50 protein-coding genes, 5 tRNA genes and 1 riboswitch (2 of these 56 cut by a window edge) are annotated in these 56,609 nt (G+C 55.7%); of the genes, 22 read left to right on the top strand and 33 right to left on the bottom strand.

Going from position 1 to position 56,609, the window contains the following annotated elements; all coding sequences use genetic code 11:
* The 4 genes in view from EnteroDNA1_RS15100 to nudC are tightly spaced (at most 41 nt apart) and all read right to left on the bottom strand, a layout consistent with a single transcriptional unit that may run on beyond the window.
* Positions 1–228, bottom strand: the 5' end (the start) of a protein-coding gene (locus EnteroDNA1_RS15100) for a YjaG family protein (protein WP_069303510.1). 363 nt of this gene lie to the left of the window's left edge; 228 of the gene's 591 nt are visible here — the first part of the coding sequence; its start codon is at positions 226–228; its stop codon lies off the left edge, out of view.
* Between the two features lie 41 nt (positions 229–269).
* Positions 270–941 (bottom strand): deoxyribonuclease V, encoded by a 672-nt coding sequence (nfi, locus tag EnteroDNA1_RS15095; RefSeq protein ID WP_069303509.1) that lies wholly within the window; start codon positions 939–941, stop codon positions 270–272.
* Between the two features lie 9 nt (positions 942–950).
* On the bottom strand, positions 951–2,015 hold the full coding sequence (gene hemE, locus EnteroDNA1_RS15090) for a uroporphyrinogen decarboxylase (protein WP_029742041.1): 1,065 nt from the start codon (positions 2,013–2,015) through the stop codon (positions 951–953).
* 38 nt (positions 2,016–2,053) lie between these two features.
* On the bottom strand, positions 2,054–2,827 hold the full coding sequence (gene nudC / locus EnteroDNA1_RS15085; RefSeq protein WP_069303508.1) for an NAD(+) diphosphatase: 774 nt from the start codon (positions 2,825–2,827) through the stop codon (positions 2,054–2,056).
* A 95-nt stretch (positions 2,828–2,922) separates the two neighbouring features.
* Here nudC and EnteroDNA1_RS15080 point away from each other — a divergent pair, with 95 nt between their 5' ends.
* From EnteroDNA1_RS15080 to EnteroDNA1_RS15035, 10 genes are all read left to right on the top strand, one after another.
* Positions 2,923–3,420 carry an Rsd/AlgQ family anti-sigma factor gene (locus EnteroDNA1_RS15080; protein ID WP_048979202.1) on the top strand — a complete coding sequence of 166 codons (498 nt, stop codon included), beginning with the start codon at positions 2,923–2,925 and terminating at the stop codon, positions 3,418–3,420.
* A 54-nt stretch (positions 3,421–3,474) separates the two neighbouring features.
* A riboswitch (TPP riboswitch) is annotated at positions 3,475–3,586 on the top strand.
* A 78-nt stretch (positions 3,587–3,664) separates the two neighbouring features.
* Complete coding sequence (gene thiC, locus EnteroDNA1_RS15075; protein WP_023309975.1) at positions 3,665–5,560, top strand: phosphomethylpyrimidine synthase ThiC; 1,896 nt, start codon at positions 3,665–3,667, stop codon at positions 5,558–5,560.
* The gene (gene thiE, locus EnteroDNA1_RS15070) at positions 5,560–6,201 is read left to right on the top strand and encodes a thiamine phosphate synthase (protein ID WP_058841895.1); all 642 of its coding nucleotides are present in this window, start codon (positions 5,560–5,562) and stop codon (positions 6,199–6,201) included. Before thiC ends, thiE begins: the two co-directional genes overlap by 1 nt.
* On the top strand, positions 6,188–6,943 hold the full coding sequence (locus EnteroDNA1_RS15065; protein WP_069303507.1) for a HesA/MoeB/ThiF family protein: 756 nt from the start codon (positions 6,188–6,190) through the stop codon (positions 6,941–6,943). The genes thiE and EnteroDNA1_RS15065 overlap by 14 nt, the downstream gene beginning before the upstream one ends.
* Positions 6,927–7,127, top strand: a complete 201-nt coding sequence (thiS, locus tag EnteroDNA1_RS15060; protein ID WP_039262358.1) for a sulfur carrier protein ThiS — start codon at positions 6,927–6,929, stop codon at positions 7,125–7,127. The genes EnteroDNA1_RS15065 and thiS overlap by 17 nt, the downstream gene beginning before the upstream one ends.
* A 1-nt stretch (position 7,128) precedes the next feature.
* Entirely contained in the window at positions 7,129–7,899 is a 771-nt protein-coding gene (gene thiG / locus EnteroDNA1_RS15055) for a thiazole synthase (RefSeq protein ID WP_047059535.1), read from the top strand.
* On the top strand, positions 7,896–9,023 hold the full coding sequence (gene thiH / locus EnteroDNA1_RS15050) for a 2-iminoacetate synthase ThiH (RefSeq protein ID WP_069303506.1): 1,128 nt from the start codon (positions 7,896–7,898) through the stop codon (positions 9,021–9,023). The genes thiG and thiH overlap by 4 nt, the downstream gene beginning before the upstream one ends.
* 337 nt (positions 9,024–9,360) lie before the next feature.
* Entirely contained in the window at positions 9,361–10,902 is a 1,542-nt protein-coding gene (locus EnteroDNA1_RS15045) for a sensor domain-containing diguanylate cyclase (protein WP_069303505.1), read from the top strand.
* A gap of 180 nt (positions 10,903–11,082) precedes the next feature.
* Entirely contained in the window at positions 11,083–11,391 is a 309-nt protein-coding gene (locus EnteroDNA1_RS15040) for a PTS sugar transporter subunit IIB (protein WP_023334100.1), read from the top strand.
* Positions 11,391–11,708, top strand: a complete 318-nt coding sequence (locus EnteroDNA1_RS15035; RefSeq protein ID WP_033146992.1) for a PTS lactose/cellobiose transporter subunit IIA — start codon at positions 11,391–11,393, stop codon at positions 11,706–11,708. Before EnteroDNA1_RS15040 ends, EnteroDNA1_RS15035 begins: the two co-directional genes overlap by 1 nt.
* Positions 11,709–11,800: 92 nt before the next feature.
* Here EnteroDNA1_RS15035 and rpoC read toward each other — a convergent pair whose 3' ends face one another.
* The 13 genes from rpoC to EnteroDNA1_RS14965 all read right to left on the bottom strand — a co-directional run bounded on the left by rpoC (position 11,801) and on the right by EnteroDNA1_RS14965 (position 25,866).
* Positions 11,801–16,024 (bottom strand): DNA-directed RNA polymerase subunit beta', encoded by a 4,224-nt coding sequence (rpoC, locus tag EnteroDNA1_RS15030; protein WP_023309968.1) that lies wholly within the window; start codon positions 16,022–16,024, stop codon positions 11,801–11,803.
* 76 nt (positions 16,025–16,100) lie between these two features.
* Positions 16,101–20,129, bottom strand: coding sequence for a DNA-directed RNA polymerase subunit beta (gene rpoB, locus EnteroDNA1_RS15025; RefSeq protein WP_023334099.1), 4,029 nt, complete (start codon positions 20,127–20,129; stop codon positions 16,101–16,103).
* Between the two features lie 319 nt (positions 20,130–20,448).
* Complete coding sequence (gene rplL / locus EnteroDNA1_RS15020) at positions 20,449–20,814, bottom strand: 50S ribosomal protein L7/L12 (protein WP_006176746.1); 366 nt, start codon at positions 20,812–20,814, stop codon at positions 20,449–20,451.
* Positions 20,815–20,880: 66 nt separating this feature from the next.
* Positions 20,881–21,378 carry a 50S ribosomal protein L10 gene (gene rplJ / locus EnteroDNA1_RS15015; protein ID WP_001207203.1) on the bottom strand — a complete coding sequence of 166 codons (498 nt, stop codon included), beginning with the start codon at positions 21,376–21,378 and terminating at the stop codon, positions 20,881–20,883.
* 291 nt (positions 21,379–21,669) lie between these two features.
* Positions 21,670–22,374, bottom strand: coding sequence for a 50S ribosomal protein L1 (gene rplA, locus EnteroDNA1_RS15010; protein ID WP_006810530.1), 705 nt, complete (start codon positions 22,372–22,374; stop codon positions 21,670–21,672).
* A gap of 3 nt (positions 22,375–22,377) precedes the next feature.
* The gene (rplK, locus tag EnteroDNA1_RS15005; RefSeq protein WP_008503452.1) at positions 22,378–22,806 is read right to left on the bottom strand and encodes a 50S ribosomal protein L11; all 429 of its coding nucleotides are present in this window, start codon (positions 22,804–22,806) and stop codon (positions 22,378–22,380) included.
* A 155-nt stretch (positions 22,807–22,961) separates the two neighbouring features.
* Entirely contained in the window at positions 22,962–23,507 is a 546-nt protein-coding gene (gene nusG / locus EnteroDNA1_RS15000) for a transcription termination/antitermination protein NusG (protein WP_002438628.1), read from the bottom strand.
* 1 nt (position 23,508) lies between these two features.
* Complete coding sequence (secE, locus tag EnteroDNA1_RS14995; RefSeq protein ID WP_014068449.1) at positions 23,509–23,892, bottom strand: preprotein translocase subunit SecE; 384 nt, start codon at positions 23,890–23,892, stop codon at positions 23,509–23,511.
* 228 nt (positions 23,893–24,120) lie between these two features.
* Positions 24,121–25,305 carry an elongation factor Tu gene (tuf, locus tag EnteroDNA1_RS14985; RefSeq protein WP_023309456.1) on the bottom strand — a complete coding sequence of 395 codons (1,185 nt, stop codon included), beginning with the start codon at positions 25,303–25,305 and terminating at the stop codon, positions 24,121–24,123.
* A gap of 118 nt (positions 25,306–25,423) precedes the next feature.
* A tRNA-Thr gene (locus EnteroDNA1_RS14980) sits at positions 25,424–25,499 on the bottom strand.
* Between the two features lie 6 nt (positions 25,500–25,505).
* Positions 25,506–25,580, bottom strand: a tRNA-Gly gene (locus EnteroDNA1_RS14975).
* A gap of 117 nt (positions 25,581–25,697) precedes the next feature.
* Positions 25,698–25,782: transfer RNA gene (locus tag EnteroDNA1_RS14970), tRNA-Tyr, on the bottom strand.
* Between the two features lie 8 nt (positions 25,783–25,790).
* A tRNA-Thr gene (locus EnteroDNA1_RS14965) sits at positions 25,791–25,866 on the bottom strand.
* A gap of 317 nt (positions 25,867–26,183) precedes the next feature.
* Here EnteroDNA1_RS14965 and coaA point away from each other — a divergent pair.
* Positions 26,184–27,134 (top strand): type I pantothenate kinase, encoded by a 951-nt coding sequence (gene coaA, locus EnteroDNA1_RS14960; RefSeq protein ID WP_032668002.1) that lies wholly within the window; start codon positions 26,184–26,186, stop codon positions 27,132–27,134.
* A 43-nt stretch (positions 27,135–27,177) separates the two neighbouring features.
* Here coaA and dppF read toward each other — a convergent pair whose 3' ends face one another.
* From dppF to EnteroDNA1_RS14915, 9 genes are all read right to left on the bottom strand, one after another.
* On the bottom strand, positions 27,178–28,191 hold the full coding sequence (dppF, locus tag EnteroDNA1_RS14955) for a dipeptide ABC transporter ATP-binding subunit DppF (RefSeq protein ID WP_023309965.1): 1,014 nt from the start codon (positions 28,189–28,191) through the stop codon (positions 27,178–27,180).
* A complete protein-coding gene (dppD, locus tag EnteroDNA1_RS14950) occupies positions 28,188–29,171 on the bottom strand; it encodes a dipeptide ABC transporter ATP-binding protein (protein ID WP_008502772.1) in 984 nt (327 codons plus the stop codon). The genes dppF and dppD overlap by 4 nt, the downstream gene beginning before the upstream one ends.
* Positions 29,172–29,181: 10 nt before the next feature.
* A complete protein-coding gene (dppC, locus tag EnteroDNA1_RS14945) occupies positions 29,182–30,084 on the bottom strand; it encodes a dipeptide ABC transporter permease DppC (protein ID WP_058841892.1) in 903 nt (300 codons plus the stop codon).
* Between the two features lie 9 nt (positions 30,085–30,093).
* Positions 30,094–31,113, bottom strand: a complete 1,020-nt coding sequence (gene dppB / locus EnteroDNA1_RS14940) for a dipeptide ABC transporter permease DppB (RefSeq protein ID WP_023334097.1) — start codon at positions 31,111–31,113, stop codon at positions 30,094–30,096.
* A gap of 161 nt (positions 31,114–31,274) precedes the next feature.
* Positions 31,275–32,882 (bottom strand): dipeptide ABC transporter periplasmic-binding protein DppA, encoded by a 1,608-nt coding sequence (dppA, locus tag EnteroDNA1_RS14935; RefSeq protein ID WP_033146993.1) that lies wholly within the window; start codon positions 32,880–32,882, stop codon positions 31,275–31,277.
* Positions 32,883–33,502: 620 nt separating this feature from the next.
* Positions 33,503–33,579 (bottom strand) — tRNA-Pro (locus EnteroDNA1_RS14930).
* Between the two features lie 91 nt (positions 33,580–33,670).
* Positions 33,671–35,365, bottom strand: a complete 1,695-nt coding sequence (gene eptB / locus EnteroDNA1_RS14925) for a kdo(2)-lipid A phosphoethanolamine 7''-transferase (RefSeq protein WP_045887696.1) — start codon at positions 35,363–35,365, stop codon at positions 33,671–33,673.
* A 239-nt stretch (positions 35,366–35,604) separates the two neighbouring features.
* Positions 35,605–36,807, bottom strand: coding sequence for an L-lactate MFS transporter (locus tag EnteroDNA1_RS14920; RefSeq protein ID WP_033146995.1), 1,203 nt, complete (start codon positions 36,805–36,807; stop codon positions 35,605–35,607).
* A 238-nt stretch (positions 36,808–37,045) separates the two neighbouring features.
* Positions 37,046–37,744 carry an autotransporter domain-containing protein gene (locus EnteroDNA1_RS14915; RefSeq protein ID WP_069303504.1) on the bottom strand — a complete coding sequence of 233 codons (699 nt, stop codon included), beginning with the start codon at positions 37,742–37,744 and terminating at the stop codon, positions 37,046–37,048.
* A gap of 154 nt (positions 37,745–37,898) precedes the next feature.
* Between EnteroDNA1_RS14915 and tag the strand changes: the two genes are divergently transcribed.
* Positions 37,899–38,480, top strand: a complete 582-nt coding sequence (tag, locus tag EnteroDNA1_RS14910) for a DNA-3-methyladenine glycosylase I (RefSeq protein WP_069303503.1) — start codon at positions 37,899–37,901, stop codon at positions 38,478–38,480.
* Entirely contained in the window at positions 38,458–38,904 is a 447-nt protein-coding gene (locus EnteroDNA1_RS14905; RefSeq protein ID WP_032661790.1) for an N-acetyltransferase, read from the top strand. Before tag ends, EnteroDNA1_RS14905 begins: the two co-directional genes overlap by 23 nt.
* Here EnteroDNA1_RS14905 and EnteroDNA1_RS14900 read toward each other — a convergent pair.
* Entirely contained in the window at positions 38,867–41,146 is a 2,280-nt protein-coding gene (locus EnteroDNA1_RS14900) for a molybdopterin guanine dinucleotide-containing S/N-oxide reductase (RefSeq protein ID WP_069303930.1), read from the bottom strand. The two genes, EnteroDNA1_RS14905 and EnteroDNA1_RS14900, sit on opposite strands and share 38 nt — an antisense overlap.
* A 211-nt stretch (positions 41,147–41,357) precedes the next feature.
* Between EnteroDNA1_RS14900 and EnteroDNA1_RS14895 the strand changes: the two genes are divergently transcribed.
* The 6 genes from EnteroDNA1_RS14895 (at position 41,358) to ghrB (ending at position 47,462) form a co-directional block, all read left to right on the top strand.
* Positions 41,358–42,020 carry an OmpA family lipoprotein gene (locus EnteroDNA1_RS14895; protein WP_024909080.1) on the top strand — a complete coding sequence of 221 codons (663 nt, stop codon included), beginning with the start codon at positions 41,358–41,360 and terminating at the stop codon, positions 42,018–42,020.
* 180 nt (positions 42,021–42,200) lie between these two features.
* Complete coding sequence (locus EnteroDNA1_RS14890) at positions 42,201–43,217, top strand: LacI family DNA-binding transcriptional regulator (RefSeq protein ID WP_039261180.1); 1,017 nt, start codon at positions 42,201–42,203, stop codon at positions 43,215–43,217.
* A gap of 103 nt (positions 43,218–43,320) precedes the next feature.
* Complete coding sequence (locus tag EnteroDNA1_RS14885; protein ID WP_064673783.1) at positions 43,321–44,070, top strand: sugar phosphate isomerase/epimerase family protein; 750 nt, start codon at positions 43,321–43,323, stop codon at positions 44,068–44,070.
* Between the two features lie 3 nt (positions 44,071–44,073).
* Positions 44,074–45,012 (top strand): sugar kinase, encoded by a 939-nt coding sequence (locus EnteroDNA1_RS14880; protein ID WP_069303502.1) that lies wholly within the window; start codon positions 44,074–44,076, stop codon positions 45,010–45,012.
* Between the two features lie 168 nt (positions 45,013–45,180).
* Positions 45,181–46,461 carry an MFS transporter gene (locus EnteroDNA1_RS14875; RefSeq protein WP_023309951.1) on the top strand — a complete coding sequence of 427 codons (1,281 nt, stop codon included), beginning with the start codon at positions 45,181–45,183 and terminating at the stop codon, positions 46,459–46,461.
* Positions 46,462–46,487: 26 nt separating this feature from the next.
* Complete coding sequence (gene ghrB / locus EnteroDNA1_RS14870) at positions 46,488–47,462, top strand: glyoxylate/hydroxypyruvate reductase GhrB (RefSeq protein WP_069303501.1); 975 nt, start codon at positions 46,488–46,490, stop codon at positions 47,460–47,462.
* 58 nt (positions 47,463–47,520) lie between these two features.
* Here ghrB and cspE read toward each other — a convergent pair whose 3' ends face one another.
* Both cspE and EnteroDNA1_RS14860 read right to left on the bottom strand, forming a co-directional pair.
* Positions 47,521–47,733 (bottom strand): transcription antiterminator/RNA stability regulator CspE, encoded by a 213-nt coding sequence (gene cspE, locus EnteroDNA1_RS14865; RefSeq protein ID WP_003860775.1) that lies wholly within the window; start codon positions 47,731–47,733, stop codon positions 47,521–47,523.
* A 248-nt stretch (positions 47,734–47,981) separates the two neighbouring features.
* A complete protein-coding gene (locus EnteroDNA1_RS14860) occupies positions 47,982–48,692 on the bottom strand; it encodes a DUF3053 domain-containing protein (protein ID WP_023309949.1) in 711 nt (236 codons plus the stop codon).
* Positions 48,693–49,023: 331 nt separating this feature from the next.
* Here EnteroDNA1_RS14860 and EnteroDNA1_RS14850 point away from each other — a divergent pair, with 331 nt between their 5' ends.
* A complete protein-coding gene (locus tag EnteroDNA1_RS14850) occupies positions 49,024–49,311 on the top strand; it encodes an HTH-type transcriptional regulator (RefSeq protein ID WP_029740975.1) in 288 nt (95 codons plus the stop codon).
* Positions 49,312–49,350: 39 nt separating this feature from the next.
* On the opposite strand, the gene EnteroDNA1_RS14845 is transcribed toward EnteroDNA1_RS14850, so the two are convergent.
* A complete protein-coding gene (locus EnteroDNA1_RS14845; protein ID WP_069303499.1) occupies positions 49,351–50,970 on the bottom strand; it encodes an ABC-F family ATP-binding cassette domain-containing protein in 1,620 nt (539 codons plus the stop codon).
* 718 nt (positions 50,971–51,688) lie between these two features.
* Here EnteroDNA1_RS14845 and EnteroDNA1_RS14840 point away from each other — a divergent pair.
* Complete coding sequence (locus EnteroDNA1_RS14840; RefSeq protein ID WP_064673788.1) at positions 51,689–52,126, top strand: hypothetical protein; 438 nt, start codon at positions 51,689–51,691, stop codon at positions 52,124–52,126.
* 92 nt (positions 52,127–52,218) lie between these two features.
* Here EnteroDNA1_RS14840 and glyS read toward each other — a convergent pair whose 3' ends face one another.
* The 3 genes from glyS to EnteroDNA1_RS14825 form a co-directional block, all read right to left on the bottom strand.
* The gene (gene glyS, locus EnteroDNA1_RS14835; RefSeq protein WP_033147004.1) at positions 52,219–54,288 is read right to left on the bottom strand and encodes a glycine--tRNA ligase subunit beta; all 2,070 of its coding nucleotides are present in this window, start codon (positions 54,286–54,288) and stop codon (positions 52,219–52,221) included.
* Between the two features lie 9 nt (positions 54,289–54,297).
* Positions 54,298–55,209, bottom strand: a complete 912-nt coding sequence (gene glyQ / locus EnteroDNA1_RS14830; protein ID WP_003860141.1) for a glycine--tRNA ligase subunit alpha — start codon at positions 55,207–55,209, stop codon at positions 54,298–54,300.
* A 161-nt stretch (positions 55,210–55,370) separates the two neighbouring features.
* Positions 55,371–55,676: a YsaB family lipoprotein gene (locus EnteroDNA1_RS14825; RefSeq protein ID WP_032661816.1), complete on the bottom strand. Its 306-nt coding sequence runs from the start codon at positions 55,674–55,676 to the stop codon at positions 55,371–55,373.
* A gap of 183 nt (positions 55,677–55,859) precedes the next feature.
* Here EnteroDNA1_RS14825 and EnteroDNA1_RS14820 point away from each other — a divergent pair, with 183 nt between their 5' ends.
* Positions 55,860–56,609, top strand: partial view of an acyltransferase gene (locus EnteroDNA1_RS14820; RefSeq protein ID WP_069303498.1) — the 5' portion only. Its footprint extends 246 nt past the window's final position; only the first 750 of its 996 coding nucleotides appear in the window; it begins with the start codon at positions 55,860–55,862; its stop codon lies beyond the right edge, outside the window.

The raw sequence follows: 56,609 nt of genomic DNA, 5'->3' as shown, positions 1-56,609 counted from the left end.
TTCCAGCTTTTCCAGCTGGGAGTCGAAGTTCACCTTCGCGTCTTTCACCGTCAGCGTTTCCCAGATCAGATCCAGAATGCGGCGGTAGATATGGCCATCACCAAAGCCCGTCTCCTTACAGAACGCGGCATAGTTGGGATACATGCGCTCGCACAGGCAAGCCATAAACGTCACGTGCTGCCAGCTTTCAAGTTTCTCAAGGCGCAGGTGAATCGGGTTTTGTAGCATGATGATCTCTCGAATCGAAAATTAGGCGCAGTTTACCTGAATCATCGCTGAATTTCCTGCCAACGAACAAAAGCCGGACGCGAAGATGCCACGGCGTCTGCCCAGCGCGTCGGCTCCGGCAAGCGGTAGCCCTTCATGCAGCGCTGCACCCACGCCAGGGCGCTGTCCATGCTCACCCGATGCCCCGTGGCGATAAAGAGCGGATTACAGCGTGCCTTGCTGCGCCAGACCCACGCTAGCTGCTCACCTTTATGGATAAGCGGCGCCAGCGCGCCCGGCTCGTCTGAAAGAGGTTCAAACGCGCCGCACAGGCGTTTCTTGGCAACGCCAATGGTCGGCACATCCACCAGCAGCCCAAAGTGGCTGGCAACGCCTAAACGGCGCGGGTGTGAGATACCGTGTCCATCGACAAACAGCAGGTCAGGTTTTTGCGAGAGTTGCTCCCACGCTGCCAGCAGCGCGGGATATTCGCGGAAGGAGAGAAAGCCCGGAATGTACGGCATGGTGGTCGCGATACGCGCTACCTTGTACTCCACCAGCTCAAGCGAAGGGTATTTCAGTACCACCATCGCCGCTCGCGTCACTTCCCCACCCTGCTCGAATCCGACGTCTGCTCCGCCAATGTACTGCGGAGGATCCTTATCCAGACGATCCTCGCGGATCACCGATGAGGCCAGTTCGATTTGTTGAGCGCGTAGCGACGCGAGATCCATAATCACTCCTTACTTGTGATACTGGGCAGAAAGCCGATGCACCGCCTCCACAAATACGCCTGCGTGTTCTGGCGGCACATCCTGATGAATGCCGTGGCCGAGGTTAAAGACGTGGCCTTCCCCCTGGCCGAAACCAGACAGTATAGTCGACACTTCTTCTTCAATGCGCGCTGGCGGCGCATAGAGCATGGACGGGTCCATATTGCCCTGCAGCGCCACTTTGTCGCCCACGCGACGGCGCGCATCGGCGATATCGGTGGTCCAGTCGAGGCCCAGCGCGTCGCAGCCGGTTGCCGCCATCGCTTCCAGCCACTGGCCGCCACCTTTGGTGAACAGCGTCACCGGCACGCGGCGGCCTTCGTTTTCACGCAGCAGGCCGTCGACGATTTTGTGCATGTAGTACAGGGAGAACTGCTGATAATCGCGCCCGGTCAGCACGCCGCCCCAGGTATCGAAAATCATCACCGACTGCGCACCCGCCTTAATCTGCGCGTTCAGATAGAGGGTGACGCTCTTCGCCAGCTTATCGAGCAGCGCATGCAGGGCCAGCGGCTCGGCGTACATCATCTTTTTAATCATGGTAAAGGCTTTGCTGCTGCCCCCTTCCACCATATAGGTCGCCAGCGTCCACGGGCTGCCGGAGAAGCCAATCAGCGGCACTTCACCTTTCAGCTCGCGGCGAATGGTGCGCACGGCGTTCATCACGTAGCCCAGCTCGCCTTCCGGATCGGGGATCGGCAGCTTATCCACGTCGGCTTTGCTTTTGATTGGGGAGGTGAAACGCGGGCCTTCACCGGTTTCGAAGTACAGGCCAAGGCCCATTGCATCCGGAATGGTCAGAATATCCGAGAAGAGGATCGCAGCATCCAGCGGGAAGCGGCGCAGCGGCTGGAGCGTCACTTCGCAGGCCAGCTCGGCGTTTTTGCACAGCGACATAAAATCGCCCGCCTGCGCGCGCGTGGCTTTGTACTCCGGGAGATAGCGTCCCGCCTGGCGCATCATCCACACCGGGGTGACATCAACGGGCTGGCGCAGCAGCGCACGCAGATAACGATCGTTCTTCAGTTCGGTCATTTTTGCAGTTCCTTAAGCGTCATGGCCTCAGTGTAACACTACTCATACTCGGCCCGACACATCGCCACGGTATCTTCTATCAGCCGACGCGCCACGGTGCCCGGCGGAGGTAACAGCGGTAGATCGTCGTAGCGATACCAGTTTGCTTCCAGCAGCTCTTTCTGATCGATAACGATCTCGCCGCTATCATATTCGGCCATAAATGCCGTCATCAGCGACTGCGGGAACGGCCACGGCTGCGAGGTAACGTAGCGCAGGTTCTTCACTTTGATCCCGCTCTCCTCCATCACCTCGCGCGCTACCGCCTGCTCCAGCGTTTCGCCCACCTCGACGAAGCCGGCCAGCACGGTGTGAATGCCGTTGCGATGGCGGGTATGCTGCGCCAGCAGGATGGAATCCTCCCGGCGGATAGCGACGATAATGCACGGCGCTATCTGCGGATAGTAGCGTTCGCGGCAGTGGCTGCAGAGCATCGCCCACTCGGTTTTGCTCGGGCGCATGGTATGACCGCAGTAGCCGCAGTATTTATGCGAGCGGTAAAACTCGGCCAGCTGCACGCCGCGCCCCGCCAGCTGGAACAGCCCCACGTCCAGATCCAGCACCTGGCGCACCGATCCCATATCCTGGCGGCGGGACTGTTGGATCAACCACACGGGCTCACCCTGCCACTCGCCGATCTGTAGCGCTGGCTGGCCAACGAGATCGAACGCCTCAGCTGCGCCATAGGGGATTTCCCCGGCAGGAAGCCATAATTTTTGTTCGTGACTGACGATCCACCAACCAAGATCTGATTTTTCAATAATACGATCCATATCTATTGCACTACCTTCGCTTCACTGACATGTTGTTAGCATTGTGGTTACATTCTGGATAAGCAGATTCAATCCTACATTTTGCGGAGTCGACCATGTTAAACCAGCTGGAAAGCCTGACTGAGCGCGTTAGAGGAAATAACAAACTGGTGGATCGCTGGCTACATGTACGCAAGCATCTACTCGTGGCTTATTACAATCTGGTCGGTATTAAGCCTGGCAAAGAATCGTTTATGCGACTGAATGAAAAAGCGCTGGATGATTTTTGTCAGGGCCTGGTCGACTATCTGTCCGACGGCCATTTCAATATTTATGAACGCATTATCCGCGAAATGGAAGGTACAACACCCTATTTAGCGGCCAGCAAGCTCTATCCCCTTCTGGAAGCCAACACCCAGCAGATCATGGATTACTATGATTCCGCGCTCGAGAACGCTATCGATCACGATAACTATCTTGAGTTTCAGCAGGCGCTATCCGACCTCGGCGAAGCGCTGGAAGAGCGATTCACGCTGGAAGATAAGCTGATCGCCCTCGTGCTGGACAATGATTTGAACATCAGTAACGAAGAGAACGTCGCGCGCCCTGCTTGAGTTCTTCATCGTTAACGAGTAATTTACAACCATTCGCCCCTCTCACGAGGGGGATTTTTCTTGTCGGAGTGCCCAGCGCCTGAACGCGCGGGCTGAGACCGTTAATTCGGGATCCGCGGAACCTGATCAGGCTAATACCTGCGAAGGGAACAAGAGTCACATTGCTGTTGTATCGCCTGAGGGCGATCCTCTCTTGCTTCATCCGTCGTCTGACAAGCCATGTCCTTCACTTTTGGAATGAGCTATGTCTACTGCAAAACTGACCCGCCGCGAACAGCGCGCACAGGCCCAACACTTCATCGACACGCTGGAAGGCACCGCTTTCCCGAACTCGAAACGCATCTACATTTCCGGCTCGCAGGCCGATATCCGCGTCCCAATGCGCGAAATCCAGCTCAGCCCGACGCTTATCGGCGGCAGCAAAGATAACCCCCAGTATGAAGACAACGAAGCCGTGCCGGTGTATGACACCTCCGGTCCGTACGGCGATCCTGATGTTGCCATCAACGTCCAGCAGGGTCTGGCAAAGCTGCGCCAGCCGTGGATTGATGCGCGCAACGACTGTGAAGAGCTGAGCGTACTCAGCTCTGCCTACACCAAAGAGCGCCTGGCCGACGACGGTCTGGACGAGCTGCGCTTTACCGGCCTGCTGACGCCAAAACGCGCTAAGGCGGGCAAATGCGTGACCCAGCTGCACTACGCGCGCCGGGGCATCGTCACGCCGGAGATGGAGTTCATCGCCATCCGCGAAAACATGGGTCGCGAGCGCATCCGTAGCGAAGTGCTGCGCTATCAGCATCCGGGTGAAGGCTTTGGCGCTCGCCTGCCGGAGAACATCACGCCGGAGTTTGTGCGTGACGAAGTGGCCGCAGGCCGCGCGATTATCCCCGCCAACATCAACCACCCGGAATCCGAGCCGATGATTATCGGCCGCAACTTCCTGGTGAAGGTCAACGCGAACATCGGTAACTCGGCCGTCACCTCCTCCATCGAAGAAGAGGTGGAGAAGCTGGTCTGGTCCACGCGCTGGGGCGCGGACACGGTAATGGACCTCTCCACTGGACGCTATATTCACGAAACCCGCGAATGGATCCTGCGTAACAGCCCGGTACCGATTGGCACCGTCCCGATTTATCAGGCGCTGGAAAAGGTCAACGGCATTGCCGAAGACCTCACCTGGGAAGCGTTCCGCGACACGCTGCTGGAGCAGGCCGAACAGGGCGTGGACTATTTCACCATTCACGCGGGCGTGCTGCTGCGCTACGTGCCGATGACGGCGAAGCGCCTGACCGGCATCGTCTCGCGCGGCGGTTCCATCATGGCGAAGTGGTGCCTGTCCCATCATCAGGAAAACTTCCTCTACGAACACTTCCGCGAAATTTGCGAAATCTGCGCCGCGTACGATGTCTCTCTGTCGCTGGGCGACGGCCTGCGTCCGGGCTCTATTCGCGACGCGAACGACGAAGCGCAGTTTGCCGAGCTGCACACGCTGGGCGAACTGACCAAAATCGCCTGGGAGTATGACGTGCAGGTGATGATTGAAGGCCCGGGCCACGTGCCGATGCAGATGATCCGCCGCAACATGACCGAGGAGCTGGAGCACTGCCACGAAGCTCCGTTCTACACCCTGGGGCCGTTGACCACCGATATTGCGCCGGGCTATGACCACTTCACGTCGGGCATTGGGGCGGCGATGATCGGCTGGTTCGGCTGCGCTATGCTCTGCTACGTCACGCCAAAAGAGCACCTCGGCCTGCCAAACAAAGAGGATGTGAAGCAGGGGCTGATCACCTACAAAATTGCCGCCCACGCCGCGGATCTGGCCAAAGGCCATCCGGGCGCGCAAATCCGCGATAACGCCATGTCGAAGGCACGCTTTGAATTCCGCTGGGAAGACCAGTTCAACCTGGCGCTGGACCCGTTCACCGCCCGCGCCTATCACGACGAGACCCTGCCGCAGGAATCGGGCAAAGTCGCGCACTTCTGCTCTATGTGCGGGCCAAAATTCTGCTCGATGAAAATCAGCCAGGAGGTGCGCGACTACGCCGCCGCGCAGACCATTGAAGTGGGCATGGCGGACATGTCTGAAACCTTCCGCGCCAAAGGCGGCGAAATCTACCTCAAAAAAGAGGAGGCGTAATGTATAAGCCCGATTTCCCGCCCGTTCCCTACCGTTTAGGGCTCTATCCGGTGGTGGACAGCGTGGAGTGGATAGAGCGCCTGCTGGAGACAGGCGTTCGAACGATCCAGCTGCGCATCAAGGATAAACGCGACGACGAGGTGGAAGCCGATGTGGTTGCCGCCATCGCGCTTGGCCGTCGGCATAACGCCCGTCTGTTTATCAACGATTACTGGCGGCTGGCCGTTAAGCACCAGGCGTACGGCGTGCACCTGGGTCAGGAGGACCTGGAAACAACGGATCTGAGCGCTATCCGCGAAGCCGGGTTGCGTCTTGGCGTTTCAACGCACGATGACATGGAGATCGACGTGGCGCTGGCGGCCCGTCCCTCTTACATCGCGCTGGGTCACGTCTTCCCGACGCAAACCAAGCAGATGCCCTCCGCACCGCAGGGGCTGACGCAGCTGGCGAGTCACGTTAAACGCCTTGCCGATTACCCCACCGTCGCCATCGGCGGAATCAGCCTTGAACGCGCCCCGGCGGTGCTGGAGACCGGCGTCGGCAGTATCGCCGTCGTCAGCGCCATTACCCAGGCCGCAGACTGGCGTCTCGCCACCGAACAGCTGTTACAGCTGGCAGGAGCGGGTGATGAACGATCGTGATTTTATGCGCTATAGCCGTCAGATCCTGCTGGAAGATATCGCCATCGACGGACAGCAAAAGCTGCTCGCCAGCCGGGTGCTGATTGTCGGTCTGGGCGGGTTAGGCGCGCCCGCCGCGCTTTATCTGGCAGGCGCAGGTATCGGTACGCTGGTGCTGGCCGACGACGACGAGGTTCACCTCAGCAACCTGCAGCGACAAATCCTCTTCTCCACCGAGGATATCAACCAGCCAAAAGCGCAAATTACCCGGCAGCGCCTGAACCAGCTCAACCCGGATATCGCGCTGATTGCCCTGCAGGATCGGCTCAGCGGTGAAAACCTGCGCCGTGAGGTCGCCCTTGCCGACGTGGTGCTGGACTGCACGGACAACATGGCGACGCGCCAGGCGATTAACGCCGCCTGCGTGGCAAATAATACGCCGCTTATCACCGCCAGCGCGGTGGGTTTCGGCGGGCAGATGATGGTCCTGACCCCGCCGTGGTCGCAGGGCTGCTATCGCTGCCTGTGGCCGGACGATGCCGAGCCGGCGCGCAACTGCCGTACGGCGGGCATTCTGGGTCCGGTGGTCGGCGTAATGGGCACAATGCAGGCGCTGGAGGCCATCAAGCTGCTCAGCGGCATGGAGACGGAACGCAATTCGCTGCGGCTGTTTGATGCCCGCTCCAGCGGCTGGCGTCATCTGGCGTTACACCGCGCCAGCCGCTGCCCGGTATGCGGAGGCCGCGATGCGCATTCTGTTTAACGATGAGCCGATGAAATGCGACGACGGGCTCACCGTTGCGGTACTGCTCGACAAGCTGCGCCAGCTCAAGCCGGGAACGGCGCTGGCGCTCAATCAACAGATCCTGCCGCGCGAGCAGTGGGAACACCAGCAGGTCAATGACGGCGACCAGATCCTGCTGTTTCAGGTTATCGCAGGGGGCTGAGATGTTACGTATTGCCGATAAAGTCTTTGATTCACACCTGTTTACCGGAACCGGAAAATTCGCCTCGCCGCAGCTGATGGTGGATGCCATTCGCGAAAGCGGCAGCCAGCTGGTGACGCTGGCGCTCAAGCGCGTGGATCTGCGCCATCACAGCGATGCCATTCTGGCGCCTTTACTGGAGGCTGGCGTCACGCTGCTGCCCAACACCTCCGGTGCCAAAACGGCCGAAGAGGCGATTTTTGCCGCGCAGCTGGCCCGCGAGGCGCTCGGCACTCGCTGGCTGAAGCTGGAAATTCATCCTGACGCCCGCTGGCTGCTGCCCGACCCCATCGAAACGCTGAAAGCGGCTGAAAAGCTGGTGCAGCAAGGGTTTATCGTCCTGCCTTACTGCGGCGCCGATCCTGTTCTGTGCAAACGGCTGGAAGAGGTCGGCTGCGCCGCCGTCATGCCGCTGGGCGCCCCCATTGGCTCCAATCAGGGGCTTGAAACCCGCGCAATGCTGGAAATCATTATTGAGCAAGCTACCGTGCCGGTGGTGGTTGATGCGGGCATTGGCGTGCCCAGCCATGCCGCGCAGGCGCTGGAGATGGGCGCCGACGCGGTGCTGGTCAACACGGCCATCGCGGTTGCCGACGATCCGGTCATGATGGCGCGTGCGTTCCGCATGGCCGTAGAGGCTGGCCTGCTGGCAAGGGAGTCTGGCCCCGGCTCGCGCAGTTTCCAGGCACAGGCCACCAGCCCGCTGACCGGTTTTCTGGAGGCGATCTCATGAGCACGTTTACCGAGCGCTGGCGGCAGCTTAACTGGGACGACATTGCCCTGCGCATTAACAGCAAAACGGCGGCTGACGTGGAGCGCGCGCTGCATGCCCGCCATCTGACCCGCGAGGATCTGATGGCCCTGCTCTCCCCGGCGGCCAGCGCGTACCTCGAGCCGATGGCCCAGCGAGCGCAGCGGCTCACCCGCCAGCGTTTTGGCAACACGGTAAGCTTCTACGTGCCGCTCTATCTATCAAACCTGTGCGCCAATGACTGCACCTACTGCGGTTTTTCCATGAGCAACCGCATCAAGCGTAAAACGCTCGATGAAGGTGAGATCGCCCGCGAGTGCGCGGCCATTCGTGAAATGGGCTTTGAACATCTTCTGCTTGTCACGGGCGAACATCAGGGAAAAGTGGGAATGGACTATTTCCGTCAGCACCTTCCCGCCATTCGTCGTCAGTTTGCGTCGTTGCAGATGGAAGTGCAGCCCCTGGCGCAGGAGGAGTACGCGGAGCTAAAAACCCTCGGGCTGGACGGGGTCATGGTCTACCAGGAAACCTATCACGAGGCGACGTACGCCCGGCATCACCTGAAGGGCAAGAAACAGGATTTCTTTTTCCGCCTGGAAACGCCGGACAGGCTGGGTCGCGCGGGGATCGACAAAATCGGTCTGGGCGCGCTGATCGGGCTCTCTGACAGCTGGCGGGTGGATTGTTACATGGTGGCGGAACATTTGCTGTGGCTTCAGCAGCACTACTGGCAGAGCCGTTATTCCATCTCCTTCCCGCGCCTGAGGCCTTGCGCGGGCGGGATTGAACCGGCTTCGCTGATGGATGAACGCCAGCTGGTGCAGGCCATCTGTGCGTTTCGCCTGCTCGCCCCGGAAGTGGAATTATCGCTCTCAACGCGTGAATCCCCGGCGTTTCGCGATCGCGTTATCCCGCTTGCGATTAACAACGTCAGCGCGTTTTCCAAAACGCAGCCTGGCGGCTACGCCGACGATCGTCCGGAGCTCGAGCAGTTTGTGCCGCATGACGGACGACGTCCGGAAGCGGTCGCCGCAGCCCTGACGGCGCAGGGTCTTCAGCCTGTCTGGAAAGACTGGGACAGCTGGCTGGGAAGAACCTCGCAATGACGCTGAAACGTACTGCAACGCCATAAAAAATTGTCGAGGCACGACGAAAAGGCAAAACCGGGTGGTTGTCAGCGATCGTCCGGTTTTTTATTGTCACACGGTCAGCAACGGATGCTGACCAGGGCGAAAAGCTTCTTCCTCGTTTCGCCCTGCCTCTGGTTCATTGCGCACACGGCCGCCAGCAGGTTGAATAAGTATTTTCTTAATGGTTCTTAAGATAAATCATCCCGCCAGAAATCGTGTGTCGTATAATTCACCGCTAACCGCAGGACAGCGACTATGCTGAGAGGATATCGGCAGACGAAAAGTAATCACCATCAGGAACGATGTACAGCTCATGGCACTTCACAGCAAAAAGCTCTCTTTTACCCGGCCAATCATGCTCAGCTTCGCGGGGATCCTCTGCAGTTTTGCGGTGATCGCGATCGCGGTGACGCTTTCGCAACGAAAGGATTTTCTTGAGGATTATCATAAGATCAACAGCAATTTCACGCACAACCTGGCGGTGAACTATACCGAATCTATCCTGCGTGAAAACGACTATATCCTGGGCCGTTCCGCGATTTACTTTGCCCGCGACGACAGGCTAAACGAGACGCTCAACGTCAACCCGACGCAGGGGCTTCAGATGATGATGCATTTGCAAAACCTGATGCCGACCGTGTCCTCCATCTCGCTGGCGGACACGCAGGGGCATTATCTCCGCGCGCCGGAAGTGCTCCCCACGGAGAAGAGTAAAACCTTCGATCCCCGGACGCGGCCGTGGTTTATCGCTCAGGCCGAAGCCAGTATCTTCAGCCACTATACTCGCCCGTACATGGACTATTTCACCGGCCATCCGACGGTCACACTTTATAAGCCATTGATTTCTCCCGAAGGCAGACTGAAGGGAACGATCGCGTTTCATCTCGATTTGACGTCAATGGGCTTCACCCTGCGTCAGATGGTGGCGCCCGTCCAGGGAGAATTCTTCGTCGTTGAACGCGACGGCGCCGTTGTGCTTCACCCGGATACAGGCGCGCTCTTCAAACACTACGTGAGCGAAGCGCTGATGGACAAAATGACCAGCGGCGAAGGCCACCTTTACGATAAGAAAAGCAACGCCTGGTACTACTACTACTCGTTTACCAATCCGGACTGGTTTGTCATCTACCGGGTCTCTGGCGAGACGCTCACCGATATCACCCGCCACGAAACGACGATTGTTGGCTGGGGGTTTGCGCTGGCGGCAATCATCATCATCCTCTTCGGCTTATACCTCCGTCACGCCTCGCGTACCGTGCTGATGCACATTATCAATGCCATCAAAACCGGCGACGTCAGCGAAGCGCCGCGCCTGGAAGCGATGCTGAGCCACACTATCCAGTCCAATAAAGAGCGTGAGATGGCCTATGTGCGCCAGGCCACTCACGATGCGCTGACGGGCTGTAAAAACCGCCGCGCGTTCGATAGCGATATCGCGGAGCTGCTGAATGCCCAGCAGCCTTTCGCGCTGGCGCTGGTGGACATCGATAACTTCAAGTCGATTAACGACACGCTGGGCCACCTGACCGGTGATATCGTTCTGCGCAACGTGGCCCGCGAAGGGATCCAGATTATGCAGCCACATCACGTCTCGATTTACCGCTATGGTGGAGAAGAGTTCGCGGTAATCTTCCAGGCTGAGCAGATGACGTCTGCGCTCTCATTGCTGGAAGCCTGGCGTACCGCAGTTGAAAAACGCGTCTGGCGAGAAGAAAACCTGCGGGTTACGTTCAGCGGCGGTCTTGGGGAGTGGCATTTTGAACCGCTGGAGCAATTTGTCGGAAGCGTTGATAGCGCCCTCTACAGCGCCAAACAGCAGGGCAAAAACCGCATCAATCGAACGTCCATCAGCTAATCCTCCCACTTTCACCCTGCCCGTTTCCACGGGCCGGGTACCCGACAATGTAAAATTGTAACCGGTTTCAGAAAATCGCCGGTTTCTTTGTGATGCCTGACACACAATCGCGGTAAACCGGTTGTTGAAGCGCTCTGCACGGGATAATTATCAATAAACACATGTAGATCGAGGCTGATTATGAAGAACATCGTTTTATGCTGTGCAGCGGGAATGTCAACCAGCATGCTGGTTCAACGTATGAAAGACGCCGCGCAGAAAAAAGGGGTTGAAGTCACCATTAAAGCCGTTCCGGTTGCGGAGTTTAAAGACAACATCGCGACGGCCGACATCGTATTGCTGGGGCCACAGGTTAAATACGAGCAGGCCAAGCTACAGGCGCAGGCCGAGCCGCTGGGTAAAAAGGTCGCGGTGATCGACATGATGGATTACGGCATGATGAAAGGCGATGCCGTCCTGGAAAAAGCGCTCAAACTTCTGGAGTCATAATGGAAGACTTAGAAACCACGATTATGGAACTGCTGGTCAACGCAGGCGCGGCGCGCAGTGCGGCCCTGACGGCGCTACAGATGGCGCGTAAAGGTGAGTTTGACGAAGCAGAAAAAGCGATGGAAGAGTCGCGCGAATATGTGAAGCATGCGCACACGATCCAGACGCAGCTTATCGGTTTTGACGAAGGGACCGGGAAGCTTCCGGTTAACCTGATCACCGTCCACTCTCAGGATCACCTGATGAACGCGATGGTCATTCAGGATCTGGCGGGCGATATGATTGAGCTTTATCGTCGGATCCCGTTGGTGAACTGATAAAAAAGCCCGGCAGCGCTACGCTTACCGGGCCTACAAAAACACCATAAAAAAACCCGCCAAAGCGGGTTTTTTATTTATGGCCTCAACGATTACTCGTTGTCGGAACCGCCCAGACCTGCGTTCAGCAGTTCTGCCAGGCTCGCGGATGCATCTTCAGCAGTTACCTGCGGTGCAGCTGGCAGTTCGCCCGCAGCACGACGACGCATACGATCCTGGTGGTACGCATAACCGGTACCCGCCGGGATCAGACGACCCACGATGACGTTCTCTTTCAGACCGCGCAGTTCATCACGTTTACCTGCAACAGCGGCTTCGGTCAGGACACGAGTCGTTTCCTGGAACGATGCTGCAGAGATGAAGGACTCGGTTGCCAGAGACGCTTTGGTGATACCCAGCAGATCGCGCGAGAAGGTCGCACCGATTTTGCCGTTCGCTTCCAGTTCGCGGTTAGCGATCTTGACGCGTGAGTATTCAACCTGCTCGCCTTCCAGGAACTCGGAGCTGCCTGCGTTTTCGATGGTTGCTTTACGCAGCATCTGACGAACGATAACTTCGATGTGCTTATCGTTAATCTTAACGCCCTGCAGACGGTAAACGTCCTGTACTTCGTTGGTGATGTAACGCGTTACCGCGTGGACGCCACGAAGACGCAGAATGTCGTGCGGAGCTTCTGGACCATCGGAAACCACGTCACCACGTTCTACACGTTCACCTTCGAACACGTTGAGCTGACGCCACTTAGGAATCATCTCTTCGTACGGTTCGCTGCCATCTACTGGAGTGATAACCAGACGGCGTTTCCCTTTGGTCTCTTTACCGAAGGAGATGATACCGCTGATTTCAGCCAGGATTGCAGGCTCTTTCGGACGACGTGCTTCGAACAGGTCCGCAACGCGTGGCAGACCACCGGTGATGTCCTTGGTACCGCTGGATTCCTGTGGAATACGCGCCAGAGCATCACCCGCACCGATCTGAATGCCATCTTCCAGCTGAACGATCGCTTTACCCGGCAGGAAGTACTGCGCAGGCATGTCGGTACCAGGGATCAGAACGTCGTTACCCTGAGCATCAACGATTTTCAGTGCAGGACGCAGATCTTTACCACCGGTAGTACGTTCAGCAGAATCCAGTACCACCAGAGAAGACAGACCGGTCAGCTCGTCGGTCTGACGAGTAATGGTCTGGCCGTCGATCATGTCAGTGAAGCGGATGAAACCACTTACTTCGGTGATAACCGGCATGGTGTGTGGATCCCAGTTTGCAACGGTTTCACCGCCGGCAACCTGCTCGCCATCACCTTTCGCCATAACCGCACCGTAAGGCACTTTATAGCTCTCTTTGGTACGACCGAATTCGTCGATCAGCTTCAGCTCGGTGTTACGAGAGGTCACAACCAGCTTGCCAGCGGAGTTAACAACAGACTTCGCGTTGCTGAGCTTGATGCTACCTTTGTTTTTCACCTGGATGCTGGATTCAGCAGCCGCACGAGATGCCGCACCACCGATGTGGAACGTACGCATCGTCAGCTGTGTACCCGGCTCACCGATGGACTGTGCCGCGATAACGCCGATTGCTTCACCTTTGTTGATGATGTGGCCACGCGCCAGGTCACGACCGTAGCAGTGCGCACATACACCAAAGTCGGTGTCACAGGATACAACGGAACGTACTTTCACGGAGTCAACAGAGTTCGCTTCCAGCAGGTCACACCAGTGCTCGTGCAGCAGCGTGTTGCGTGGAACCAGAATGTCTGCAGTACCCGGCTTCAGAATGTCTTCCGCGGTTACACGACCCAGAACGCGATCGCGCAGTGGCTCTTTAACATCACCACCCTCGATAACCGGGGTCATGGTGATACCTTCGAGGGTGCCACAATCGTCTTCGGTCACAACCAGATCCTGAGCAACGTCAACCAGACGACGCGTCAGATAACCGGAGTTCGCTGTTTTCAGTGCGGTATCCGCCAGACCCTTACGAGCACCGTGGGTGGAGATGAAGTACTGGAGTACGTTCAGACCTTCACGGAAGTTCGCGGTGATTGGCGTTTCGATGATGGAGCCATCTGGCTTCGCCATCAGACCACGCATACCTGCCAGCTGACGAATCTGTGCTGCGGAACCACGCGCACCGGAGTCGGCCATCATGTAGATGCTGTTGAAGGAAACCTGCTGCTCTTCTACGCCGTCACGGTTAATCACGGTTTCGGTCTGCAGGTTATCCATCATCGCTTTGGATACACGATCGTTCGCCGCTGCCCAGATATCGATAACTTTGTTATAGCGTTCGCCCGCGGTAACCAGACCAGACTGGAACTGCTCCTGGATCTCAGCAACTTCGGCTTCCGCTTCAGAGATGATCTCGTGTTTCTTCTCTGGGATGACCATGTCATCGATACCAACAGATGCACCTGAACGCGCTGCATAAGCAAAGCCGGTATACATTGTCTGGTCAGCGAAGATAACGGTCGGCTTCAGACCCAGAATGCGGTAACAGGTGTTCAGCATTTTGGAGATCGCTTTCTTGCCCAGCGCCTGGTTGACGATGGAGAAAGGCAGACCTTTCGGTACGATCATCCACAGAATGGCACGGCCAACGGTCGTGTCTTTCAGGCTGGTTTTCGCAACGAATTCGCCGTTTTCATCTTTTTCATATTCGGTGATACGCACTTTAACGCGCGCATGCAGAGAGGCCAGGCCAGCGCGATAAATACGCTCAGCTTCTTTCGGGCCAGTCAGCACCATGCCTTCGCCTTTGGCGTTAACACAGTCACGGGTCATGTAGTACAGACCCAATACAACGTCCTGAGAAGGAACGATGATAGGTTCACCGTTCGCTGGGGACAGGATGTTGTTGGTAGACATCATCAGCGCACGCGCTTCGAGCTGGGCTTCCAGCGTCAGCGGTACGTGAACAGCCATCTGGTCACCATCGAAGTCGGCGTTATATGCCGCACAAACCAGCGGGTGCAGCTGGATAGCTTTACCTTCGATCAGGACTGGCTCAAATGCCTGGATACCCAAACGGTGCAGAGTTGGTGCACGGTTCAGCAGTACCGGGTGTTCGCGGATAACTTCGTCCAGGATATCCCAAACGACAGCTTCTTCACGCTCAACCATTTTCTTAGCGGCTTTGATGGTGGTGGCCAGGCCACGCAGTTCCAGCTTGCCGTAGATGAACGGTTTGAACAGCTCCAGTGCCATTTTCTTCGGCAGACCGCACTGATGCAGACGCAGGTATGGACCTACGGTGATTACAGAACGACCGGAGTAGTCAACACGCTTACCGAGCAGGTTCTGACGGAAACGACCCTGTTTACCTTTGATCATGTCGGCCAAAGATTTCAGAGGACGTTTGTTAGAACCGGTGATCGCACGACCGCGACGGCCGTTATCCAGCAGGGCGTCAACCGCTTCCTGCAGCATACGTTTTTCGTTGCGTACGATGATGTCCGGCGCAGCCAGATCCAGCAGACGTTTCAGACGGTTGTTACGGTTGATAACGCGACGATACAGATCGTTCAGATCGGACGTTGCGAAACGACCACCATCCAGCGGAACCAGTGGACGCAGATCTGGCGGCAGAACCGGCAGAACGGTCAGGATCATCCACTCTGGTTTGTTACCAGACTGAACGAACGCTTCCAGCAGTTTGATACGCTTGGTCAGCTTTTTACGTTTGGTTTCGGAGTTGGTTTCGTTCAGCTCTTCACGCAGCTGCTCGCACTCTTGCTCCAGATCCATGCTCTTCAGCAGGGCCTGAATAGCTTCCGCACCCATCTTCGCATCGAATTCGTCACCGAACTCTTCCAGCGCGTCCAGATACTGCTCTTCAGTCAGGATCTGATGACGTTCCAGGTTCGTCATCCCGCCTTCGATAACCACATAAGATTCGAAGTACAGAACGCGTTCGATATCGCGCAGCGGCATATCCAGCAGCAGACCGATACGGGACGGCAGAGATTTCAGGAACCAGATGTGAGCGGTCGGAGACGCCAGCTCGATGTGGCCCATGCGCTCACGACGCACTTTGGTCTGGGTCACTTCAACGCCGCACTTCTCACAGATCACACCACGGTGTTTCAGGCGCTTGTACTTACCGCACAGGCACTCATAATCTTTTACTGGCCCGAAAATACGCGCACAGAAAAGGCCGTCACGCTCAGGTTTGAACGTACGGTAGTTGATGGTTTCCGGCTTTTTAACTTCACCGAATGACCATGAACGGATCATGTCTGGCGAAGCCAGAGCAATTTTGATCGCATCAAACTCTTCGGTTTTAGTCTGCGCTTTCAGAAACTTTAATAAATCTTTCACGGATTTGCTCCCGTCGGAGTTAGCACAATCTGGTGCCGGGGATTAACCCGGCACCAGTGACCTGTTTGAGCGAGAATTACTCGTCTTCCAGTTCGATGTTGATACCCAGCGAACGAATCTCTTTCAACAGTACGTTGAAGGATTCTGGCATGCCCGGCTCCATCTGATGGTTGCCGTCCACGATGTTTTTATACATCTTGGTACGACCGTTCACGTCATCAGACTTAACGGTGAGCATTTCCTGCAGGGTGTATGCCGCGCCGTATGCTTCCAGCGCCCACACTTCCATCTCCCCGAAGCGCTGACCACCGAACTGCGCCTTACCACCCAGCGGCTGCTGAGTAACCAGGCTGTAAGAACCGGTAGAACGAGCGTGCATCTTGTCGTCGACCAGGTGGTTCAGTTTCAGCATGTACATGTAACCTACGGTTACCGGACGCTCGAACTGTTCACCGGTACGGCCGTCAAACAGCGTAATCTGACCAGACGTTGGCAGACCACCCAGTTGCAGCAGCTCTTTAATTTCAGCTTCTTTCGCACCATCGAAGACCGGCGTTGCGATTGGCATACCTTTTTTCAGGTTCTCAGCCAGACGCAGCACTTCTTCATCGCTGAAGGTATTCAGGTCGACTTTCTGACGCACGTCGGTACCCAGATCGTAGGCACGCTGGATGAATTCGCGCAGTTTCGCGACTTCTTCCTGCTGCTTCAGCATGGCGTTAATCTTGTCGCCAATACCTTTCGCAGCCATACCCAGGTGAGTTTCCAGGATCTGACCGATGTTCATACGAGACGGTACGCCCAGCGGGTTCAGTACGATATCTACCGGCGTACCGTTAGCATCGTGCGGCATATCTTCGATCGGGTTGATCTTAGAGATAACACCCTTGTTACCGTGACGACCTGCCATCTTATCACCAGGCTGGATCTGACGTTTAACGGCCAGATACACCTTAACAATCTTCAGCACGCCTGGTGCCAGATCGTCGCCCTGAGTGATTTTGCGGCGTTTCGCTTCGAGTTTTTTCTCGAACTCGTGTTTCAGTTCGTCATACTGCTCAGCCAGCTGTTCCAGCTGATTTTGTTTCTCTTCGTCGGTCAGGCCCAGTTCCAGCCAGCGATCGCGTGGCAGTTTGTCGAGCTTCTCAGCTTCAACGCCACCGGCAACCAGCACCGCATAGATACGGCTGAACAGACCCGCTTCGAGGATCTGCAGTTCTTCAGACAGGTCTTTCTTAGCCTGTTTGAGCTGCATCTCTTCGATTTCCAGCGCACGCTTATCTTTCTCAACGCCGTCACGGGTGAAGACCTGAACGTCGATAACCGTACCGGAAACACCGTTTGGTACGCGCAGAGAAGAGTCTTTAACGTCAGACGCTTTCTCACCGAAGATTGCACGCAGCAGTTTCTCTTCTGGCGTCAGCTGGGTTTCACCTTTAGGCGTAACCTTACCAACCAGAATGTCGCCGCCGGTCACTTCCGCACCGATGTAAACGATACCGGACTCATCCAGTTTGGAGAGCGCAGCTTCACCCACGTTAGGGATGTCAGCGGTGATCTCTTCTGGCCCCAGCTTGGTGTCACGAGACACGCATGCCAGTTCCTGAATGTGGATGGTGGTGAAACGATCTTCCTGAACCACACGCTCGGAGACGAGGATGGAGTCTTCGAAGTTGTAACCGTTCCACGGCATGAACGCTACGCGCATGTTCTGACCGAGCGCCAGTTCACCGAGGTCGGTGGACGGACCGTCTGCCAGCACGTCGCCGCGCTCAACTGGCTCACCCAGAGATACGCAAGGCATCTGGTTGATACAGGTGTTCTGGTTAGAGCGGGTGTATTTGGTCAGGTTATAAATGTCGATACCAGCTTCGCCCGGATACATCTCGTCTTCGTTAACTTTGATAACGATACGGGATGCATCGACGTACTGAACAGTACCGCCACGTTTAGCAACTGCAGTAACACCGGAGTCAACGGCAACAGCACGTTCCATACCGGTACCAACCAGCGGCTTATCAGCGCGCAGAGTTGGAACGGCCTGACGTTGCATGTTCGCACCCATCAATGCACGGTTGGCGTCATCGTGTTCCAGGAACGGGATCAGGGACGCACCGACGGATACCACCTGCTGGGTGGATACGTCCATGTAGTCAACCTGGTCGCGACTGAACAAGCTGGATTCGCCTTTGCTACGGCAGGTAACCAGATCTTCTACAAAGTGGCCTTCGTCATCCAGGTTGGAGTTCGCCTGAGCGATAACGTAGTTGCCTTCTTCGATAGCAGACAGGTAGTGAATTTCGTCGGTTACAACACCGTCAGTCACTTTACGGTACGGGGTCTCGAGGAAACCGTATTCGTTAGTCTGTGCGTACACGGACAGGGAGTTGATCAGACCGATGTTTGGACCTTCAGGCGTTTCGATTGGACATACGCGACCGTAGTGCGTCGGGTGTACGTCTCGAACTTCAAAGCCTGCGCGTTCACGGGTCAGACCGCCTGGGCCGAGTGCAGAGATACGACGTTTGTGCGTAATCTCAGACAGCGGGTTGTTCTGGTCCATGAACTGAGACAGCTGGCTGGAACCGAAGAACTCTTTCACTGCTGCAGAAATCGGCTTGGCGTTGATCATATCCTGAGGCATCAGGGTATCCAGATCGCCCAGAGACAGACGCTCTTTCACCGCACGCTCTACACGTACCAGGCCAACGCGGAATTGGTTTTCCGCCATTTCGCCTACGGAACGGATACGACGGTTGCCGAGGTGGTCGATATCGTCCACTTCGCCTTTACCGTTACGGATATCGATGAGCTTCTTCATCACTTCGATGATGTCGTCTTTGCTCAGGATACCGGAACCTTCGATTTCGTCGCGCAGCAGAGAACGGTTGAACTTCATACGACCAACCGCGGACAGATCGTAGCGGTCTTCGGAGAAGAACAGGTTCTCGAACAGGCTTTCCGCCGCTTCGCGAGTTGGTGGCTCACCAGGACGCATCATGCGGTAGATTTCTACCAGCGCGCTCAGACGATCGGTGGTTGGGTCGACGCGAATAGTTTCAGAAATATACGCGCCGTGGTCCAGATCGTTGGTGAACAGCGTTTCGATACGTTTGTGACCAGACTGGCTCAGCTTAGCCAGCAGATCCAGGCTCAGCTCCATGTTCGCTGGGCAGATCAGCTCACCCGTTGACTCATCAACGTAATCTTTCGCGGCTACTTTTCCTGCAATGTACTCAACCGGAACTTCGATGAGTTTGATATCATCTTTTTCCAGCTGGCGGATGTGGCGCGCGGTGATACGGCGACCTTTTTCCACATACACTTTGCCGTCGGCTTCGATGTCGAACGACGCGGTCTCGCCACGCAGACGTTCCGGCACCAGCTCCATCTGCAGCTTGTTGTCGCGGATTTCAAAGATCACTTTCTCAAAGAACAGGTCCAGGATCTGTTCAGTGGTGTATTGCAGCGCACGCAGAATGATGGTTGCAGGCAGCTTACGACGACGGTCGATACGGACAAACAGGTTGTCTTTCGGATCGAACTCGAAGTCCAGCCATGAACCACGGTAAGGAATGATGCGTGCGTTATACAGTACTTTACCGGAAGAGTGTGTTTTACCTTTATCGCTGTCGAAGAAGACGCCCGGGCTACGGTGCAGCTGGGAAACGATAACACGCTCAGTACCGTTGATAACGAAAGTACCGTTGTCTGTCATGAGTGGAATTTCACCCATGTAGACTTCTTGTTCTTTAATGTCTTTTACGGTGCCTTCCGGCGCTTCGCGCTCGTAGATCACCAGACGCAGTTTTACGCGCAGCGGTGCGGAATAGGTCACGCCACGGATCTGACATTCCTGAACGTCAAACACCGGTTCGCCAAGGCGGTAGCTGACGTACTGCAGCTCGGAGTTACCGCTGTAGCTCTGAATCGGGAACACGGAGCGGAAGGCTGCTTCCAGACCGTACTGCCCTTCAGGATCTTGCTCGATAAACTTCTGGAACGAGTCAAGCTGGATAGAAAGGAGATATGGAATGTCCAGAACTTGTGGACGTTTACCAAAATCCTTACGAATACGTTTTTTCTCGGTATAGGAGTAAACCATAGGGTTCCTCAGCTCGCTGACAAGTCGACCCATCTGTCCGACGAAGGGACAGTTTGTGCAACACCATTTTGTGGACCGGAAAATTGAATACTTTCCGCAATACCTGTTGCTATCACGCTTAAATCATTTCGTCGCGATTTACACAGAGCGAGCACCCTGTCGCAATATATTAAGTCGTCGATAGAAACATGCATTGTCAGGACAATCAGCAGTCAAACAGTGTGAAATGCTACTGATGCCTTACAGCGCAAAAAGGCTGGTGACTAAAAAGTCACCAGCCATCAGCCTAATTACTCAGGCTGCAACCAGAAAAGTTGGCTTATTTAACTTCAACTTCAGCGCCAGCTTCTTCCAGAGATTTTTTCAGTGCTTCTGCGTCGTCTTTGCTCACGCCTTCTTTCAGCGCAGCTGGAGCAGATTCTACCAGGTCTTTAGCTTCTTTCAGACCCAGGCCAGTTGCGCCACGTACTGCTTTGATAACAGCAACTTTGTTAGCGCCAGCAGCTTTCAGAATTACGTCGAATTCAGTTTTTTCTTCAGCAGCTTCAGCCGGGCCCGCAGCTACAGCTACAGCAGCAGCAGCAGAAACACCGAATTTTTCTTCCATTGCAGAAATCAGTTCTACAACGTCCATTACGGACATAGCTGCAACTGCTTCAATGATTTGATCTTTAGTGATAGACATTTAAATTGTTCCTGAAAATCAGAATAAGTTTATACGTAAGCAAATGCTTTATAAAGATAACTGCGATTAAGCAGCTTCTTTCGCATCGCGAACAGCAGCCAGAGTGCGAACCAGTTTGCCAGCCGAAGCTTCTTTCATGGTTGCCATCAGGCGTGCAATTGCTTCTTCGTAGGTCGGCAGGGTTGCCAGGCGATCGATTTGCGATGCCGGGATCAACTCACCTTCAAAGGCTGCAGCTTTGACCTCAAATTTTGCATTCGCTTTCGCGAACTCTTTGAACAGACGAGCAGCAGCGCCCGGGTGTTCCATAGAGTATGCAATCAGGGTCGGACCAACAAACGTGTCTTTCAGGCACTCGAACTGAGTACCTTCAACTACGCGACGCAGCAGGGTGTTACGAACAACACGCATGTATACGCCAGCTTCACGACCTGCTTTACGCAGTTCAGTCATTTTGTCTACAGTAACGCCACGGGAATCCGCAACTACTGCAGACAGCGCGCCTTTGGCTACTTCGCTGACTTCAGCAACAATCGCTTGTTTGTCTTGAAGATTTAAAGCCATTAGCTTTGCTCCTGGATGTTTGCCGGAACTCATGTTCCGGAACTCACTTCACTCTCCCAAACGGAAAGAGCGTCTTAATACGGTGAGCAGAAACAAGCCAGAGTATCCAAAAATAATCTTAGCGTTCTGTCACCGTCTACGCAGGGGATTAAGTCTCTTGCGAAACACCTGCGGTCTTCGACGGAGGCCTGGATTAGGCCAGGCTCCAACGAACAAATCTTTTAGCCGCTAACTTTCGTTAGCAAACGTGGGGGTAAGATTGTAGACAAAATCACCGCCCACGTAAAGGCATTAGTTTGCAGCAGCGCTCAGGCCAGCCTGGTCAACTGCAACACCTGCACCCATGGTGGTGGAGATGCTAACTTTCTTGATGTACACGCCTTTCGCCTGAGTTGGTTTTGCTTTTTTCAGCGCAACCAGCAGAGCTTCCAGGTTTTCTTTCAGTTTGTCAGCGTCAAAGTCCACTTTACCGATGGTGGTGTGGATGATGCCGTTTTTGTCGTTACGATAACGAACCTGACCTGCTTTAGCGTTCTTAACCGCTTCAGCAACGTTAGGAGTTACAGTACCGACTTTCGGGTTAGGCATCAGGCCGCGTGGACCCAGAACCTGGCCCAGCTGGCCAACAACGCGCATTGCATCTGGAGAAGCAATAACAACGTCAAAGTTCATTTCGCCTTTCTTGATCTGATCAGCCAGATCTTCCATACCTACCAGTTCAGCGCCGGCAGCTTTAGCAGCTTCAGCGTTTGCACCCTGAGCAAATACAGCTACGCGAACGGAACGGCCAGTACCGTGTGGCAGTACAGTTGCGCCACGAACGTTCTGATCGGATTTACGCGCGTCGATACCGAGGTTAACGGCAACGTCAACGCTTTCAACGAACTTAGCAGTTGCCAGTTCTTTCAGCAGAGCGATAGCTTCGTTGATGTCGTACTGTTTGGTCGCATCAACTTTGTCACGGATCACGGACATGCGCTTGGTCAGTTTAGCCATTTCTTAGTCCTCCACTACCAGGCCCATGGAACGTGCAGTACCTTCGATTGAGCGAGTCATCGCTTCAATGTCGGCACCAGTCATGTCGGCAGCTTTGGTCTGCGCGATTTCCTGCAGCTGAGCGCGGGAAATTTTACCCACTTTGTCTTTGTTCGGTTTACCGGAACCAGACTTGATACCAGCCGCTTTCTTCAGCAGAACAGCTGCTGGAGGGGTTTTGGTAACGAAAGTGAAAGAACGGTCAGCGTAAACAGTGATTACGACTGGGATTGGCAGACCTTTTTCCAGGGATTCGGTTTTGGCGTTGAACGCTTTACAGAATTCCATGATGTTCACACCCTGCTGACCCAGAGCTGGACCAACTGGTGGACTTGGGTTCGCCATACCAGCTGCAACCTGCAGCTTGACGTAGGCTTGTACTTTCTTAGCCATTCTAAAATCCTCTGATTGGGTGATAGCGCCTCAGGGAGGCTCCCCGTGAATAAAATTCGTTTTACGGGCCGGGCCCATAAAAACAAAAGGCGCGAAATTGTATTCCAATCTCGCGCCCTGTGCAACGATTAAATCGCCGCTTTTTTGATCGCTGCTTAGGCTTTTTCGACCTGCGCAAAGTCCAGTTCTACCGGGGTCGCACGACCGAAGATAGAAACAGAAACTTTCAGGCGGGACTTCTCGTAGTCCACTTCTTCAACCACACCGTTAAAGTCAGCAAACGGACCGTCGCTAACACGAACCATTTCACCCGGTTCAAACAGCGTTTTCGGACGCGGCTTATCACCCACCTGCTGCAGGCGGTTCATAATCGCATCAACTTCTTTGTCGCTGATTGGCGCCGGACGGTCAGACGTGCCGCCGATAAAGCCCATCACGCGCGGTACGCTGCGCACCAGGTGCCAGCTCGCGTCGTTCATCACCATCTGAACCAGCACGTAACCCGGGAAGAATTTACGCTCGCTTTTGCGACGTTGGCCGCCACGGATCTCAACCACTTCTTCGGTCGGAACCATAACTTCGCCAAATAACTCTTCCATGTTGTGTAATTTGATATGCTCACGCAGCGACGTTGCTACGCGGCCTTCAAAACCGGAAAACGCCTGAACGACGTACCAACGCTTTTTAGGGGCTTCAGACATCTTAGAACCTCAGGCCAGTAATAAAGGAAACCAGGCGAACCAGAATACCATCCAGTCCCCACAGGATCAGTGACATTACCGCAGTCACTGCAGCCACGATCAGCGTGGTGTGCAATGTTTCCTGGCGAGTCGGCCAAATGACCTTGCGGACTTCGGTACGTGCTTCGCGAGCGAAAGCAACGGTTGCTTTACCCTTAGTCGTCAACAGCGCGACACCGCCCGCTGCAGCAATCAGAATCACCACTGCCAGCGCGCGGAGCGGCAGCATCATGTCACGATAAAGATAGTTGCCAACGATTGCCACAATCAGCAGCACGGCAACAGCGACCCACTTCATCGCTTCCAGGCCGCGCCCGCTCCCTTGAGCTTCGGTATTCGCACTCATAAACCAACCTGTCAGAAGAATTCTACAAATAATTTCACCCCGCGATTGCGAGGCGAGCCAAATCGAAACGCTAATCCCTTTATGGATTATACGCTCTCTGCAGAGCCTGTCTCAGCAATGATTATGACAAAAATAATCACTGATGAGCCAGGTTCTGATGTGAAAGCGTGCAAAAAGGGCATCAAATGATGCCCTTTTCATGCGCATTGCGTCAAATGTTATCAGCGATTAGCCGAGAACTTTAGCAACCACGCCCGCGCCAACGGTACGGCCACCTTCACGGATTGCGAAACGCAGACCGTCGTCCATCGCGATTGGGTGGATCAGAGTCACAACCATCTTGATGTTGTCGCCTGGCATTACCATCTCAACGCCTTCTGGCAGTTCGATGGTACCGGTCACGTCAGTTGTACGGAAGTAGAACTGTGGACGGTAGCCTTTGAAGAACGGAGTATGACGGCCGCCTTCGTCTTTGGACAGGATGTACACTTCAGATTCGAACTTGGTGTGTGGCTTGATTGAGCCTGGCTTCGCCAGAACCTGACCACGTTCGATTTCTTCACGTTTGATACCACGCAGCAGAACACCAACGTTCTCACCAGCACGGCCTTCGTCCAGCAGTTTGCGGAACATTTCAACGCCAGTACAGGTAGACTTCGCAGTCTCTTTGATACCAACGATTTCAACTTCTTCGCCAACTTTGATGATACCGCGCTCTACACGACCGGTAACAACGGTACCACGACCGGAGATGGAGAATACGTCTTCGATTGGCAGCAGGAATGGCTTGTCAATCGCACGCTCTGGTTCTGGGATGTAAGAATCCAGGAAGCCAGCCAGTTCGATGATTTTCGCTTCCCACTCTGCGTCGCCTTCCAGCGCTTTCAGAGCAGAACCACGAACGATTGGGGTATCGTCGCCCGGGAAATCGTACTGAGACAGCAGTTCACGAACTTCCATCTCTACCAGTTCCAGCAGCTCTTCGTCATCAACCATGTCGCATTTGTTCAGGAACACGATGATGAAAGGAACGCCTACCTGACGACCCAGCAGGATGTGCTCACGAGTCTGAGGCATTGGGCCATCAGTCGCAGCAACAACCAGGATCGCGCCGTCCATCTGCGCAGCACCGGTGATCATGTTTTTAACATAGTCGGCGTGGCCTGGGCAGTCTACGTGTGCGTAGTGGCGAGTCGGGGTGTCGTACTCAACGTGAGAGGTGTTGATGGTGATACCACGAGCTTTTTCTTCTGGTGCGTTATCGATCTGGTCGAATGCACGAGCAGAACCACCGTAGGTTTTTGCCAGAACGGTAGTGATTGCAGCGGTCAGCGTTGTTTTACCATGGTCAACGTGGCCGATAGTACCGACGTTAACGTGCGGTTTTGTACGTTCAAACTTTTCTTTAGACATCGATTGTCCCTCTAAGACACGGATAAATCGGTGATATCACCACATCAACCAGGCGAAATGCCTGAATTGTTGAATACAGTAAAATTGAAACAGAGAGAAACGGGAAGGAGAAGTGAAGTGGTGCTGATACCCAGAGTCGAACTGGGGACCTCACCCTTACCAAGGGTGCGCTCTACCAACTGAGCCATATCAGCACGTATTGGAGCGGGCAGCGGGAATCGAACCCGCATCATCAGCTTGGAAGGCTGAGGTAATAGCCATTATACGATGCCCGCATCCTGAAACTCGGCTACCCAGTTCTTTCTGTAACAAAAAAAGAGATTTCTCTCTTTTTCAGTTTGAGCTGGCTAATTTTTCCAACCAGCTCCGGCGGCATTTACGCTGCCAGAAAGTGGTGGTGGGGGAAGGATTCGAACCTTCGAAGTCTGTGACGGCAGATTTACAGTCTGCTCCCTTTGGCCGCTCGGGAACCCCACCGGACTTGATGGTGCCGACTACCGGAATCGAACTGGTGACCTACTGATTACAAGTCAGTTGCTCTACCTACTGAGCTAAGTCGGCATCAAGTAGCGCGCATTCTATGGATACCTGCGCGGTCATGCAACTAAAAATTTGCATAAAACGTTCTTTCGCTCACATTTTATGCGAACAGCGTATCGGACGCTGTAAAAGTAGTCATTTGAGGTCAAATATTCAACATATCATCGTGATTTGCACCGTATTCACCGTAGCGTGACGGCTTCCGCGTAACGCAGCGCTTTCCATCTTTTTTCTTATTATTCCCGTCATCTGGTGTTAACCTCCTGCCCATTGTCCAAAATTAACTGTGTGATGAGCCACGATCCGGCAGTGTGATGCTGGCTCACTGAAGCATGCTTATGAGCAAAAAAGAGCAAACGTTAATGACGCCTTATCTTCACTTTAACCGCAGCCAGTGGGCTGCCCTGCGTGATTCCGTCCCTATGACGCTGACGGAAGGTGAAATCGCACGGTTAAAAGGGATAAACGAAGATCTGTCCCTGGAAGAGGTGGCAGAAATTTATCTCCCCCTCTCTCGCTTGCTTAACTTCTATATCAGCTCGAACCTGCGTCGTCAGGCCGTGCTGGAGCAGTTTCTCGGGACGAACGGTCAACGCATTCCTTATATCATTAGTATCGCAGGCAGCGTGGCCGTGGGTAAAAGTACCACCGCGCGCGTCCTGCAGGCGCTGTTGAGCCGCTGGCCGGAACACCGCAGCGTGGAGCTGATCACGACAGACGGCTTCCTGCACCCGAACGAGGTGTTAAAAGAACGTGGGCTGATGAAGAAGAAAGGTTTCCCGCTTTCTTATGATATGCACCGTCTGGTGAAATTTGTCTCTGACCTGAAATCCGGCGTGCCGCACGTGACTGCGCCAGTCTATTCGCACCTGATCTACGATCGCATCCCGGGTGGGGATAAAACCGTGGTCCAGCCGGACATCCTGATTCTGGAAGGTCTGAACGTGCTGCAAAGCGGGATGGACTATCCTCACGACCCGCATCACGTATTCGTCTCGGATTTCGTCGATTTCTCTATTTATGTCGATGCGCCGGAAGACCTGCTGCAAAACTGGTACATCAACCGCTTCCTGAAGTTCCGCGAGGGGGCGTTCACTGACCCGGATTCCTATTTCCACCACTATGCTCAGCTTTCTGAAGAGGAAGCGATCGGCGTGGCGACGGGGCTGTGGAATGAGATCAACTACGTGAACCTCAAAGAGAACATCCTGCCGACGCGCGAGCGTGCAAGCCTGATCCTCACCAAGAGCGAGAAGCACGCCGTCGACCAGATTCGCCTGCGGAAATAATCAAGCAGACATAAAAAAACCGGCTTAGCGCCGGTTTTTTTCGTTATGCCTGTGGCTTCTCGCCATTTTCATCCTGATCGACCGCGAAGCAGGCAACCAGCTGGCCGCCATAATCCTTCAGCTGCGGCTGGAGCTGGGTACATGGGCCAAAGCGGCGACTGCAGCGGGCGTTGAATGCGCATCCCGGAGGCGGATTCAGCGGGCTTGGCAGTTCCCCCGTCAGCTTAATACGCTCACGACGATCGTCCGGGTTCAGACGCGGCGTCGCAGACAGCAGCGCCTGGGTATACGGGTGACGAGGGTTATTAAAGATCTGGTCTTTAGTCCCCTTCTCCACGCAGCGCCCCAGGTACATCACCATCACTTCATCGGCAATATGCTCCACCACCGACAGGTCGTGGGAGATGAACACGTAAGAGAGCCCCAGCTCCTGCTGGAGATCCATCATCAGGTTCAGCACCTGCGCACGCACGGATACGTCGAGCGCGGAGACCGGCTCATCGGCAATCACCACGTCCGGGTCGAGCATCAGCCCGCGGGCGATAGCGATACGCTGACGCTGGCCGCCGGAGAACATGTGCGGATAGCGATCGTAATGCTCGGTTTTGAGGCCGACCTTCGCCATCATCGCCAGCGCTTTTTCACGGCGCTGCTCTTTGCTCAGATTACTGTTGATCAGCAGCGGCTCTTCCAGAATCTGCCCCACTTTTTTACGCGGGTTCAAAGAACCGTACGGGTTCTGGAACACAATCTGGATTTTCTGGCGGCGCAGCTTCTGCGCCTGCGGATCGTGCTTGAGCAGATCCTGCCCCTGATAATAGAGCTCCCCGCCGGTCGGCACTTCAATCATCGTCAGCAGACGGCCCAGCGTGGATTTGCCGCAGCCTGACTCCCCCACCACCGCCAGCGTTTTACCGCGTTCGAGGTTAAAGGAGACGCCGTCCAGCGCTTTCACCAGGCGTTCAGGGGCAAACAGCCCCTTCTTCACCGGGTAGTATTTTTTCAGATCGATGGCCTGCAACAACGGTTGTTGCGTGGTGGCCTGTTGCGTACTCATAGTGTTGGCCTCCCGGCATCATCGAGTGGGTAGTGGCATTTCGACTGACGGCCGTCAGCAAGCTGGTTCAGCTCAGGCTCTTCTGCCCGGCATTTGTCCGTTGCATACGGGCAACGCGGATTGAGCAGACAGCCCTGCGGACGGTCATATTTACCTGGTACCACACCCGGCAGCGATGCCAGACGCGCTTTGTCCTGAGCAAACTCCGGCAGCGCGCGTAAAAGCGCCTGGGTATACGGGTGACGCGGCGCGCGGAAAATATCGTGTGAATTTCCGGTCTCGACCACCTGGCCGGCATACATCACGATGATTTTGTGCGCAGCTTCGGCCACCAGCGCCAAATCGTGCGTAATCAGCACCAGCGCCATATTCTCTTTCTGCTGCAGCTCCAGCAGCAGTTCGATGATTTGCGCCTGAATGGTCACATCCAGCGCCGTCGTAGGTTCATCCGCAATCAGCAGTTTTGGTCGACAGGCAATCGCCATCGCGATCATCACGCGCTGGCTCATCCCACCGGAGAGCTGGTGCGGGTAAACGTCCAGGCGGGACGCCGGGTCAGGAATACCCACCTGGTTCAGCAGGTCGATCGCGCGCTGACGACGGGTTTTCTTATTCCCGCCCTGATGCACCTTAATCGCTTCCATAATCTGGAAACCAACGGTGTAGCAAGGGTTCAGGCTGGTCATGGGATCCTGGAAAATCATCGCCACTTCGGCGCCCACCAGCTGGCGGCGCTGTTTTTCAGAAATACGCTTCAGATCCTGACCGTTGAACTGCAGGTTTTCCGCCATCACGCGGCCCGGGTAATCAATCAGCCCCATGATCGCCAGTGAGCTCACTGACTTACCGGAACCGGACTCCCCGACAATGCCAACCACTTCGCCCTGATTTACGCTGTAGCTGATGCGGTCCACGGCGCGAAACGGGGTGCCTTCGTCGCCGAAGTGCACCGATAATTTATCTACATTTAATAACGCCATCTCGTGCCTCTTACTGCTTCAGTTTGGGATCAAGCGCATCACGCAGGCCATCACCCATCAGGTTAAATGCCAGCACCGTCAGCAGGATTGCCAGACCCGGGAAGGTGACAACCCACCAGGCGCTTTGTGCGAACTGCAACACGTCGGAGAGCATGGTGCCCCACTCCGGTGTTGGCGGCTGCGCACCCATGCCCAGGAAGCCAAGAGCGGCCATATCAAGAATGGCGTTAGAGAAACCGAGCGACGCCTGAACAATCAGCGGCGCCAGGCAGTTAGGGAAGATATTCACGAACATCTGGCGCATCGCACCGGCACCCGCCACGCGAGAGGCGGTGACGTAATCGCGGTTCACTTCCACCAGCACCGCCGCACGGGTTAAACGCACGTAGTGAGGGAGCGCCACGAAGGTCAATGCCAGCGCGGCATTGCCTATCGACGGGCCGAAGATTGCCACCAGCACCAGCGCCAGCAGCAGGCTTGGCAGCGCCAGCATGATGTCGACGATACGCATGATGATGTTGTCAACGATGCCGCCGAAGTAACCGGCAACCAGGCCGAGTACAACGCCCATGATCAGCGACAGCACAACAACGAGACAGCCGACCAGCAGCGACAGGCGCGCGCCGTACATCAGACGCGACAGCACGTCGCGGCCCACGTCATCGGTACCCAGCAGGTGCGTCAGGCTACCGCCATCCTGCCACGCAGGCGGCGCGAGCAGCGCATCGCGGAACTGGTCCGCCGGGTTATACGGTGCGAGGAAGTTCGCAAACACCGCAATCAGGATCATGATTACGACATACACCAGCCCTACCACCGCGCCTTTATTGCGCCTGAAGTAGTGCCAGAATTCCTGCAGCGGCGTCATAGGAACCGGTGCAGCGACCACTTTATTTTGAGTGACTTGTGACATGATGGTCCCTTACTTCTTATGACGAATACGCGGGTTCACCACGCCGTACAGCAAATCGACCAGCAGGTTGACGAGGATAATCATCGTCGCGACCAGCAGTACACCGCCCTGCACAACCGGATAGTCACGGCGTTGCAGCGCGTCAATCAGCCAGCGTCCAAGGCCCGGCCAGGAGAAGATGGTTTCGGTCAGGATCGCCCCCGCCAGCAACGTCCCCACCTGAAGGCCTATAACGGTCACCACCGGCAGCATGGCATTACGCAGCGCGTGAACGATGATGACGCGCATACGCGTCAGGCCCTTTGCGCGCGCGGTGCGGATATAATCCTCACCCAGCACTTCCAGCATCGATGAACGGGTCATTCGCACGATCACCGCCAGAGGAATGGTGCCCAGCACCATGGCAGGCAGGATCATGTGCGCCACGGCATCAATGAAGTTGCCCTCTTCGCCCCAGATCGCCGTATCAATCAGCATAAAGCCGGTGAGCGGGTTGGAGTCATCCAGGAAGACCATATCGCTGACGCGCCCGGAGACCGGTGTCAGGTTAAGCTGCACCGATACCAGCATGATCAGCATCATGCCCCACCAGAAGATAGGCATGGAGTAGCCGGTCAGCGCCAGGCCCACGGCGGTGTGGTCAAAAATAGAGCCACGCTTGACGGCAGCCAGTACCCCGACAGGAATACCCACCGCAGTGGCGAAAATCATGGCGCAGACGCCAAGCTCCAGCGTCGCTTTAAAACGCGGCACGAACTCGTCCCACACCGGAAGACGGCTTTTCAGCGAAATCCCTAAATCACCGTGCAACACGCCCCAGATATAGTGGAGGTACTGCTGCCACATCGGCTTATCGAGACCGAGTTCCGCCAGCAGCTGTGCATGGCGCTCAGGGGAAATACCACGCTCGCCCGCCATAATCATTACCGGGTCGCCGGGGATCATATGGACGAAGGCAAAAGTGAGAAGGGTGATACCGATAAACGTGGGGATAACAAGTCCCAGACGTCGGAGGATGAACTGCAACATAACCCGGATTCTCTCTGATGACGCACGACCAGTGGCGTGACGTCTGTATTGCTCACAAATGTAAATTCCCTCTCCTGGCGGGAGAGGGTTAGGGTGAAGGGCGTGCATGCATCCCCTCACCCCTGCCCTCTCCCAGAGGGAGAGGGAGAACACCCTACTTATTATTCAACAGATACGTTTTCGAAGTGGTGTTTGCCCAGTGGATCAACCACGTAGCCCTTCACTTCTTTACGCACTGGCTCGTACACGGTGGAGTGAGCAACAATCAGCGCCGGAGCCTGATCGTGCATAACAACCTGAGCCTGCTTGTACAGTTCAATACGTTTGTTGTGATCGTCGGTCGCACGCGCCGGCTGGATCAGGTCTTCAAACGGCTTGTAGCACCAGCGAGAGTAGTTAGAACCGTCTTTCGCCGCCGCGCAGCTGAACAGGGTGGCGAAGAAGTTGTCCGGATCCCCGTTATCACCGGTCCAGCCCATCATTACCGCCTGGTGCTCACCCGCTTTGGCGCGCTTCAGGTACTCGCCCCACTCGTAGGTCACAATCTTGGCCTGAACGCCAACCTTAGCCCAGTCAGCCTGAACCATTTCCGCCATACGGCGTGCGTTCGGGTTGTACGGACGCTGTACCGGCATCGCCCACAGCTCAACGGTAAAGCCTTTATCCTGGCCCGCTTCTTTCAGCAGCGCTTTCGCTTTCTCAGGATCGTAGGTGTAGTCTTTAACGTCGTCGTTATAACCCCACATGGTTGGTGGGATCAGGTTTTTGGCAGCAACGCCAGCGCCCTGGTAAACCGCCTTGATGATCGCTTCTTTGTTCACCGCGTAGGTCAGCGCCTGACGCACTTTCACGTCATCAAACGGTTTCTTCTCGGTGTTGAAGGAGAGATAGCCCACGTTCAGGCCAGCCTGCTCCAGCAGGTTGATGTTCTTGTCCTGCTTCATACGGGCGATATCAGCCGGGTTCGGGTACGGCATCACCTGGCATTCGTTTTTCTGCAGTTTTGCATAACGTACTGACGCATCAGGCGTGATGGAGAAGACCAGACGGTCGATCTGCGGCTTGGTGCCCCAATAGCCTTCGAACGCTTTGTATAGAATGCGGGAGTCTTTCTGGTACTGCAGCAGCTGGAATGGACCGGTACCGATTGGGTTCAGGTCGACTTTTTCCGGCGTACCGGCTTTCAGCATGTTGTCCGCGTACTCTTTGGACAGAATTGAAGCGAAGTCCATGGCCAGGTCAGCCAGGAATGGCGCTTCCGGACGCGTCAGCACGAACTGAACCGTTTTATCGTCCACTTTTTTCACTTCAGCGATCAGGTCTGGCAGACCCATCCCTTCGAAGTATTCATAGCTGCCGCCAGACACTTTGTGGTACGGGTTCTGAGCGTTTTTCTGACGGTCGAAGGAGAACACAACGTCGTCGGCGTTAAAGTCGCGCGTTGGTTTGAATTCTTTGCTGTCCTGCCACTTCACGCCCTGGCGCAGGTGGAAGGTATAGGTTTTACCGTCTTCGCTGACGTCCCACTTCTCGGCCAGACCCGGAATCACTTCCGTGGTACCGGTTTTGAATTCAACCAGACGGTTATAGATCGGTACAGAGCTTGCGTCGTAAGTCGTACCAGAGGTAAAGAGCTGTGGGTTAAAGCCTTCCGGCGAGCCTTCAGAACAGTAAACCAGGGTTTTTGCCTGTACGCTTGCTGCCACGGTCATAGCCACCAGGCTCAGACCAAGCTTCAGCATCCCTGACTTCTTCAAGGAAATACTCATTATTCTGCTCCAATGTGATGTTTTGCTTTGTTGTGTTACGCCGCCAGACCTTTATTTATTTTTTACCCGGTCCGGTCGGTGATGCCCGAAGGCTTTAAAGGGATGGAGAATCCTTTCAGAAGAGCGTTTGAGTTGCAGCGCAGATCGTCCCTGAAATGCCCCTCATGCCCTACAATCTGTCAACAGAATGTGAAAACGTCAATACAGGTGACGGGGATTTACGCTGAGTGTGAGAAACCGCAAACAAAGATTAAAAAAACTATGTATGCCAGTTTTCAGCAGGGAAATTTATGCTACTCGCCATCTTGCAGCACAAGTCTCTTCATATTTCGCAACAATCAGTGATTAACTTTTATTCAGAATGGGTAAATTTTCTTGCAGAATGGTGATTATCTGAGCACTAAATACCACGAACGTTAAAACGCACAGCGAAAAATGCTGAGGTTATCCATAAGCAACGCGAAAAAAGATCAATCTATATATAAAAAAATACAATGGATTATGTCACAAAATCGTTAACAGGCAGGGAGAAGCAGGCCTAAGGGGCGTTTTGGATACTCTGACGGGATAAGATCATAATGCAAAAAGGGCTAACCTTGCGGTTAGCCCTTTTCAGAATGTGGTCGGCGAGAGAGGATTCGAACCTCCGACCCACTGGTCCCAAACCAGTTGCGCTACCAAGCTGCGCTACTCGCCGAATGCGGAGCGCATCTTACTGCTGAGGTGCGCCCCCGTCAATCCCTTATTTTCAAAAAGCCATTCAACTGGCGATATTCTCGCCAGGGCAGCTACTGCGCGGCCTTTACGCTGTTATCAGGGAGTTTACACCAGTTGTTGTTTTCGTTAATCCCACCATTCGGTGAGGTATAGCCGAGACAACCCATAATGGTGTCGTACAGCTCAACGTGACGACGCGGCACCTTCATCTCCGCCTCTTTTTTCAGCTGAGCAAACATCTTCGCCTTCTCCGGATTTTCAAGATACTTATCCGACATCCACATGATCATCGGCACGCGGAACTGCTCCGGCGGTGCCAGCTTGCGCGGCGTACCGTGCAGGTGCTCTTTCTCATTGATGGATTCACCGTGGTCTGCCGCGTAAATCACAATCGCTTTTTTATCGCGCAGCTGGTCGATCACCCGGCTCAGGAAGGTATCCACGTACAGCACCGAGTTGTCGTAGGCGTTGATCAGCTCCTGCTTGCTGCAGTCTTTATTAATGCCCACGCACTCAGGCTGCCACTTCGCAAAATCACGCGTGTAGCGCTGGTAATAGCTGTAATGCGACCCTTTGGTATGCAGAATAACCAGATGCTTACCCTGCGGATGGTTCTTAAGGGACTGCGACATCTCTTCCAGCAGCAGCATGTCGTCGACGTTTTTACCGCGGTTACGCGGTTCGGCGCCAATCTGCTCACGGTACGCAATGTTATCTGCCAGCGTGTTGGTGTAGAACCACATCTCACTTTGCATGGCGAACAGGTCAGAGCTAAACCCAAGCTGCTTCAGCACGGCAAACACGTTCTGCTCTTTCAGCGTGCGTTGCGGGTTATCGCTTGCACCGCCTTCACGCACAAACATACAGCGTAGCGAGAGCTTCGTTGCGGTATCGCAGGAGTAGCCACGGTAAGCCACCAGGTTTTTCTCCTGCGCCAGCTTTGGCGTGGTGTCCCGGTTATAGCCGAGAATACCCATATGATCCCAGCGCGTCGTTTCGCCGATAACAAAGACGACGTACGTATCATCAATCCCGTCGGCTGGCGGCTGGTAGGTGAATTGTTTCGTTGGATTGATCAGCGATTTCACATCACTGGATTCGTCCGCCTGCGCCCAGGCATACAGACCTAACGCTGACAGCCAGTTAGACGGCAAATAGGAGTTTGCCACCACGCCGCCATAGCTTGGCATATCCACGCCCGTCGCTTTTTCAACGCGTTTTTGCTGCGTTTCCATCAGGCGGATTGGCGCCCATACCAGCAGACCAGCCAGCAGGACAACGACGATATTGCGGATCCGCTGTCCACGGGTGCGCAGCTGGCGTAAAAGCGTATAGCGGCACGTATTGTTCCAGATAAAGAACAGCGGTATCAGACAGGTTAAAACTGTCCAGACGATAAAGCCTTTCCCTACCACCTCTTTCGAGAGATCGATATCCGTGGTCATCACCGAGGCAACGATACCGTACCCAATGACCACGTTCATAAAGGTCATGTAATAGCTTGCGGCGGCGGAAATAATCACCACCAGCGAGGCCAAAATTTGCCAGGTACGTCGGCCAAAAAGGGACAGCAGGCGTAAGAGGAAGAAGGTAGCGAGGACGGAGCCGAACACTTCAATGGCGGCAAAAATACCATTACTTACGGTAAGGTGTTCAAAATAACCTTCCACTCTTCTGAACAGTACCGCGCCATTCAGAAATAATCCGATATAGACAGCCAGCATCAGACACAATCTTTGCTGGGTAAGAGACCTAATGTATTTCATGCAAACAACCCTGGGGGAAGGGGTATAAAAACCCGACGAATCTCAAAGAGAAAGCGGACAGAGTACGTAAATGCGTAAGGAAGCGTTATTAGAAACGTCTACAAGCGCGATAAGTAGACCACAGCGGGAGAGAAAAGTGGCAGCAGAGAGTGTGATCGGTATAAATTTTTACAAAATATCGAGACGGGAAGCGTCTCGCATAAAGAAAAAAGAGGCCACAGAGGCCTCTTTCATACTGCTTACGCGTGCGCTTCTTTGAATACTTCACGCTGCGGCTGGCGAATCGTGGTCGAGAGCGCCAGCGAGATAATCAGCAGGGCAAATATGACGCAGAAGGTCACGTAGAACCCGCCGAACAGAGAGGCTATCAGCGAGCCGCAGATGCTGCCGATCCCGAAGCCAAGATAGATAACGCCGTAGTTTTTCGCCAGATTGTTCAGGCCAAAGAACTCGCTTACCAGTGACGGGAAGACGGTAATCGTGCCGCCGAAGTTAAAGGCCACGCAGGCAATCGCCGCAAAGAAGGTGGCTTCATTCAGCGGAGCGAACAGCAGCGCCGCCATGCCGACCAGCGAAACCACCTGCCCAATCGTAATCACACGGATGCGGGCAATTTTGTCAGACAGAATGCCGAGCACCAGACGACCGGAGAGGTTGGCAATGGAGATGACCGTCACCGCATTCGCCGCCGTGGCCGCATCCAGCTTCACCATCCCCTGCGCGATATCCTTCGCCACACCGATGACATAAAGTCCGCTCATGCAGGCCGTCAGGAACATCACCGCCAGCATCCAGTACTGCGGTTTACGCATGGACTGCGCGAGGGTGAAGTCGTTCTCCACCACGCCGTTAACGGATTTGACCTCCTGCTGCGGCGCATCGGTCATCAGCGTGGCGCCGAACAGAATCATCACCAGCACGATTGCGCCCCAGATCATAAAGGTGTTTTCGAGGCCAACGGACGCCAGCAGATGGGAGTCGATAAATTTGAACCCGAGGCTGCCCAGGCCATAGGAGCCGATGGCGAACGCGGAGATGAGACCTTTACGCTCCGGGAACCACTTCACGCAGTTCGACAGGGTCAGCAGGTAACCTGCGCCATCGGCCAGACCCACCAGCACGCCGGCGCTCAGCCACAGCATCATCAGGTTGCTGGAGTGCGCCGTCAGGAAAAAGCCTAAACCCAGCAGAATGCCGGACGCCATGGTCACACGCTTCACCCCAAAACGCTCCTGCAGCTTGCCCGCGACGGAAGACGAAATCGCCAGACCCAGGCTCAGCAGACCAAAGGAGAACGCAACCTGGCTGACCGGCGCGCCGAGTTTGTCGGAAAGCGCGCTGTTAAACAGGCTCCAGGTATAGACCGATCCCAGCGCAAACTGGGTGACGATGGTGCCAAAGAGCGTGAGCCAGCGCGTGCGGTTATAAGTTGATGTGTTCATGGCAGTTGTCCTGCAAGAGAAATTAAGGAAGTTCGCTGAGGACAACGATAAACAAAACCTTAATACGCCTGGGGTAAAACGGCATGAAATGCAGGCGGAACGGAATGAAATGCCTGGAAACGGGAATGAATGGCCTGGCCCGGGCATAAAGCGACAGCGTGTTAGTATCCGCTATCGCTGTAACGCCCGTGGTTGTTGTATTCGAGATGTTATCGTAACGTTTAAAAAAGTAACAACTCTAGAAATTTGCGCTAACGCCGAGGGTGTATAAAAACTCCTCACCGGTGGTGGTGTGCTCCCCCTGAGCCAGCGACGCATAGGCCGCGACGTGCGTATTAAAAGGAATATCCGTTCCCACGGTGACGTCCATCCAGCTACCGTTTTGGGCAGGGGCTGGCGTTTGCGGCATGCCAAACTGCGATTTCCACTGGTTTTCACCAAACTGCTGGTTATAGCTAATCTGCGCCCACGGACGAAGATCGCCGTACTGGGTATTCACGCGCCACCCCAGCGTGCTGACGCTGGCATGCCAGAGCGGGTCGGTGATTGCCTGCGTCGACGCGCTATCACCAAACTCGTTGATCATCATGGGAGCCGTGCCGTCGTATCGCCACGCCACCACCGGGCCGGTGGTGACACGCGCTGAAACCGGAAAATTCCAGCCCACGCTCATCGTCCCCTCCGGCGTGCTGCCAGACGGTATATTCAGGGCAAGACCCGGCGCGTTTTGCGAAGACTGAATACGCTCAGCCAGAATATCCTCATAACGCGGTTGGTGATCCGCGTCCCATGTATAGCGTTCCGCCGTATTATTTTGGGCGTCTGAAACGATATATTCCTGTTGCCAGGCAGACGCTGTATTACAAAAAAACAGGCAGGCTGAAATCCCCACCAGGCCAGAAGCAGCATGGCGACCACTGATTTTTTTTATCATCATCAACGCGACCCCAGAGAGAGCCGAATTCGGCGATATTTGTCGTTATTCAGGAAGAGCTTATAACCCTTGTATTAACTATTGTCTTTATAGTAAACACGTCAAGCCAGTCAGAATGAAAATTTTGCGAAATCAGTATCAATAAGGGAGATGACGGATGGAACGTTGCGGTTGGGTGAGCCAGGATCAGCTTTATATCGACTATCACGATCGGGAATGGGGCGTGCCGGAAACGGATGGCAAAAAACTCTTTGAGATGATCTGCCTCGAGGGCCAGCAGGCGGGGTTGTCATGGATTACGGTACTGAAGAAACGCGAAAACTACCGTAACGCCTTCCACCAGTTCGATCCTGTCGCCGTCGCCGCCATGACTGATGAGGATGTGGAACGGCTGGTGCAGGACGCCGGCATCATCCGCCATCGCGGTAAGATCCAGGCCATCATCGGCAACGCACGCGCTTACCTGGCGATGGAACAAAACGGCGAATCGTTTTCAGATTTTGTCTGGACGTTTGTGAACAACGATCCGCTGGTCACACAGGCCGCCACGCTCGCGGAAATCCCGGCCTCTACCCCGGCCTCGGATGCCCTCTCGAAGGCCCTGAAAAAACGCGGCTTTAAGTTTGTCGGCTCCACCATCTGCTACGCCTTTATGCAGGCCTGTGGCCTGGTCAACGACCACGTTACCGGCTGCTTCTGTCATCCGGGAGGCCATCATGATCCGCAAATGGCAAAGTGAGAATACCGCGCCGCTTCTGAGCCTGTGGCTTGAAAGCACCACGGAAGCGCATCCGTTTATCGAGCCGGGTTACTGGAAAGAGAACGAGGCCATGGTGCGGGACGTTTACCTGCCGTCGGCGGAAACCTGGGTCTGGGAACAGGATGGCGAGCCATACGGATTTATCAGCGTGATGCAGTCTCAGTTTGTCGGCGCGCTGTTTGTCGCACCGTCATGCATCGGGAAAGGCATCGGGCGCGCGCTGCTGAACCATGTTCAACAGCGCTTCCCGCATTTAACCCTGGAGGTATATCAGAAAAATGTGCGGGCGGTGAATTTCTACCATGCTCAGGGCTTTCGCATTGAAGACAGCGCCTGGCAGGATGATACCCAGCACCCGACGTGGATCATGAGCTGGCAGGCGGATCAAACGCCGTTAAGGTAAGCTCGGGTCCCTGATATTTTTCTACCCAGGCCAGCGCCGTGTTCCCTGCGCAGCCATTCCCCAGCTTCGAGCTGGGGAGATCTTTGGTCAGCACGTTAACCGCCCCGTTTTTACAGATCCCTCCCTCGGCGGGCTCAAGGTCGGGCCATGCGCCCTGATGAATGCAGATCACGCCCGGTTTAATTCCGTCGCTCACCACCGCCCCTGCCAGCACCTGCCCGCGCGAGTTCCAGACGCGCACCACGTCGCCGTCCGTAATCCCCCGGGCTTTCGCATCGAGGGTATTCAGCGTGACCGGCTCTCGCCCGGCGACCGCATACTGCTCGCGCAGAGACGTATAGTTAAGCTGGCTGTGCAGGCGGTGCGCGGGATGCGCTGACAACACCTGCAGCTGTTCCGGCTGGGCGTTGCCGTGCCACTCGTCCGGCTCGAGCCACATAGGGTGTGGCGGGCAATCGGCATAGCCAAAGCTGGCGATGCGCTCACTATAAATCACGATCTTTCCGCTCTCGGTTTTCAGCGGGTGGCTCTCCGGGTCGCGGCGGAAATCGGCAAAACGGACAAACTTCGCGTTCTGTTCGCTCTCCGGCATCTCGACGATCTGGTTCGCTTCCCAGAATTCGGCAAATGGCGGAAGCGTCACGCCCTGCGCCGCGCCACGCTGGCCGGCAATCTGGTAGAAGGTTTCCAGCCATTGCAGATCGCTTTTCCCTTCGGTAAAACGCTCGCGACCGCCCGCTTCCCACAGCTCGCTCAGTTCAGCAAACACGTCAAAATCATCACGCGCTTCGTCTCGCGGGGCCACTACGCGCTTCATCGGGACCATATGCTGGTTGCTGTAGTCGCCGGTCATAGTGAGATCGTTACGCTCAAACGAGGTGGTCGCTGGCAGGACAATATCTGCATGCTTAGCCGAGCCGGTCCAGAAGCACTCGGAAATCACCACCAGCTCCGGCTTCTGCCAGGCGCGGATCAGGCGGTTGGTATCCTGATGGTGCGTGAAGTTCGACCCGCCCGCCCACCAGACAAATTTAATGTCCGGGAAGTGGCGGTCCAGACCGTTGTGCTGATAGAAACCGCCCGGGTTTTCCAGGGCTTCAACAATACGCGCCACCGGTATTTTATCCACGGCATCGACGCCGCCCTGCACCGAGCCTTGCAGAGACGCCAGCACCGCCGCTTTACGCGTCGGGTTACCGCCGTTTGCAAAGTGATAGGAGAGACCAAAACCCCCGCCCGGCGTGCCGATCTGCCCAAGCATTGCGGCAAGCGTTACCAGCATCCAGTGTTTTTGCTCGCCAAACTGTTGACGCTGCATTCCCCAGCCGGACATTAACATCGTGGTATTTTTATGGAACAACGCCGCCAGTTCGCGGATTTTCTCCGCAGGAACGCCGCAAATATCTGCCGCCCACGCTGCCGTTTTCGCCACCCCATCGGATTGGCCCGTCAGGTAGTCGGCGAATTTATCGAAGCCGGTGGTACAGCGCGTCAGGAATTCAACATCGTGCCAGCCGTTTTCTACCAGCGTATGGGCGATCCCCAGCATCATCGCCACGTCGGTCCCCATATGGGGGGCAATCCACTCGGCGCTGTCGCCGAAGAAATCCATGGTTTCAGAACGCATCGGGTCAATGCAGATGATGCGCTTGCCGCTTTTGCGCAGCGCGTCGAAATACCCAATGCCCTGCTCGTCGCTGGCATTCCAGGCAATTTTCAGCGTATTGAGCGGGTTGGCGCTCCAGAGCACCACCACGTCGGTATGCGCCAGCACCAGCGGCCAGCTGGTCTGCTGCTGGTACACTTCGTTCCCCCCTACGACGTACGGCATGATCGCCTGCGCCGCGCCGGTGGAGTAATCCCCCAGATGGCCGGTATAGCCTCCCGCCAGGCTCATGTAGCGCTGCAGCAGCGTCGAGGCCTTGTGCAGCACGCCGTTAGAACGCCAGCCGTAGGAGCCGGCAAAAATGGACGACGGACCGTAAGTGTCGCGAATGCGCTTATGCTGGGCGTGGATCAGCGCCAGCGCGTCATCCCAGCTCACGCGAACAAACTCATCCTGACCGCGGATCCCCTGCGGTTTATCCGGCGAGGCCAGAAAACCTTTACGCACCATCGGCCAGCGCACGCGCGTTTTGCTGTGCACCTGATCGCGAACGACGGTCTGTAACGAGTTGGGATGTTGGGTTGGCAGTGCCCCGCGGGACGACAGAACATTTTCGCCATCGGTTTCGACCAGCATCGGCCCCCAGTGGGCGGCGGTCAGAATGGTTTTCGTTGAGGTGCTCAAGCGTGCGCTCCTGGTTGCGTGCAGGTTTACGGCCTTCTTTCTGAGGCAGTTTATGGTTTGTCACAAATTTCAGAGTTATACCCGGAATTTTCTCCGTATCTGGACGTCATAATCAACTGCCACGCTCGCCGTGGCAAAGAATAAAAAGGATTAAGGAAAGAAGATGAAAAAACGCGTACTCGTTATTGCCGCTCTGGTGAGCGGTGCACTGGCTGTTTCTGGCTGCACAACTAACCCTTACACCGGTGAGCGTGAAGCGGGTAAATCCGGCATTGGCGCGGGTATCGGCTCGCTGGTCGGCGCAGGCGTGGGGGCGCTCTCCTCCTCCAAGAAAGACCGCGGTAAAGGCGCGCTGATTGGCGCAGCGGCGGGCGCGGCGCTGGGTGGCGGCGTCGGCTATTACATGGACGTGCAGGAAGCGAAGCTGCGCGACAAAATGAAGGGAACCGGCGTGAGCGTGACGCGCAGCGGCGATAACATCATCCTGAATATGCCGAACAACGTGACCTTCGACAGCAGCAGCGCAACGCTGAAACCCGCGGGCGCGAACACGCTCACCGGCGTGGCGATGGTGCTGAAAGAGTACAACAAGACCGCCGTGAACGTGATGGGCTACACCGACAGCACCGGCAGCCAGGATCTGAACATGCGTCTGTCCCAGCAGCGCGCCGATGCCGTAGCCAGCTCGCTGATTACCCAGGGCGTTGAAGCCAACCGCATCCGCACCAGCGGCATGGGCCCTGCCAACCCTATCGCCAGCAACAGCACGGCGGAAGGCAAAGCGCAGAACCGCCGCGTTGAGATTACGTTAAGCCCAATTCAGTAGGTAAAAGCAAAACGGCAACGCTCGTTGCCGTTTTTAGTGGTTGCACCCTCTCCCGTGGGAGAGGGTTGGGGTGAGGGCACCAGACCGCACCCTCCGGTAAGCGCAGCGCCACCGGGCAAATTACTTGATTCGTCTGATTTTCCCGTTAAGGTATTCTCACTAAATTCAGGGAAATCAGCGATGAGCAAACCAGCCCGGGCCACCATTAGCGACGTGGCGAAAGCCGCCAAAACCGGTAAAACCAGCATTTCGCGCTACCTTAACGGCGAGAAACACCTGCTGTCCGACGCATTGCTGGCGCGTATTGAACAGGCCATTGCCGATCTCGACTACCGTCCCAGCCTCATGGCGCGCGGGCTCAAACGCGGCCGCACCCGCCTTATCGGGCTTATCATCGCCGATATCACCAACCCCTATTCCGTTAACGTCCTCAGCGGTATTGAAGCCGCCTGTCGCGAGAAGGGGTTCACGCCGCTGGTCTGTAATACCAACAACGAAGTCGACCAGGAGCTGCATTACCTCGATCTGCTGCGCAGCTACCAGGTCGAAGGGATTGTGGTGAACGCGGTGGGCATGCGGGAAGAGGGTTTAAACCGCCTGCAGCAGTCCTCCCTGCCCATGGTCCTCATCGACCGTAAAATCCCGGAATTTGCCTGCGATGTGGTCGGGCTGGATAACACTCAGGCCGCCACGACCGCCACCGAGCATCTGATCGAACAGGGCTTCGAGGCCATTCTGTTTCTGAGTGAACCGTTAGGGATGGTCAATACCCGTCGCGAGCGCCTGAGCGCATTTCGCGCCACGCTGGAGCGATATCCCGGCGTGATCGCCGAAAATGCCGAAACGCCGCTTCACGAAGCCGACCAACTTGATAACACCCTGCGCCAGTTCCACACGCGCCATCGCGGGATGCGCAAAGCCGTTATCTCCGCAAACGGGGCGCTGACGCTTCAGGTCGCCCGCTCGCTCAAGCGCATTGGCCTGCACTGGGGCAGCGATATCGGTCTGCTGGGGTTTGATGAACTGGAGTGGGCGGAACTGGCGGGCGTCGGCATTACGACACTCAAACAGCCCACCTGGCAGATTGGCTATGCTGCTGTTGAACAAGTGGTTCGCCGCATTGAAGGCACCAGCGATGCCGTTCGCGAGCAGGTCTTCTCCGGCGAGCTGATCGTTCGCGGCTCCACGGCGCGTTAATTTTCCCTTGTGATACCGATCATAAATTCGACATCCTGACCTTTTCTTTGGAACCGGTTCCATCTAGCGTAATAGTATTGTTATGTTGCGATGGAGTCCGAAGATGGGCAGGAAAATTATGGTGGTCACCGCCGCGTACGGTGCGGAACAGGTGCGACAGGCAGGCGGTCAGCGGGCGATGCTTCCCGTTATTGCAGGCGCAGGGGCAGACGGCGTGGAGATCCGCCGGGAACTGTTCAGCAGCGAAGAGCTGCTGGCGCTGCCTGCGCTGGGAGAATCTATTGAGCTGCTCGGCCTGCTGGCGTGCTACTCCGCCCCCGCCGCCCTGTTTATGCCCGACGGCACCCTCAACCCGGATCTGACCCGCTATCTCTCTGAGGCCAGCACCCTGAACGCCCTGTGGCTGAAGGTTTCCCTGGGCCATTTCCGCGACGCGCAGCCTCTCGACGCCCTGCGTACCCTGCTGAACGCAAGCGGCATGGCGCTGGTCGTGGAGAACGATCAGACCGACTGCGGACAGCTCGCGCCGATGCAGCGCTTCCAGGCCGCCTGTCGGGAAATGGCCTTACCCGTCACGCTGACCTTCGACATGGGCAACTGGCTGTGGGTCGGTGATTCCCCCGAAGAGGCCGCGCGTAATCTGGCCCCTGCGGTGAGCTATATCCACGTGAAAGCCGCCGTGCCGCATAAAGATAACTTCCGCGCCGTGGCGCCGGACCACGCTGATGCGCGCTGGCTGGATCTGCTTGGCCAGCTGCCTGCCGATGCCCCGCGCGGTATCGAGTTCCCGCTGGAAGGGACGGATTTAACCGCCGTTACCCGCCATTACGTCAACCTGCTGCGCGAGGAGTAAGCCATGCACAAGACGCTGGATGTCATCACGATCGGCGAGGCCATGGCGATGTTTGTCGCCACCGAAACGGGCGAGCTGAGCGCGGTAGAGCACTTTATCAAACGCGTGGCGGGCGCAGAGCTGAACGTCGCAACCGGCCTGGCGCGTCTCGGCCTGAACGTGGGCTGGGTCAGCCGCGTGGGGGACGATAGCTTTGGCCATTTCGTTCTCGACTCGCTGAAAAAAGAGGGGATTGATGCCGCGGGCGTCACCCTTGATGCACGCTTCCCTACCGGCTTTCAGCTTAAATCAAAGGTCGAAAATGGAACCGATCCCATCGTTGAGTATTTCCGTAAGGGATCGGCCGCAAGCCACCTCTCAGTGGCGGATTACCACGCCGACTATTTCGCCTCCGCGCGCCATCTGCACCTCAGCGGCGTGGCGGCAGCGCTGTCTGCCAGCTCGTATGAACTGCTGGATCACGCGGCAGCCACTCTGAAAGCCCAGGGAAAAACGATCTCTTTCGATCCGAACCTGCGCCCGGTGCTGTGGAAAAGCGAAGCGGAAATGGTCGAGAAGCTCAACCGTCTGGCGTTCAGAGCGGACTGGGTTCTGCCGGGCCTGAAAGAAGGGATGATCCTGACCGGCGAAAGCACACCGGAGGGCATTGCCGATTTCTACCTGAATAAAGGAGTAAAAGCGGTGGTGCTGAAGACCGGCGCCGATGGCGCATGGTTTAAGACGGCCGACGGCGAACAGGGCGCGGTCGCGGCGGTCAAGGTTGAGAACGTGGTCGACACCGTCGGCGCGGGCGACGGTTTTGCCGTGGGCGTGATTAGCGCCCTGCTGGAAGGCAAAACGCTGCCGCATGCCGTGGCGCGGGGCAACAAGATTGGCTCGCTGGCCATTCAGGTGCAGGGCGACAGCGAAGGATTACCCACGCGAGCAGAGCTTAACGAATAAACATCCCCCTCACCCTAACCCTCTCCCCAGAGGGGCGAGGGAATGACTTGCTCCCTCTCCCTTTGGGGAGAGGGTCGGGGTGAGGGGCATAAATCGCACTCAGCAAAACAAGCCACCGTGTACCCTACAGACAACGGCGGTAACAACCTCAACAACAGAGGCAAGCCTATGAACAGTTCGACCAATGCAGTAAAACGCTGGTGGTACATCATGCCAATCGTGTTTATCACGTACAGCCTGGCGTACCTTGACCGTGCCAACTTCAGCTTCGCGTCCGCGGCGGGGATCACAGAGGACCTTGGCATAACCAAAGGTATCTCCTCCCTGCTGGGAGCCCTTTTCTTCCTGGGCTACTTCTTCTTCCAGATCCCCGGCGCGATTTACGCGGAACGCCGCAGCGTGCGTAAGCTGATCTTCGTCTGTCTGATCCTGTGGGGCGCCTGCGCGTCACTGACCGGCGTGGTGAACAATATTCCTGCCCTGGCCGCCATTCGCTTTATCCTCGGCGTCGTTGAGGCGGCGGTCATGCCGGCGATGCTGATCTACATCAGTAACTGGTTTACCAAATCTGAACGCTCGCGCGCGAATACCTTCCTGATCCTCGGTAACCCGGTGACGGTGCTGTGGATGTCGGTGGTGTCTGGCTACCTGATCCAGTCCTTCGGCTGGCGCGAGATGTTTATTATCGAAGGGGTCCCGGCAGTGATCTGGGCATTCTGCTGGTGGGTGCTGGTAAAAGATAAACCTGCCCAGGCGAAATGGCTTTCCGAAGATGAAAAAGCGGCGCTGCAGGCGCAGCTGGATAAAGAACAGCAAGGTCTGAAGGCGGTACGCAACTACGGTGAAGCCTTCCGCTCGCGTAACGTGATCCTGCTCTGCGCGCAGTACTTTACCTGGAGCATTGGCGTGTACGGCTTTGTGCTGTGGCTGCCGTCGATTATCCGCAGCGGCGGCGAAAACCTCGGCATGGTAGAAGTGGGCTGGCTCTCTTCCGTACCATACCTGGCCGCGACCATCGCCATGATCGTCGTCTCCTGGGCGTCGGACAAGCTGCAGAACCGAAAATTGTTTGTCTGGCCGCTGCTGCTGATCGCTGCTTTTGCCTTTATCGGCTCGTGGGCCGTGGGTGCAAATCACTTCTGGGCCTCTTATACCCTGCTGGTGGTCGCCGGTGCCGCCATGTATGCCCCGTACGGTCCGTTCTTTGCCATCATCCCGGAAATGCTGCCGCGTAACGTCGCGGGTGGCGCGATGGCATTAATTAACAGTATGGGTGCGCTAGGGTCGTTCTGCGGCTCCTGGTTCGTCGGCTACCTGAACGGTGCCACCGGCAGCCCGTCCGCATCGTACATCTTTATGGGGGTGGCGCTTTTCGCCTCCGTGTGGCTTACTCTGATTGTTAAGCCTGCTAATAATCAACAACACCCTGTCGGCGCACGCCACGCCTGAACCCTTAAAAATCAACGGAGATTAGCATGAAGCCGTCCGTCATTTTGTACAAAGCACTGCCGGAAGATCTGCAGAAACGCCTTGAAGAACACTTCACCGTCACGCTGGTGAAGAACCTGAGCCCGGAAACCGTGGCGCAGCACGCCGAAGCGTTCGCCAGCGCCGAAGGCCTGCTGGGTTCAAGCGAGAAAGTGGATGTCGCCCTGCTGGAGAAAATGCCGAAGCTTCGTGCTACCTCTACCGTTTCCGTGGGTTACGACAATTTCGATGTGGATGCCCTGAACGCCCGCAAGATCCTGCTGATGCACACCCCCCATGCCCTGACGGAAACCGTGGCCGATACGCTGATGGCGCTGGTACTCACCACGGCCCGTCGCGTGGTGGAAGTGGCCGAGCGCGTGAAAGCGGGCGAATGGACAAAAAGCATTGGACCGGACTGGTTCGGCGTGGACGTTAACGGCAAAACGCTGGGCATTGTTGGCATGGGGCGCATTGGGCTGGCACTGGCGCAGCGCGCGCATTTTGGTTTTAACATGCCGATTCTGTATAACGCGCGCCGTCATCACAGTGAAGCCGAAGAACGCTTCAACGCCCGCTACTGCGAGCTGGATACTCTGCTGCAGGAAGCCGATTTTGTTTGTCTGGTTCTGCCGCTGACGGACGAAACGCGTCATCTGATTGGCAAATCCGCATTTGAAAAAATGAAGAAATCCGCCATTTTCATCAACGCGGGTCGTGGCCCGGTGGTAGATGAGAAGGCGCTGATTGAAGCCCTGCAGAACGGTGAAATCCATGCCGCAGGTCTGGACGTGTTTGAACAGGAGCCGCTGCCGGTGGACTCCCCGCTGCTGACAATGCCAAACGTCGTCGCCCTGCCCCACATCGGCTCCGCCACCCATGAGACGCGCTACAACATGGCGGCCACTGCGGTCGATAATCTCATCGCCGCCCTAAGCGGAAAGGTGGAGATAAACTGCGTGAACCCGCAGGTGAAACGATAGAAACGAAAAAACCCGCCAGAAGGCGGGTTTTTGAATTTAGTGCTACTGGGTTGGAAGCTTACAGGCTTACAACGTTACCAGCTGCTGGGCCTTTAGCGCCGCTTTCGATGGTGAAGGACACTTTCTGACCTTCGTCCAGAGATTTGTAGCCATCGTTCTGAATAGCAGAGAAGTGTACGAACACGTCTTTTGAGCCATCGTCAGGAGTGATGAAGCCGAAACCTTTATCAGCGTTGAACCATTTTACCAGACCAGTCATTTTAGCAGACATAGAAATTACCTTATTAACAAATATATTGAGCCTTCCGGCTTGATGGATTGCGTTACAGATTTTTAAGCGATGAAGGAAGGGTCACAACGAAGGGTATCTATGGATAACAATCTGGACTGCTTTACTAAACTGCTTTAGGTCTGTGTAACAAACCGACGGGGATAGTTATACCGATGTGGTAGAAGAATGACAAGCGTTATTTTCGATAAGCATAAAAAAAACCCCGCCAGAGACGGGGTTTTTTCGGTTTATTCTGTGGCCGTGACTGCGGCACTCCAGGCCTGGCTAAAGGCCTGATGCTGGGAGGCCAGCGGCCCAATCAGCGTATTGTACTGGCTTGCCTGCTGCGAGGTCGGGAACTGAATGCCGTTGGCAACAAAGCTCACCTGAGTATCCTGCTGGGCAATAAAGTCGCCCACCTGCACCAGCTGCTGCGTGAAGATTTGCGCGGCCGGAATCAGCGGTTGCAGCGCTTCAGACGGTTTCGTCACCACTTTCTCATACACTTTGTCGAAGACAGGTTTGAGATCGTCACCCTGCTTCAGCGCAGAACGTGACGCGTCAGCCTGCATTTTCGCATTCTGCAACTGCTGGCTCAGTACGCCAAGCGCACCGTTGGACTGGCGAAGCGGTTCACGCTGCGTCATATAATCCTGCGGAACGCGAATGGCGTTCACGCTATCCACTACCGGACGGATACCGGAATCCATCGCCTGGCTCACCTGCTGTGAATAACCATAAAGAATGGCGTAATCGGACACGAAGGGGCCAAACTGTTTTTTCTGATCCGCAGTCAGCGTCGGCAACCGCTCGCCGCTGCGCATCACTGTATTCTGCAGAAAATCGATAAACGCTTTGCGCTGATCGCCTTCTTTATCAAAACACCCACTCAGGCTAACAACCATCAACAACGCCGCAATAGGCGCAAACCAGCGAGAGCAGGACTTTCCTGTCGCCATTTTATTACTCCTTTCACCCAAAAAAGCGCACACCGGCACACGCGTGCCCGACGCTGACAAGGATAGTCCAGGTCAGCCTTGCAAGATACTCTTTTCATGCAAAACGGCTATTGCCGATTTATTTCTTACCATTTACAAAAAAATACCTGCCGAAGCCGACATATGACTAATCAGGTAATTAGCATAACTATCCATATCGCTAAATCGGGTAAAGCGATCGTTACCGCACGATTAATCACACCCGTGACGATCCTGAGTTCGTATTAGGGACTATTCTTAACTGGCTCTCTGATGTTCTTGATCACGATGTGAGATTTAAGAGGAGTCCTCAATGGAATATAAAGATCCTGAGTTTGAACTGCTGAGCAGTCTGGAACAGATCATTTTTAAAGACGTACCGCAGGCGATTACCCTGCAACAAAAATCCAATCCCTTTACAGAATATGAGCAATTGCGCAAAGGGACAGGACTGAAAACGGAAGAATTCGCCAGAGCGATGGGTGTCAGCGTGGCTATGGTGCAGGAGTGGGAGTCAAAACGTGAGAAACCCACCCCAACCGAGTTAAGGCTGATGCGCCTGATTCAGGCCAACCCTGCACTCAGCAAACAGATAGCGTAGTGAAGATTGAATGCCCCCGCCTTTGCGGGGGCTTGTGTTTTAAAGGCTCTCGCAACGCCAGCCCGCCTCTTCCCACACCCATTCATGCGTTAACGTTAAGCCTCTTAGAAAAGCCTCATCGTGTGATACCACCAGCAAAGCCCCAGGGAAACCGGCCAGCGCCGCTTCAATGGCCTGGACCGAGGCCAAATCCAGATGGTTGGTCGGTTCATCCAGCAGCAGAAGCTGCGTAGCCTCCGCGCGCCACAGCACGCAGGCCAGGGCGGCCTTAAGACGCTCGCCGCCGCTGAGCTCCGCCAGCGGGAGCGTGACTTTGTCGGCACCCAGTTGAAGCTGCGCCAGACGGGTTCGCAATACCCCCTCTTCCAGAGGCGTATGACTCAGGTTGAGATGCGTCATGACCGACTGCGAAAGATCGAGCCGGGAGAGATGCTGGTCGAGATAAGCGCAGCTGACGGAAACCTTACAGGTACCCGAACGGGGGGCAATCTCGCCGAGGAGGATTTTTAACAGCGTCGATTTTCCGCAGCCATTCGGTCCCTTTAACGCCACGCGCATCGGTCCGTCCATCCGCCAGTTGAGCGGAGGAACAGGCACATGCGGCAGCACCAGATCCTCCAGCACCAGCACCTGCTTCCCGTCCGGGATCTGATTCCCCGGCAGGGTGAACATTACTGGGTTATCTTCTTCAACGCGTTCACGCGCCTTTTTTACCGAGGCGTTGAGGGCTTCATTTTGCTCGCTGTGCTGTTTTTTCCAGGAGCCGATCCGCTCCTTTGCCGCGCCTTTATATTTGACCCGCTCGAACGATGCGATATTCAGGGTATCGACGGTGCGCAATGTCTTTGCCGAACGCCGCTGGCTGTCATCATGCTCTTTTTGCATGCGTACCCGAGTGCGTTTGCGCTCGGTTGCCGCATGTTCCAGCGCCGCGCGGGCCGCCTGCTGTTCGGCATCGCGCTGGGTTTGATAATCCGTATAATTCCCGCCGTAGCTGCGCAGGCCCGAGGCGCTCAGTTCAAGGATACGCGGTACCTGAGCCAGTAACTCACGGTCATGGGAAGCCACCAGCACGCCGCCCTGAAAACGGCTGAGCTGGTCGTAGAACCACGCCCGGCCCTGTCGGTCCAGATGGTTAGTGGGTTCGTCCAGCAGCATGAAATCCGCTTCAGCCGTAAACGCCCCGCACAGCAGGGCGCGAATGCGCTCGCCGCCGCTGAGCTCACCGGCGGGTTTATCCGGGTCAAACGGCGGGAGATTCGCATTGATAAACGCCTCGCTCAGACGCTCGGCGACATCCCAGCGGCCGTCGAGCGTGTCCAGATCGTCAGGCTGATAATCGCCGCTGTCGATGCGCTTACGCGCCGCAAAAATAGCGTCATACCCGAGCAGTTCAGCAAGCGTCGTCTGCGGCGAAATGAGGTGCTGCTGCGCCACCCAGGCATGCGAGCCAAAGCGTTCAATATGACCGGAAGCCGATTCGTCCAGCCCCGCCAGCAGACGCAGCAGACGCGTTTTCCCGCTGCCGTTGCGGCCAACCAGCGCGCACAGGGCGGGTTCCAGCGTGAGATTCAGCGGACCAAAAAGGGTATCGCCCGTCGGAAACTGACAGGTGACCTGATGCAAAATAAAAGAAGGGGACTGCGCAAAATGAGCCATAAGCACTCCTGAATGAAATCAAAACATCCCCTGCCGACGCGGTGGCGTTTAGCAAGGATCGAAATTCATCAGTCGTGTTTGTTCATTTTTGGGGGGCGCTCCAGCGCGAGAAAGTTAACGCGTTAAGGATAGCGGTAATGTGTTGAAGGTTTCAAGGTTAAATTTTGATCGACTTACACTCCCTCCCCCTTTGGGCTGAGGGATCCCCACCAAATATTGCCTGCACAGACGGCCCCCTCTCCCTTGAGGGAGAGGGCTGGGGTGAGGGGGAACATACGGCTGTGGGGGTTGTTCCTTGCTACTCTGTAACGACATGGCCTGTGAACGTGCCAGGGCGGCTCAATCGCCACCGCCATGGCGTCGCTGTAAAACCTCTACCCGCAGTATGCTTCTCATTACGGTAATTTTGCGAGCCTCTTTCCAGAAATGGTAATATCCTCAGCGACATAGCTCAAAACTGTTGCCGCCTGTTTTGATGAGCAGTAAGTTCTCTTCGCACCTGCAAAATCAGGTGCCGGGATTGGAACCCTGAATCACTTCACTGGCGACACAGGCTCTGTGTCGTACGGCCTGTTGCATCTCAATGGCGGGCCGGACAGGGGCGCTGCAAAGCGCGCTGGTGTCAGTGAGGCCAGTCGTTCCAACCTTGTTCGGTTCCGCCACCAGCGAGCCTGGAACCTCCCGTGGCGGAAGATATACCACTCACTGAGGTTATTTTATGTCATTGATTAACTCTTTAATCACCCTGCCCTTCAACCATGCCACCGACTTCACCGAACTGGCGGATAACTGCGAACGTTTTACCGACGCACTGGTAGATTGCGAAGAACCCGCCCCAAAAATGGCGCTTTACGGCAGACTTTATGCCTGTCTGAATCTTCTGCAACCCACGCTTCTGGAACCTGTTCCGGACGCTTTAAAAGCCAGCCTGACCGTGAAGGAACTCCCGTCACGCGTTCCGGCTTTCGAACCCGAATGCGATCAGCTGGGGCGCTACTGTCAGGAGCTTACGCAGATGCTGATGAACGGCTCACTGCCGCGACAATCTGAAATCGTGATGGAAGATTTGCTGTGCGAGCTGGTCAGCTACTTTGCCGATACGCTGAAGGCACCGCGCTGGCTGCAGACAGACGAAGGCACAATCGCGATCGGCTAAACCTGCCGGATGGCGCTGCGCTTATCCGGCCTACAAAAGACCCATAAAAAAACCCGCCGAAGCGGGTTTTTAGCATGTGTAACAGCGGCACATCACTGCAGCAGCGAAATATCCGCTACGCGCAGGAACAGCTCGCGAAGTTTCTCGAGCATGGAGAGACGGTTAATACGCAGTTCTTTATCTTCTACGTTCACCATCACTTTCTCGAAGAAGGCGTCGATAACGTCACGCAGCTCGGCCAGCTCCACCAGCGCTTCCTGGTAGCGACCTTCCGCGAAGTACGGCTCGAGCTTGTCGCGCAGCACCACAACCTGCATCGCCAGAGCGATCTCTTCCGGCTCTTTCAGGGTTGCGGCGTTCACACGCTCGTTCAGCGTCTCGTCGGATTTCGCCAGAATGTTGGATACGCGCTTGTTGGCCGCGGCCAGGGCAGATGCCGCTTCCAGCGTACGGAAGTGGGAAACCGCCTTCATACGCGCATCGAAATCAGCCGGACGGGTTGGACGACGCGCCAGCACCGCCTGAATGGTGTCAACGGTGTAACCTTCGTCCTGATACCATGCGCGGAAACGACCGAGCATAAAGTCGATCACGTCATCCACAACCTTCGCGTTGGTCAGCTTGTCACCGTACAGACGCACCGCTTCTTCGGTCAGGGTCTGCAGATCGAGGTTCAGGTTCTTCTCAACGATAATACGCAGCACGCCCAGCGCAGCACGACGCAGCGCAAACGGATCTTTGTCGCCTTTCGGATGCTGACCGATACCAAAGATACCCGCCAGGGTGTCCATCTTATCGGCAATTGCGACGGCACATGCAACCGGGTTGGACGGCAGTTCGTCACCCGCAAAGCGCGGCTGATACTGCTCGTTCAGGGCGACGGCCACGTCTTCCGCTTCGCCATCGTGACGCGCGTAGTGCATGCCCATCACGCCCTGGGTGTCGGTAAATTCGAACACCATGTTAGTCATCAGGTCGCACTTGGACAGCAGGCCTGCACGCGTCGCGTGGTTGACGTCTGCACCGATTTCACGGGCAATCCAGCCGGACAGCTCCGCAATGCGGTCGGTCTTGTCGCGCAGCGTACCCAGCTGCTGCTGGAACAGCACGGTCTGCAGGCGCGGGAGATGATCTTCCAGACGCTTTTTACGGTCGGTATTGAAGAAGAACTCCGCATCTGCCAGACGTGGACGCACCACTTTCTCGTTACCGGAGATAATCTGGATCGGATCTTTCGATTCGATGTTCGCCACGAAGATGAAGTTTGGCAGCAGCTTGCCGTCGTTGGCATAGACCGGGAAGTACTTCTGGTCACCCTTCATGGTGTATACCAGCGCTTCAGCCGGAACGGCCAGGAATTTCTCTTCGAACTTCGCCGTCAGCACAACTGGCCATTCAACCAGAGAGGTGACTTCTTCCAGCAGGCTGTCGCTCAGGTCTGCGTTACCGCCAATCTTGCGCGCCGCGTCTTCCGCGTCCGCTTTGATTTTGGCTTTACGCTGTTCGTAGTCGGCAATGACCTTACCGCGCTCCAGCAGGATCTGCGGATACTGGTCGGCATTGTCGATGGTGAACTCTGGCTCACCCATAAAGCGGTGGCCGCGGATCACGCGATCGGACGCCACGCCCAGAATGGTCGCCGGGATAACGGTATCGCCCAGCAGCAGGGTCACGGTGTGCACCGGACGCACGAAGTGCACGTCAGAGGCGCCCCAGCGCATCAGCTTAGGAATCGGCAGCTTCGCCAGAGAAGTCGCAATCATGTCCGGCAGCAGCGCTTCCGCGCTTTCGCCTTTCACGTGCGCACGGTACAGCAGCCACTCGCCTTTATCCGTGGTCAGACGCTCGGCCTGATCAACGGTGATCCCGCAGCCGCGCGCCCAGCCTTCAGCCGCTTTGCTCGGCTTGCCTTCCGCGTCAAACGCCTGGGCAATCGCCGGGCCACGTTTTTCGACTTCACGATCCGGCTGAGACGCCGCCAGATTTGCCACTTTCAGCGCCAGACGGCGCGGTGCAGCAAACCACTCAATTTTACCGTGTGCCAGGCCAGCGTTATCCAGCTCGGCGGTCACGTTCGCAGCGAAAGATTCAGCCAGGCTGCGCAGGGCTTTTGGTGGCAGCTCTTCGGTGCCGATTTCCACCAGGAAAGTTTTCTCAGACATGGCCGCCTCTTATTTGTTTCGGTTGCACATCGGGAAGCCAAGGGCTTCACGGGACGCATAGTAAGCTTCTGCAACGGCTTTGGTCAGGGTACGAATACGCAGAATGTAGCGCTGACGTTCAGTCACGGAGATGGCTTTGCGGGCGTCCAGCAGGTTGAAGCTGTGGGCGGCCTTCAGAATACGCTCGTAAGCAGGCAGCGGCAGCGGAGTTTCCAGCGCCAGCAGCTGCTGCGCTTCTTTCTCATACTGCTCGAAGCAGGTGAACAGGAAGTCCACATCCGCGTATTCGAAGTTATAGGTGGATTGCTCCACTTCGTTCTGATGGAACACGTCGCCGTAGGTGGTTTTACCCAGCGGGCCGTCGCTCCAGACCAGGTCGTAAACGCTGTCTACGCCCTGAATGTACATCGCCAGACGTTCCAGACCGTAAGTGATTTCACCGGTGATTGGCTTACATTCCAGACCGCCAACCTGCTGGAAGTAAGTGAACTGGGTCACTTCCATGCCGTTCAGCCACACTTCCCAACCCAGACCCCAGGCACCCAGCGTTGGGTTTTCCCAGTTATCTTCCACGAAACGAATGTCGTGGATGGTTGGATCCATACCCAGCTCTTTCAGCGACCCGAGGTACAGTTCCTGAATGTTGTCTGGTGATGGCTTAATCACCACCTGGAACTGATAGTAATGCTGCAGACGGTTCGGGTTTTCACCGTAACGACCATCGGTCGGACGACGGGAAGGCTGCACATACGCGGTCGCCATTGGCTCTGGCCCCAACGCGCGCAGGCTGGTCATCGGGTGTGAAGTGCCGGCGCCGACTTCCATGTCCAAAGGTTGAACAATGGTACAGCCCTGACGAGCCCAGTAATCCTGTAAGGTCAGGATCAGGCCCTGGAAGGTCTTGGTATCAAACTTTTGCATAGTATTTCGTGCTGGATACGTGTGGTTTTAAATGGAAGGGACCAGTATACCCGCTGGCTGCAAGATATACAGTACGAAACGGGGTTGTTTAGGGAAAATTGGGGAAATAAGCCTTCCGGCCAGAACGCTGACGGCGTCTGGCTGTTGATTATACGAGCAGGCTAGCGCATGGAGAGGTGTAAAAACTGACCGTCCGCATCAAACGAGCAGACAAAGCCCTCTTTGCGCGACGTATGTCCCCGCAGCTCATAGCTTCCCTGAAAACGCTCAAACCCGGTGACATCAATTTTCTGTACGTCCGAGTTATAGCGGCGAGCGGCCCGATCTTTACAGAGCGCTTCCATATCCAGTGAACGTTCCGGGCTCATTTTACCCTGCTGCGCTTTTTGCACAGGTGCTTCTTGCGGCGCGCTGCATCCCGCCAGGATGAACAGCAGAAAGAGTGACGCCACACGCTTCATCATCATTTTTATTACCGCCCTGGTCAGTGGCTGTTATTTTTAGTATCAAAGCTTTTATAGATTACGGTCCGGCATTCTGCGAATCTCGCGGCCTCCCTACAAGCCTGCTGAATAAAACTCAGAATTTTCCAAGCGAAGACTTTTGGACAATGGCAGTCACACTCAATTTACAGGGAATACGAGGAACTGATGCAGTCAAAAATTAACTGGATTGATAACCTGCGAGGAATAGCGTGTCTGATGGTGGTCATGATCCACACGACGACCTGGTACGTCACGAATGCCCACAGCATCAGCCCCGTTAACTGGGATATCGCCAATATTCTCAACTCTGCGTCACGCGTCAGCGTGCCGCTGTTCTTTATGATTTCCGGCTTTCTCTTTTTTGGCGAGCGTAGCGCGCAGCCGCGGCACTTCATCCGCATCGCGGCCTGCCTGGGGTTCTACAGCGCCGTTGCCCTGCTCTATATCACGCTGTTCACCTCCATTAACGCCGGGCTATCGCTGAAATACGTGCTGCAAAAACCGGTGTTCTATCACCTGTGGTTCTTCTTCGCCATTATCGTTATCTATCTGGTCTCCCCGCTCATCCAGGTAAAAAACGTCAGCGGTAAAATGCTCCTAGCCCTGATGGTGGTTATCGGCATTGTCGCCAACCCGAATACGCTCTTACAGAAAATCGACGGATTTGAGTGGCTGCCGGTCAATCTCTATATCAACGGCGATACTTTTTACTACGTGCTTTACGGCATGCTGGGGCGCGCCATCGGGATGATGGACACGCAAAAACGCGGGCTGAACTGGCTCTGCGGGGCGCTGTTTATCGCTGGCGTGGCGGTGATTTCACGCGGGACGCTGCACGAGCTGCAGTGGCGCGGCAATTTTGCCGATACCTGGTATCTCTATTGCGGGCCGATGGTCTTTATCTGTGCCGTTTCG

It is taken from the genome of Enterobacter sp. HK169 (genome assembly GCF_001719105.1).
Classification (GTDB): Bacteria; Pseudomonadota; Gammaproteobacteria; order Enterobacterales; family Enterobacteriaceae; genus Enterobacter; species Enterobacter asburiae_B.
The sequence above is the reverse complement of the archived record's forward strand: the minus strand, read 5'-3'. Positions and strand labels throughout refer to the sequence as shown.

Excerpts from the sequence above, each read along its gene's own strand:
- nfi (WP_069303509.1), bottom strand. The coding sequence starts at position 941 with ATGGATCTCGCGTCGCTACGCGCTCAACAAATCGAACTGGCCTCATCG.
- hemE (WP_029742041.1), bottom strand. The coding sequence starts at position 2,015 with ATGACCGAACTGAAGAACGATCGTTATCTGCGTGCGCTGCTGCGCCAG.
- nudC (WP_069303508.1), bottom strand. The coding sequence starts at position 2,827 with ATGGATCGTATTATTGAAAAATCAGATCTTGGTTGGTGGATCGTCAGT.
- EnteroDNA1_RS15080 (WP_048979202.1), top strand. The coding sequence starts at position 2,923 with ATGTTAAACCAGCTGGAAAGCCTGACTGAGCGCGTTAGAGGAAATAAC.
- thiC (WP_023309975.1), top strand. The coding sequence starts at position 3,665 with ATGTCTACTGCAAAACTGACCCGCCGCGAACAGCGCGCACAGGCCCAA.
- thiE (WP_058841895.1), top strand. The coding sequence starts at position 5,560 with ATGTATAAGCCCGATTTCCCGCCCGTTCCCTACCGTTTAGGGCTCTAT.
- EnteroDNA1_RS15065 (WP_069303507.1), top strand. The coding sequence starts at position 6,188 with ATGAACGATCGTGATTTTATGCGCTATAGCCGTCAGATCCTGCTGGAA.
- thiS (WP_039262358.1), top strand. The coding sequence starts at position 6,927 with ATGCGCATTCTGTTTAACGATGAGCCGATGAAATGCGACGACGGGCTC.
- thiG (WP_047059535.1), top strand. The coding sequence starts at position 7,129 with ATGTTACGTATTGCCGATAAAGTCTTTGATTCACACCTGTTTACCGGA.
- thiH (WP_069303506.1), top strand. The coding sequence starts at position 7,896 with ATGAGCACGTTTACCGAGCGCTGGCGGCAGCTTAACTGGGACGACATT.
- EnteroDNA1_RS15045 (WP_069303505.1), top strand. The coding sequence starts at position 9,361 with ATGGCACTTCACAGCAAAAAGCTCTCTTTTACCCGGCCAATCATGCTC.
- EnteroDNA1_RS15040 (WP_023334100.1), top strand. The coding sequence starts at position 11,083 with ATGAAGAACATCGTTTTATGCTGTGCAGCGGGAATGTCAACCAGCATG.
- EnteroDNA1_RS15035 (WP_033146992.1), top strand. The coding sequence starts at position 11,391 with ATGGAAGACTTAGAAACCACGATTATGGAACTGCTGGTCAACGCAGGC.
- rpoB (WP_023334099.1), bottom strand. The coding sequence starts at position 20,129 with ATGGTTTACTCCTATACCGAGAAAAAACGTATTCGTAAGGATTTTGGT.
- rplL (WP_006176746.1), bottom strand. The coding sequence starts at position 20,814 with ATGTCTATCACTAAAGATCAAATCATTGAAGCAGTTGCAGCTATGTCC.
- rplJ (WP_001207203.1), bottom strand. The coding sequence starts at position 21,378 with ATGGCTTTAAATCTTCAAGACAAACAAGCGATTGTTGCTGAAGTCAGC.
- rplA (WP_006810530.1), bottom strand. The coding sequence starts at position 22,374 with ATGGCTAAACTGACCAAGCGCATGTCCGTGATCCGTGACAAAGTTGAT.
- rplK (WP_008503452.1), bottom strand. The coding sequence starts at position 22,806 with ATGGCTAAGAAAGTACAAGCCTACGTCAAGCTGCAGGTTGCAGCTGGT.
- nusG (WP_002438628.1), bottom strand. The coding sequence starts at position 23,507 with ATGTCTGAAGCCCCTAAAAAGCGTTGGTACGTCGTTCAGGCGTTTTCC.
- secE (WP_014068449.1), bottom strand. The coding sequence starts at position 23,892 with ATGAGTGCGAATACCGAAGCTCAAGGGAGCGGGCGCGGCCTGGAAGCG.
- tuf (WP_023309456.1), bottom strand. The coding sequence starts at position 25,305 with ATGTCTAAAGAAAAGTTTGAACGTACAAAACCGCACGTTAACGTCGGT.
- coaA (WP_032668002.1), top strand. The coding sequence starts at position 26,184 with ATGAGCAAAAAAGAGCAAACGTTAATGACGCCTTATCTTCACTTTAAC.
- dppF (WP_023309965.1), bottom strand. The coding sequence starts at position 28,191 with ATGAGTACGCAACAGGCCACCACGCAACAACCGTTGTTGCAGGCCATC.
- dppD (WP_008502772.1), bottom strand. The coding sequence starts at position 29,171 with ATGGCGTTATTAAATGTAGATAAATTATCGGTGCACTTCGGCGACGAA.
- dppC (WP_058841892.1), bottom strand. The coding sequence starts at position 30,084 with ATGTCACAAGTCACTCAAAATAAAGTGGTCGCTGCACCGGTTCCTATG.
- dppB (WP_023334097.1), bottom strand. The coding sequence starts at position 31,113 with ATGTTGCAGTTCATCCTCCGACGTCTGGGACTTGTTATCCCCACGTTT.
- dppA (WP_033146993.1), bottom strand. The coding sequence starts at position 32,882 with ATGAGTATTTCCTTGAAGAAGTCAGGGATGCTGAAGCTTGGTCTGAGC.
- eptB (WP_045887696.1), bottom strand. The coding sequence starts at position 35,365 with ATGAAATACATTAGGTCTCTTACCCAGCAAAGATTGTGTCTGATGCTG.
- EnteroDNA1_RS14920 (WP_033146995.1), bottom strand. The coding sequence starts at position 36,807 with ATGAACACATCAACTTATAACCGCACGCGCTGGCTCACGCTCTTTGGC.
- EnteroDNA1_RS14915 (WP_069303504.1), bottom strand. The coding sequence starts at position 37,744 with ATGATGATAAAAAAAATCAGTGGTCGCCATGCTGCTTCTGGCCTGGTG.
- tag (WP_069303503.1), top strand. The coding sequence starts at position 37,899 with ATGGAACGTTGCGGTTGGGTGAGCCAGGATCAGCTTTATATCGACTAT.
- EnteroDNA1_RS14905 (WP_032661790.1), top strand. The coding sequence starts at position 38,458 with ATGATCCGCAAATGGCAAAGTGAGAATACCGCGCCGCTTCTGAGCCTG.
- EnteroDNA1_RS14900 (WP_069303930.1), bottom strand. The coding sequence starts at position 41,146 with ATGCTGGTCGAAACCGATGGCGAAAATGTTCTGTCGTCCCGCGGGGCA.
- EnteroDNA1_RS14895 (WP_024909080.1), top strand. The coding sequence starts at position 41,358 with ATGAAAAAACGCGTACTCGTTATTGCCGCTCTGGTGAGCGGTGCACTG.
- EnteroDNA1_RS14890 (WP_039261180.1), top strand. The coding sequence starts at position 42,201 with ATGAGCAAACCAGCCCGGGCCACCATTAGCGACGTGGCGAAAGCCGCC.
- EnteroDNA1_RS14885 (WP_064673783.1), top strand. The coding sequence starts at position 43,321 with ATGGGCAGGAAAATTATGGTGGTCACCGCCGCGTACGGTGCGGAACAG.
- EnteroDNA1_RS14880 (WP_069303502.1), top strand. The coding sequence starts at position 44,074 with ATGCACAAGACGCTGGATGTCATCACGATCGGCGAGGCCATGGCGATG.
- EnteroDNA1_RS14875 (WP_023309951.1), top strand. The coding sequence starts at position 45,181 with ATGAACAGTTCGACCAATGCAGTAAAACGCTGGTGGTACATCATGCCA.
- ghrB (WP_069303501.1), top strand. The coding sequence starts at position 46,488 with ATGAAGCCGTCCGTCATTTTGTACAAAGCACTGCCGGAAGATCTGCAG.
- cspE (WP_003860775.1), bottom strand. The coding sequence starts at position 47,733 with ATGTCTGCTAAAATGACTGGTCTGGTAAAATGGTTCAACGCTGATAAA.
- EnteroDNA1_RS14860 (WP_023309949.1), bottom strand. The coding sequence starts at position 48,692 with ATGGCGACAGGAAAGTCCTGCTCTCGCTGGTTTGCGCCTATTGCGGCG.
- EnteroDNA1_RS14850 (WP_029740975.1), top strand. The coding sequence starts at position 49,024 with ATGGAATATAAAGATCCTGAGTTTGAACTGCTGAGCAGTCTGGAACAG.
- EnteroDNA1_RS14845 (WP_069303499.1), bottom strand. The coding sequence starts at position 50,970 with ATGGCTCATTTTGCGCAGTCCCCTTCTTTTATTTTGCATCAGGTCACC.
- EnteroDNA1_RS14840 (WP_064673788.1), top strand. The coding sequence starts at position 51,689 with ATGTCATTGATTAACTCTTTAATCACCCTGCCCTTCAACCATGCCACC.
- glyS (WP_033147004.1), bottom strand. The coding sequence starts at position 54,288 with ATGTCTGAGAAAACTTTCCTGGTGGAAATCGGCACCGAAGAGCTGCCA.
- glyQ (WP_003860141.1), bottom strand. The coding sequence starts at position 55,209 with ATGCAAAAGTTTGATACCAAGACCTTCCAGGGCCTGATCCTGACCTTA.
- EnteroDNA1_RS14825 (WP_032661816.1), bottom strand. The coding sequence starts at position 55,676 with ATGATGATGAAGCGTGTGGCGTCACTCTTTCTGCTGTTCATCCTGGCG.